At 66.2% G+C, this 57671-nt stretch carries 41 protein-coding genes and 1 tRNA gene (2 of these 42 cut by a window edge); 32 read left to right on the top strand and 10 right to left on the bottom strand.

Features of this window, described 5'->3' with window-relative positions; genetic code table 11:
* Positions 1-411: the final stretch of an AAA family ATPase gene (locus tag L6Q96_03935; GenBank protein MCK6553724.1), read on the top strand. Its footprint begins 3126 nt before the window's first position; the window shows 411 of its 3537 coding nt (coding positions 3127-3537); its start codon lies beyond the left edge, outside the window; it ends in the stop codon at positions 409-411.
* Between the two features lie 659 nt (positions 412-1070).
* Here the strand turns inward: L6Q96_03935 and glgP are convergent.
* Entirely contained in the window at positions 1071-3254 is a 2184-nt protein-coding gene (gene glgP, locus L6Q96_03930; protein MCK6553723.1) for an alpha-glucan family phosphorylase, read from the bottom strand.
* A 321-nt stretch (positions 3255-3575) separates the two neighbouring features.
* Here glgP and L6Q96_03925 point away from each other — a divergent pair, with 321 nt between their 5' ends.
* From L6Q96_03925 to L6Q96_03800, 26 genes are all read left to right on the top strand, one after another.
* Entirely contained in the window at positions 3576-4667 is a 1092-nt protein-coding gene (locus tag L6Q96_03925; protein MCK6553722.1) for an SLBB domain-containing protein, read from the top strand.
* Between the two features lie 30 nt (positions 4668-4697).
* Positions 4698-7103 carry a polysaccharide biosynthesis tyrosine autokinase gene (locus tag L6Q96_03920; GenBank protein ID MCK6553721.1) on the top strand — a complete coding sequence of 802 codons (2406 nt, stop codon included), beginning with the start codon at positions 4698-4700 and terminating at the stop codon, positions 7101-7103.
* Positions 7104-7166: 63 nt separating this feature from the next.
* Positions 7167-8420: a hypothetical protein gene (locus tag L6Q96_03915; GenBank protein ID MCK6553720.1), complete on the top strand. Its 1254-nt coding sequence runs from the start codon at positions 7167-7169 to the stop codon at positions 8418-8420.
* 241 nt (positions 8421-8661) lie between these two features.
* The gene (locus L6Q96_03910) at positions 8662-11361 is read left to right on the top strand and encodes an O-antigen ligase family protein (GenBank protein ID MCK6553719.1); all 2700 of its coding nucleotides are present in this window, start codon (positions 8662-8664) and stop codon (positions 11359-11361) included.
* Between the two features lie 30 nt (positions 11362-11391).
* Positions 11392-11895: a hypothetical protein gene (locus L6Q96_03905; protein ID MCK6553718.1), complete on the top strand. Its 504-nt coding sequence runs from the start codon at positions 11392-11394 to the stop codon at positions 11893-11895.
* Between the two features lie 351 nt (positions 11896-12246).
* A complete protein-coding gene (locus tag L6Q96_03900) occupies positions 12247-12474 on the top strand; it encodes a DUF433 domain-containing protein (protein ID MCK6553717.1) in 228 nt (75 codons plus the stop codon).
* The gene (locus L6Q96_03895) at positions 12471-12806 is read left to right on the top strand and encodes a DUF5615 family PIN-like protein (protein ID MCK6553716.1); all 336 of its coding nucleotides are present in this window, start codon (positions 12471-12473) and stop codon (positions 12804-12806) included. Before L6Q96_03900 ends, L6Q96_03895 begins: the two co-directional genes overlap by 4 nt.
* A gap of 360 nt (positions 12807-13166) precedes the next feature.
* Positions 13167-13307, top strand: coding sequence for a hypothetical protein (locus L6Q96_03890; protein MCK6553715.1), 141 nt, complete (start codon positions 13167-13169; stop codon positions 13305-13307).
* Positions 13308-13471: 164 nt separating this feature from the next.
* The gene (locus L6Q96_03885; GenBank protein ID MCK6553714.1) at positions 13472-14173 is read left to right on the top strand and encodes a class I SAM-dependent methyltransferase; all 702 of its coding nucleotides are present in this window, start codon (positions 13472-13474) and stop codon (positions 14171-14173) included.
* 185 nt (positions 14174-14358) lie between these two features.
* Positions 14359-14982 (top strand): class I SAM-dependent methyltransferase, encoded by a 624-nt coding sequence (locus tag L6Q96_03880; protein ID MCK6553713.1) that lies wholly within the window; start codon positions 14359-14361, stop codon positions 14980-14982.
* A gap of 7 nt (positions 14983-14989) precedes the next feature.
* Positions 14990-16198: a glycosyltransferase family 4 protein gene (locus tag L6Q96_03875; protein MCK6553712.1), complete on the top strand. Its 1209-nt coding sequence runs from the start codon at positions 14990-14992 to the stop codon at positions 16196-16198.
* Positions 16168-17685: an oligosaccharide flippase family protein gene (locus tag L6Q96_03870; GenBank protein ID MCK6553711.1), complete on the top strand. Its 1518-nt coding sequence runs from the start codon at positions 16168-16170 to the stop codon at positions 17683-17685. Before L6Q96_03875 ends, L6Q96_03870 begins: the two co-directional genes overlap by 31 nt.
* Positions 17682-18488 carry a methyltransferase domain-containing protein gene (locus L6Q96_03865; GenBank protein MCK6553710.1) on the top strand — a complete coding sequence of 269 codons (807 nt, stop codon included), beginning with the start codon at positions 17682-17684 and terminating at the stop codon, positions 18486-18488. Before L6Q96_03870 ends, L6Q96_03865 begins: the two co-directional genes overlap by 4 nt.
* A gap of 92 nt (positions 18489-18580) precedes the next feature.
* A complete protein-coding gene (locus L6Q96_03860) occupies positions 18581-19654 on the top strand; it encodes a glycosyltransferase (protein ID MCK6553709.1) in 1074 nt (357 codons plus the stop codon).
* 62 nt (positions 19655-19716) lie between these two features.
* Positions 19717-21378, top strand: a complete 1662-nt coding sequence (locus L6Q96_03855; GenBank protein MCK6553708.1) for a class I SAM-dependent methyltransferase — start codon at positions 19717-19719, stop codon at positions 21376-21378.
* 3 nt (positions 21379-21381) lie between these two features.
* Positions 21382-22311: an NAD-dependent epimerase/dehydratase family protein gene (locus L6Q96_03850; GenBank protein MCK6553707.1), complete on the top strand. Its 930-nt coding sequence runs from the start codon at positions 21382-21384 to the stop codon at positions 22309-22311.
* Between the two features lie 380 nt (positions 22312-22691).
* Positions 22692-23837, top strand: a complete 1146-nt coding sequence (locus L6Q96_03845) for a glycosyltransferase (GenBank protein MCK6553706.1) — start codon at positions 22692-22694, stop codon at positions 23835-23837.
* A gap of 17 nt (positions 23838-23854) precedes the next feature.
* Entirely contained in the window at positions 23855-25294 is a 1440-nt protein-coding gene (locus tag L6Q96_03840; GenBank protein MCK6553705.1) for a hypothetical protein, read from the top strand.
* 22 nt (positions 25295-25316) lie between these two features.
* Positions 25317-26357: a glycosyltransferase gene (locus tag L6Q96_03835; GenBank protein MCK6553704.1), complete on the top strand. Its 1041-nt coding sequence runs from the start codon at positions 25317-25319 to the stop codon at positions 26355-26357.
* A 20-nt stretch (positions 26358-26377) separates the two neighbouring features.
* A complete protein-coding gene (locus L6Q96_03830) occupies positions 26378-27424 on the top strand; it encodes a glycosyltransferase family 9 protein (protein MCK6553703.1) in 1047 nt (348 codons plus the stop codon).
* 25 nt (positions 27425-27449) lie between these two features.
* The gene (locus L6Q96_03825) at positions 27450-28652 is read left to right on the top strand and encodes a glycosyltransferase family 4 protein (protein ID MCK6553702.1); all 1203 of its coding nucleotides are present in this window, start codon (positions 27450-27452) and stop codon (positions 28650-28652) included.
* Positions 28653-28692: 40 nt separating this feature from the next.
* The gene (locus tag L6Q96_03820) at positions 28693-29781 is read left to right on the top strand and encodes a glycosyltransferase (GenBank protein MCK6553701.1); all 1089 of its coding nucleotides are present in this window, start codon (positions 28693-28695) and stop codon (positions 29779-29781) included.
* Positions 29782-29859: 78 nt separating this feature from the next.
* Positions 29860-30828, top strand: a complete 969-nt coding sequence (locus L6Q96_03815) for a GDP-mannose 4,6-dehydratase (GenBank protein ID MCK6553700.1) — start codon at positions 29860-29862, stop codon at positions 30826-30828.
* A gap of 53 nt (positions 30829-30881) precedes the next feature.
* Positions 30882-32336 (top strand): bifunctional glycosyltransferase/class I SAM-dependent methyltransferase, encoded by a 1455-nt coding sequence (locus tag L6Q96_03810; GenBank protein MCK6553699.1) that lies wholly within the window; start codon positions 30882-30884, stop codon positions 32334-32336.
* Between the two features lie 31 nt (positions 32337-32367).
* Positions 32368-33363, top strand: a complete 996-nt coding sequence (locus L6Q96_03805; protein MCK6553698.1) for a GDP-mannose 4,6-dehydratase — start codon at positions 32368-32370, stop codon at positions 33361-33363.
* A 335-nt stretch (positions 33364-33698) separates the two neighbouring features.
* Positions 33699-35651, top strand: coding sequence for a hypothetical protein (locus tag L6Q96_03800; GenBank protein MCK6553697.1), 1953 nt, complete (start codon positions 33699-33701; stop codon positions 35649-35651).
* A gap of 56 nt (positions 35652-35707) precedes the next feature.
* On the opposite strand, the gene L6Q96_03795 is transcribed toward L6Q96_03800, so the two are convergent.
* Positions 35708-37903: a penicillin acylase family protein gene (locus tag L6Q96_03795; GenBank protein ID MCK6553696.1), complete on the bottom strand. Its 2196-nt coding sequence runs from the start codon at positions 37901-37903 to the stop codon at positions 35708-35710.
* Positions 37904-38193: 290 nt separating this feature from the next.
* The gene (locus L6Q96_03790) at positions 38194-40362 is read right to left on the bottom strand and encodes an acetyl-CoA hydrolase (protein ID MCK6553695.1); all 2169 of its coding nucleotides are present in this window, start codon (positions 40360-40362) and stop codon (positions 38194-38196) included.
* 303 nt (positions 40363-40665) lie between these two features.
* On the opposite strand from L6Q96_03790, the gene L6Q96_03785 reads away from it, so the two are divergent.
* Positions 40666-40738 (top strand) — tRNA-Lys (locus L6Q96_03785).
* A 480-nt stretch (positions 40739-41218) separates the two neighbouring features.
* Here L6Q96_03785 and L6Q96_03780 read toward each other — a convergent pair.
* The gene (locus L6Q96_03780; GenBank protein ID MCK6553694.1) at positions 41219-43840 is read right to left on the bottom strand and encodes a DEAD/DEAH box helicase; all 2622 of its coding nucleotides are present in this window, start codon (positions 43838-43840) and stop codon (positions 41219-41221) included.
* Positions 43841-44431: 591 nt separating this feature from the next.
* Here L6Q96_03780 and L6Q96_03775 point away from each other — a divergent pair.
* The 4 genes from L6Q96_03775 (at position 44432) to L6Q96_03760 (ending at position 51222) form a co-directional block, all read left to right on the top strand.
* Complete coding sequence (locus tag L6Q96_03775; GenBank protein ID MCK6553693.1) at positions 44432-44674, top strand: DUF2442 domain-containing protein; 243 nt, start codon at positions 44432-44434, stop codon at positions 44672-44674.
* Between the two features lie 227 nt (positions 44675-44901).
* The gene (locus L6Q96_03770) at positions 44902-48195 is read left to right on the top strand and encodes a cohesin domain-containing protein (GenBank protein ID MCK6553692.1); all 3294 of its coding nucleotides are present in this window, start codon (positions 44902-44904) and stop codon (positions 48193-48195) included.
* A gap of 93 nt (positions 48196-48288) precedes the next feature.
* On the top strand, positions 48289-49812 hold the full coding sequence (locus L6Q96_03765; GenBank protein MCK6553691.1) for a cohesin domain-containing protein: 1524 nt from the start codon (positions 48289-48291) through the stop codon (positions 49810-49812).
* 153 nt (positions 49813-49965) lie between these two features.
* The gene (locus L6Q96_03760; GenBank protein ID MCK6553690.1) at positions 49966-51222 is read left to right on the top strand and encodes an aminotransferase class III-fold pyridoxal phosphate-dependent enzyme; all 1257 of its coding nucleotides are present in this window, start codon (positions 49966-49968) and stop codon (positions 51220-51222) included.
* Positions 51223-51263: 41 nt separating this feature from the next.
* Here the strand turns inward: L6Q96_03760 and L6Q96_03755 are convergent, their stop codons facing one another.
* The 6 genes from L6Q96_03755 to L6Q96_03730 form a co-directional block, all read right to left on the bottom strand.
* Positions 51264-52142: an alpha/beta hydrolase gene (locus L6Q96_03755; GenBank protein MCK6553689.1), complete on the bottom strand. Its 879-nt coding sequence runs from the start codon at positions 52140-52142 to the stop codon at positions 51264-51266.
* Complete coding sequence (trxA, locus tag L6Q96_03750; GenBank protein MCK6553688.1) at positions 52142-52465, bottom strand: thioredoxin; 324 nt, start codon at positions 52463-52465, stop codon at positions 52142-52144. Before trxA ends, L6Q96_03755 begins: the two co-directional genes overlap by 1 nt.
* A gap of 52 nt (positions 52466-52517) precedes the next feature.
* Positions 52518-53693, bottom strand: coding sequence for a methyltransferase (locus L6Q96_03745; GenBank protein ID MCK6553687.1), 1176 nt, complete (start codon positions 53691-53693; stop codon positions 52518-52520).
* A gap of 351 nt (positions 53694-54044) precedes the next feature.
* Positions 54045-54704, bottom strand: a complete 660-nt coding sequence (locus tag L6Q96_03740) for an ethylbenzene dehydrogenase-related protein (GenBank protein MCK6553686.1) — start codon at positions 54702-54704, stop codon at positions 54045-54047.
* Positions 54701-55786 carry a respiratory nitrate reductase subunit beta gene (locus L6Q96_03735; protein MCK6553685.1) on the bottom strand — a complete coding sequence of 362 codons (1086 nt, stop codon included), beginning with the start codon at positions 55784-55786 and terminating at the stop codon, positions 54701-54703. Before L6Q96_03735 ends, L6Q96_03740 begins: the two co-directional genes overlap by 4 nt.
* A protein-coding gene (locus tag L6Q96_03730) for a molybdopterin-dependent oxidoreductase (protein MCK6553684.1) crosses the window boundary here: on the bottom strand, positions 55783-57671 show its 3' portion. Its footprint extends 1057 nt past the window's final position; the window shows 1889 of its 2946 coding nt (coding positions 1058-2946); the start codon falls outside the window, past its right edge; the stop codon is at positions 55783-55785. The genes L6Q96_03735 and L6Q96_03730 overlap by 4 nt, the downstream gene beginning before the upstream one ends.

The following is a 57671-nucleotide window of genomic DNA, read 5'->3' as shown; positions in this document are numbered from 1 at the left end:
GCACGCGCTTCGGACCTGTTCGCGCACATCACCGGCGGCGCCTACGAGCGTCTGTTCACCGACCAGGACGACGCCGGCGTGACGCTGTTGCGGACACGGCATCGCTCGGGACGCGTCAAGAGCGTTCCGGCGCTCAGCGACGGGGAGCGCGACCAGCTGTACCTGGCGCTGCGTCTCGCTGCGATCGAGGATTACGCCGCCAGGGCGGAGCCGCTGCCGTTCGTCGCCGACGATCTGCTGGTTCACTTCGACGATCCGCGCGCCGCCCGCACGCTGGAAACCCTGCGCCAGCTCGCCGAGCATGTTCAGGTCGTGTTCCTCACCCATCACGCGCATCTCGTCGACCTCGCCCGCGCCACGCTGGGCCCCACCGGTCTGCACCTGGTCGCGCTGCCCGAGGCGGGGGGATGAGGGGGGTCTTGGGGTCTTGAGGTCTTGGGGTCTTGAGGTCTTGGGGTCTTGGGGTCTTGAGGTCTTGGGGTCTTGGGGTCTTGGGGTCTTGAGGTCTTGAGGTCGACGGGGCTCGCTTGGATTATTTGTGAATCCGAGGGGGCCCGCTTTGATGCGGACGACAGTCGCGCAACTCGATCGATACCGGTCGCCCCGAGCTACCAGTTCGCGAGTTCGTCGCATGGTGCGAAGAATTTCGGAACGCGGATTTCGGATTGCGGACGACGGATTCATGAGTTCCGCAATCCGCATTCCGCAATCCGCAATGGGTTGCGGACGTCCGCCCGCGCTTGCAACGGCCTGAGGCCGATCTCTTGAATATACCCCCGCGCGGTGTTCGGCCGCGACCGATCGGAGTCGGGGTCGGTATCGGAATCGGAATCGCTTTCGGTTCGCGACGCTCGACTGACCGGGATTGGGGCTAAGTACTCCGGTTCATTAGTCCGGCGACGTATTCCGTTCGTCCCGAGTAGCGCCATCTTTTCGGCGGCGTATCGAGGGGCGGGGCCGCAAAGCCGCTCGCCAGGCTGCCCCTCGATACGCCCCTGAGAAAACGGGGCTACTCGGGGCGAACGGGAAGCGTCGTACGGAATACGTCGCCGTAATTGTGCCCATCAATACTAAGCCCCCGGTCCGTACATTTTCCTCACGTAGTCCTGCAGCATACGGTTGGCCGTGAACTGCGGGATCAGGGTGCGCATGGCGCGTTTGATGCGGCGCACCCAGCCGCGCGGGATGCCGTCGGCGTCGCGGTCGTAGAACAGCGGCAGGACCTCCTGCTCCATGAGGTCGAAAAGGGCGTTGACGTCGTGTTCGTCCTGAACCTGGGGATCGGCGACCGGCGACTGAATCGCCCATCCGTTGTCGCCGTCGTAGCCCTCGATCCACCAGCCGTCGAGAACGCTCAGGTTGATGCCGCCGTTCAGGGTAACCTTCATGCCGCTGGTACCGCTGGCTTCCATCGGCGGGCGGGGAAGGTTCAGCCACAGGTCGACACCCGCGATGATCCGCGGGGCGCTGTGGAGATCGTAGTCTTCAATAAAGGCGACGCGGCCGGCGACCAGTGGCGAATGCTTGAGCTGAAAGAAATTGTGCAGGGTGTCCTTGGCGTCCTGGTCCTCGGGGTGGGCCTTCCCGGCCACCAGGAGCTGCATGGGGTGTGCCGTGTTGGCGAGCAGGCGCAGGCCGCGCTCGGGGCTGCGGCTGAGCAGATAAAATCGCTTGTACGTGGCCATGCGGCGGGCGAAACCGACGGTCAGTGTGCCGGCATCGAGGGTCATGGCGGCGGCTTCGACGTAATCGGGCGGTTCCCCGCGGGAAAGGCGGTCGCGCATCGACTGCTCGCGCGCGTACTCGACTAGGTCGGCGCGCATCGCGCAGCGCACCGACCACAACTCCGCGTCGGGAATGGCATCGATGCGGGCCCACAGATTGGGGTCGGCTTCGCGTTGCCGCCAGTTGGCGCCGAGGTGGCGATCGAGGAGGTCCTGCATGCGCCCGCCCATCCACGTCAGCGTATGGACGCCGTTGGTGACGTGATCGATCGGGACCCGATCGACGGGGCGTTCCGGCCACAGTGGCTGCCACATGGTGCGTGCGACTTCGCCGTGCCGGCGGGATACGGCGTTGCAGGCGCGGCTGGTCCGCAGGGCCAGCGGGGTGATGCTGGCCGGTTCCTCGCGGTTGCCGGGCTGAAGACGGCCGAGGTCGAAGACCATCGTCCGCGGCGCCCCGAGACGGTCGAGAAAATCGCCCAGCACGGCTTCGATTTCGTCCTCGCGGTAGCCTTCGTTGCCGGCGGCCACGGGGGTGTGAGTGGTGAAGATGCTGGGCTGGCGCACGATCGCCAGCGCCGCCTCGACCGAATGGCCGGCGGCGATCTGTTCGCGCAGACGTTCGAAGCGCCCGAGGGCGGCGTGGCCTTCGTTCATGTGGACGATGCTCGGCTGAATTCCCATGGCGCGCAGGGCGCGGTTTCCGGCGATGCCGAGAATGGCGTACTGGGCCAGGCGAGTGTGGCGGTCGCCGACGTAAAGCCGCGAGGTGATCCAGCGGTCGATGACGTGATTTTCCTCGCGGTCGGTGTCGAGGAGATACAGCGGTACGCGGCCGACATCGACGCGCCAGACCTTCACTTTGACGGTGCGCTTGCGCAGGACGACGTCGACGTTCAGGGGCGTCCCGTCGACGTCGGTGACGCGGACCATCGGCAGGCGCTCGAAGTTGGTGTTCACCCAGTACTCGTGCTGCCAGCCCCAGCGGTCCATACGCTGATGGAAGTAGCCCTGGCGGTACAGCAAGCCGATGCCGACCATCGGTAGGGCCATGTCGGAGGCGGCTTTCAGGAGATCGCCGGCGAGAACGCCGAGGCCGCCGCTGTAGATCGGCAGGGAGCAGTGGATGGCGAACTCCGAGCAGAAATAGGCGACCGGGTTTTCCGCCTGGATGCCGAGATTGGCCGCGGGTGCCGCCAGTTCGGCGTCGATCGCGGCCGCGAGTGCCTCGACGCGGGCGACATAGGCGCCGTCGCCGGCCAGCGCATCGAGGCGATGTGGGGCGACGGCTTCGATGACGTAGCGCGGGTTGTGTTCGCTGCGGCGCCAGATCGAGGGGTGGATCTCGCGGAAGACGGAAGCCCCGTTCAGGCGCCAGGACCAGCGGTAGTTGTAAGCGAGGCGCGCCAGGGGCACGAGCGGTTCGGGCAGGCGTTCGGCAAGGGTGCGGGTGGCGCGCAGGAGGTCTCCCCGACCGTCGCGGTGCGGTAGCGAGACGCCAACCGGGGGGTCGCCATGGACGTTGGCCATTGTGCGCCGTGCTTACGTTGCGTGGATCGCGGGTTCAAGGGGGCGGGGGGAGCCGATTTCCACCCCGGCCGGTTGCCGTGTTGCCCGTTGACAGCCCTGTCTACCTCTCGTAGACTCCGGCCGCGGTTTTTTTTTGGCATGCGACGCGGTGTGGTGCGGGGAGCGAAGCATGTCGCGATGGTAGTGCAAGCTATGCTCGCGATAGGGCGCCCACCTGTTGGGTACGTGTTGACGGAGACGGTCGCGGCGCGAAACCGAGGCGGTCGCAGGTCGTATTGTACCGTCGGCAGGTACTTCATCGGGGCCCTGGCGGTTGCGGTTGTGTTGGGGGGGTGCAGTGCCGGGAAAGGGGAGACCCCCGTCGCCGCCACTGCGGGAGTGGTGCGGCCGGATAATCCTTGCAGCCAGCCCGACGCACTGACCCGTATCGATCAGATCGTCGCGGCTCGGCAGACGCTCGAACAGAAGACCACCGATTACACGGTCGGCGTCGGGGACCTGCTGACCATCACCATTTATAATTACCGGCCAGACGGCGGCGGGGATTTCTCGACCGAGGCGCGCGTCGACGACCGCGGGGTCATCGCCGTGCCGATGATCGACCCGGTTGAAGTCAAGGGGCTCAGCCTGGCGGCGACGCGCCGCAAGATCGCCGAGCAGTTGCGGCGGGAGCAGGTGCTCAACGACCCGCTCGTCGGCGTTTTCTTGAAGGACTATCAAGGCCAGCAGGTGGCCGTTTTGGGTGCGGTGAACAGGCCCGGCCTGCATTCGTTGTCCAAGGGTCGGCACTCCATCGTCGACGTGCTGTCGATGGCCGGTGGTCTGTCCCAGGGGACCGGGGCGCAGGGCGCCGGCAATTACATCCTTTTCCGTCCGGTCGAGCAGGGCGCCGGCACCGACGTAGCCGTCCTTGGCGACAGTCTGCAGATCACCCGCGGCGGCGGAGTGGACTTATCCGTGACCAACCAGAAAGGCATGGTCCCCATTTGTATGGAGGGGCCGCACGGCGAGGCCAATACCGAGCTTGCCGAGTTGTACGTGCGCGGTGGCGATCTGATCGTTGTGCCGGATGCCGGCAACGCGCTCGTTCAGGGCGAGGTGGAGAAGGTCGGTTCTTATCCTCTGGCGCGCGGCACGACGCTGACCCAGCTCATTGCCAGCGCGGGAGGGTTCATTTACCCGGCCAACCGCAACGCTGTGCGCCTGGTGCGCACGACCCCGAATGGTGAAAGCCTGGCGTGGACGATCGACATTGACCGCATCGAGAGTCACGAGGAGCCCGACGTCTTGCTGGAACGTAACGACCGGGTCGACGTGCCGTATACGATGACCAAGAAGGCGCTGTACGGGATCTACTACACGGTGACGACGATCGTGCGTTTCACCATCGGCGGGGCGGTGTCGGTGATCTAACGAGGGTTGGGTAGAGGAAGAAGGATGCAGATGCGACGGGTCGAATATCGGGGCGGACCAGCGCACGTCGAGGTGTTGCCGCCGGACGACGGGCCGGATCTGTCGGCCCTGCCTCGTCGCGGCGTGTCGTCGAGTCAGGATGCATTGCACTATTACTGGAGACTTCTGTACGGCCGCCGCTTTCTGCTGCTGGCGGCGGCACTCCTCGGGCTGGGTCTGTCGGCGGCGTATACGCTGCGTCAGGTGAAGCTGTACACGGCGCAGTCGACCATCGAGTTCAAGCAATCGACGCCACCCGGCAAGGAGGTCGTCAGGTTTCCGCGGGTGGAGTCGATACCTCCGACCCTGGCAACTCGGTTGCTCACGACAAAGGTGCTCGCGGCGCGCGCCGTCAACAGCCTGCGCGCCCAGGGCGTGGCCTACTTCGATCATGCCGCGGTGGACCCCGGCACCCCGAGCCTGAGCGGTACCGCCTGGGCGGCAGTGGTGTCGCGGATGCGGGCGACCGTCGGCGGCGACGAAGAACGAGAGGAACCCGACGACGTCAATGCGCCCTCCGAATGGGAGGGCGTCGGTCTCGACGTCATCAACGCCTACTACGATCACGTGGGGATCAGCCCCGTGCGGGCCACCTCGCTGGCCGATATCGTCGCCGTCCATCCCGATCCCACCACCGCGGCACGTATCGCCAATGCGCACGCGAAGGCGTTCATGGACATGGACGAACAAACCCGCGCCCTGTCGATGAGCGACGCCAACAGCTACGTCCGCCAGCAACTGGAAGACGTGCGGACCAAGCTGGAAACCTCGCGCCAGACCCTCAACGATTTCCAGCGCGAGAACGGCATCCTGCACCTGCCCAAAGACAACACCACGATCACGCGCGCCTCGTTGCAGCAGCTCAACGAACTGCTGACCAAGGCGCAGGGCGAGCGGATCGTCGCCGAGGCCAACTACCGCAACGCGCAGGCAATGAGCCCCGAGGCCCTCGCCGGGACGTTGCCCGACCCCGGCTTGCAGACGATGCGCGACGAGCTGTCGGGTCTCAAAGCCAAGCACCAGGCAAATCAACGCGAGTACGGGGCCAACCACCCCGACATGGCGGCGCTGCGTTCCCGGATCGCAGCTCTCGATCAGCGCCTGCGCGAAGCGGGATCCCAGGCCCGCGAACAAATGCGCACGACCCTCGATGCGGCGCTCGCCAAGGAAGCCGAGCTGCGGCAGAACTTCGAAAAGGTCAGTGCCGCGGCGAGCAACGAGGACAAGTTGCTGGTTCAGATGCTGATCTTGCAGCGCGACGTCGAGAGCAACCAGGAACTCTACAACACGCTCCTCAGCCAGGCCAAGGAACAGGACCTGCTGACCAACGGGTTCCGGTGGACCGGAGTCAATCTGGTGGACCGGGCCGTGGTGCCGCGGGTGCCGACGTTTCCCAAGACGAAGCGCAACCTCGCGATGGGGCTGTTTCTGGGGTTGATGGCCGGCGCTTTCGGCGCCATTCTGCTGGACCGCCTCGATACCCGCATTCACACGCCGGAGGACATTGCCGAGTGGCTGCACCTGCCTTCGCTCGGGGTCATTCCCGATTTTCAGCGGGTGTTGCAGATTCCGGCCTACGGTAAGCCCGCCCTGGAAGCGCCGGCGGTGGGTGACGGCAACGGCAATGAAGGCGGTCACGGTAACGGCAGCGGCGGCGGGCGGCAGGTGGTTACGGTAACCAACCCGGGATCGGTGATCAGTGAGGCGTATCGCAGCATCCGGACCAATATCCTGTTCTCCAGCCCGGGCAATCCCCCGAAGACCGTGCTCGTGACCAGCAGTCAGGCGTCGGAGGGGAAGACGGTAACGACGATCAATCTCGCCGTCAGTCTCGCCATGAGCGGGTCCAATGTGTGCGTCATCGACGCGGATATGCGTCATCCGTCGTGCCATCAACCGCTCAAGGTTCCCAGCGAGCCTGGTCTCAGTAACGTGCTCACGGGACAGTGCGAGTTGGCGGACGCCGTCGTGCGCTCCCCGATGCTCAGCGGCAAGAACGGCGATCGGAGCCGCTTTGGTCTCTACGTGCTCCCCGCCGGACCGCCGCCGCCGAATCCGGCCGAACTGGTGGGTTCTGCGGTCATGAACGAGGTTTTGGCGACGCTTTCGGAGAACTTCGATTTTGTACTTGTGGACTCGCCGCCCATTTTGCCTGTGACCGATAGTGTGGTAATGGCAACCAAGACCGACGGGGTCGTGGTCGTGGTCAAGGCCAGCGAATGGGGCCGCGACGTTGTGGGTAAAGCCCTGTCGCACCTCGATGCAGTGCGGGCGCGTGTGCTCGGTGTCGTCCTCAATTCGGTAGACGTGAAGCGTGGCGGGTCGTCGTACTACTATTACCGGCACTACCACGGTGGATACTACGGATATTACGGTAACTCGCAGCAGCAGGCGTGAGCAGGTGAAGCTGGCACGGTACGTTAAGAGGGATGTCGACAGGACGTTCCGGGGAGGAAGGCTATGAAGGGAATTCGGACGATGTTGAGGGCGGCGGCGCTCGGGTTGGCGGCGATACTGGCGGCACCCGTTCTGGTTGCCGCTCAGGGAATCGTCAACGGCGATTTCGAGACCGGCGACTTTACGGGGTGGACGGTGCTGTTGCACCAGGCCACGGCGCCGCTCGATGAGGGTGGAGGCGACAAGATGGTGGGCGCCCAGGTGCTCACCGGCGACGACTTCTTCCGCGACGGCGCTATCCAGCCGGGCGTCCTTCCGCCCAGCGGGGTCTTTATGGGATTCATCTCGTCGACCCCCGGGGGTACCGAGCTGCCCTGCATGGACATCATCGACCCGCAGGTCTGTCCCATTACGCGGATGGTGCAGCGCAACCCGCCGACCAACGTCGATAGCGACTGCAACGACAGCACGGACCCCGACTTCATCTGCCCCGGACCGTGCATGTCCTGCCCGTACATCGAGTTCGATACCACGAGCATCTCGCAGGAGTTCGTCGTCACACAGGTGCCGGCGAGGCTCTCGTTTGTGTGGAGCTATTTGAACAGCGAACGCCCCGACGAGTTCCACGACGACCTTCACGTCGTACTGACGCCCGTCAACCCGCCGGGTCCGGACATCCAGGTGTTGGGCCTGACCGCCGGCAACCCCAACGGTAATCCGTTCAACCAGTCCTACACGGGGACGTTCGAGTACATTCCGTTCGCCAACTTCGACACGTCGACGTACGAAGTGATAACCGACCCGCCCGGCGGTCCGGCGGATTGTTTTTACGGCGATCAGGGCCGGACGCCGTTCCAGACGACCGTCGTGCCCATCCCGAGCCCGGGTGTGTGGCGGGTGACGTTCTACGTGGGCGACGACGGTGGCGACGCTTGCATGGATTCGGGCGCGATCATCGATGACGTGCGGGTCAGTCAGGGTGCGGCGGTGCCGGCGATGTCCGATCGCATGATTCTCGCGGCGGCGCTGCTCCTCCTCGCGGTTGGGGCCGTAGCCGTTGCACGCGGCCGGAAGCGCCGGGCGATGCAGCATCTGTGTACGGTGATCGCCGGGGTATTGCTGGCGGGTTCGTTGTTACTGGTCCAGCCGGCGACCGGGGCGGTGCCCAGTACGGGGAGCGACGATCCCGCATTCGCCGCCGGCGAGGAAGACCCCGGCCTGATCCAGGAAGCGCGTCGTCGCCGCACGCCGCGTCGACCGACGCGGAATCCGACGCGCCGCCCGACGCCGCCGCCGACGCCGTCGGTCACGTCGTAGGGCGTCATCGAGTTAAGCAAGAGACCCCGGGGCGTGGTCCGGCGCCACGCCCCGGGGCAAAGGTCGTATCGCAGCGAATGTTCCAGCCGCCGGCCAGTCGTACCAGTCCTGCTCCCGCCGCACCTCGTACCCCTTCAACCGGGACCGTCACCATGAGTTCGGTGCCGCCGGCCTGGCCTGAGGCAAAGCATTTCGAGGCCGGCCGAGGAAACGCCGAAAAGCATCTTCCGGAGGCAGTTTTGTGAACCCTCGCCGCCTGCTGGACGTCGTAGCCCTGTGGGGCACGGCGTCGCTGGTCGTTGTCGCGGTGCTCCTGCTGGCGTCGGTGAGCTACACGGGACGGTACGCGATTCAGTTCGGGGCGGCGCTGATCGGCGTCGTGTGGTGCGCCCGCCGGTTGTTCCGATCTCGCCTTTCCGGACGCGGTCGGTCCAAAGAGGGGGCCGACGACGTAACGGCCAATCCGGATGATGGGCCGGGACGTGAACGAGGCGGAGAGGTGTCGGCTCTGAGTACGTCGGGCTCTGTGCGCCATGCGCTGTCTCGGTGGGTAGAAAGGCTAACGTCACCTGAGAGTGCCGGGTCGACGGCGGCGCTGGCGTTTGCAGCGTTGATCGCGCTGCTGGTCTTTCCCCTCTTGCCCCTGCCTCCGATGCTGATCGGCCTCCTGTCCCCGTCCGGTTTCGAGGCGACAAGGACCGCGCTTCCGGGTTGGCCCGAGCAGGCTCCTCTGGGAGACGTGGCTGCGGCTGTGGAGATGACCTCGCCGTTGCCGGGAGCGGGAGCCTGGCGACCGCTGTCTCTGGTGCCGTGGGATACTTTGTCGGCGTTGTCGATCGGTGCCGCCTACCTCCTGATCGGGTGCGTCGTGGCGTTCTACCCATGGCGAGACGCGATCGGCACGCTGCGCCGGCTGATCGGGTTGCTGATCGGCCTGGCGCTGATGCTGGCGATCTACGGGTATTTGCAGGCGTCGAGCGGGTACGGACGGATTCTGTGGTTCGAGTGTTACCGCCCGGTTTGCATGGGTACGTATCCCAACAAGGACCACTTCGCCGGTTTTCTCGAGATGATCTTTCCGCTAGCGCTGGCGTGGGCGATCGGTTGGTGGGAGCAGGCCCGGCGCGACCCGGTTGTGCGGGCCCGCCGGCGGGGGCTTGTCTGGCACGTTTCGGATTACAGCCGGCTGTTGTCGCATCCGACGGTTGCACGCGCGGCGATTGCGGGGACGGTGGCGTTTCTGCTCTTCGTGGCGCTGGCGGTATCGGGTTCGCGCTCGGCGTTTCTGGCAACCTTTGCGACCCTGGCGATCATGGTGCCGCTTCTGCCGCCGGGGGCGCGCGAGGAGCGCTCCGCCCCGGAGCGCTGGCGCGATCGTTGGTTCGGGGCGTGGGGCGAGAAGGCGAACCGGCTTCGCCGTTCGCGGCGCCGGCGTTCCGGCGGAGGGAACGCATCTCGCCACGCTTCCGTGAAGGCGGCCCCGCCGGCCCCGGGCGCCGACGTGTGGAGCGCTCCTGCCGAGGACATCGTTTACGAGTACCCGTTGCGTAACGGCTTCGGGGCGAGCGTCGAACCGCAGCGAACAATAGCCGCCTCGCCGGCGTCGGCGAACGAGGGCCCGGAGACGGAGAGCGCCGAGGCGGAGGGTCCCGTGTTAGAGAGTGAGTTGGCCGAGGACCTGCGAATCGCGCCGCCAGTGCCGGAGCCCGAGGCGACCGGGCGGTTGCGTTCCCACGTCGCGTTGCTGCCGGCGGTGCTGGCTTTTCTGGCCATCTTCTATCTGACCTTTCCGCAGATCTTTCCGCGTTTGTGGGAAGGCGAGCTGGCGCGGCACTGGCTGACGCTCGATACGTTGAACCTCGCGGTGCAGTACCCGCTGTTCGGTACCGGGCTCGGAACCTTTGCGGCGGTGTTCCCGCTATATAAGCCCTACACGTTCGCGGCTTACGAATTCGGGATTCCGGCGGCGCACAACGATTACGCGCAGTTCCTTGCCGAGACGGGAATACCGGCCGCTCTGACGGCCGCCGCGTTGTTCGGCCTGTTCGGTGTGCGGGTCTTTCGCGTCTTGCGCGGGGCCACCAGCCGTACGCCCGACGCGCTATTGCGCTGGGGTCTGGCCGCGGGCGTGCTCGCCATGCTCGTGCACTCGTTTACCGACTTTAACCTCCACCGCGCCGCGAACGCGTTGGTGTTTGCGGTCCTGGTTGGCGGACTCGTCAGAATCACGCGTGAAAAGAAGTCTCGCGGCCACAGTCCTCGGTCTTCAGTGACCAGTGCATCGCCGGTGGCTCTTAGGCTTCTGGTGCCCGTGGCGGCCGGCGTCTGCTGCGCGTTCTGGGCTTCCTGGACGTGGACCAACTGGAGTGCGGCGGCGGCGTATCACGCCGTGTATCCGGACACCTGGCTCACCAATCTAGCCGAGACCCCGCCCGTGCTGCCGGATGCCGAACGGATCGATCTGGTGCGCAGGGCGGTGGAGTTGGCGCCGGCGGCGCCGGAGTATCAGGCGGGGCTTGCGGAGCAATTGCGGGCGGTTGCCGTGGACGAGGAGGTGGGCCCCGCGTTCGGCACGCCGGCATTCGACGAGGCCATGCAGGCGTCGTTTCGCGCGCTCTGGGCCAAGCCGCTGCAGCCGGAGGTGCTGCTCGGGCTCGTTCAGGTTGCCGACCCGGTGTACGAGCCAGACCCGGGCACCGAGCCGGGAGTGCTTTACGACCTGGTTGGGCGAGCGACGGCGCTGGCGCCATACGACCCGCGCCTGCAGCTTGCCGCCGCGCGATGGTACGTGGACAAGTGGGAGCAGCTCCCCGAGCAGGTGCGCCCCGATGCCGCAGTGCGGATAGAGAAGGCTCTCGTGGCGGCGGCGCAATCCCCGGAGCTGCAGAAGGACGTCGGCGTGGCGCAATCCGCTTTTCAGCGCCGGCGCGAGAACGGTTGAACCGGTGAGATCGGAATCATGGGGCGCGGCGTGAGTGTAGATCATCCATGGTACGCGGTGCAGACGCAGCCGCGGCGGGAAGAGGTAGCGGAGGCGCGGCTTGGTGCGCTGGGCGTTGCGGCTTTCTGCCCGCGGTACAGGCGGCGGGTGATCCTGAACGGTTACCGGCGCGAAGTCGTGCGGCCGTTGTTTCCGGGTTATTTGTTTGCGGCGTTCGATCGGCGGGAAGCGTATCGGGCGGTGCACTATGCGCGCGGGGTGCGCGGCGTCGTCAGTTTCGGGGAAGAGCCGGTCACGGTTCCGGACGAGCTGTTACGGTGCATCCTGGCGCGGCAGCGGGACGGCTACGTGCATCTCGACCCGCCGTCGTTGCGCGACGGTCAGCGGGTGGAAATCGTCGCGGGGCCGTTCAAGGGATACACGGGCCTGTTTCGGTCGCAGTTCAGCGGCGCCGACCGCGTCGCGATCCTGTTGGAAGGGCTGCGGCTCCAGGCGCGCGTCGTGCTGGAGCGGGAGATGGTGCGGGAGGTTTAGGGGGAAGTGGGGATGAAGAATGACGAATAGACGATGCAGAGTGCGGGATGGCCGAAAGGACGGTTCGTCCGTCGGTCGTCCTCGTTCGGTTTCCATTCGTCGTTCCTTATTCTGACTTCGTCGGGTTTCCGTTCGGTTTCCCGGCGGGCCGCTCCGCCGCCGGTGACGAGTGCTGTGAGCGCGGGAGCGCACAGGCGATGGTTTACCCCCGGCAGGGAACCCCGGTTCACCTGGATGGCGGTAGCCCGTCTGAAGGGCAACGTCGCCAGGTTGTAGGGGGTAATGCCCTGGCACCCCGGAACGCGTGCCCGGATTTGACTTTGCACTCTTGCGCGCGCAATCGTGGGGCAGATGGACTATCGTGATCGGATTACGATCGAGCCGGGCAAGCGCGGCGGCAAGCCGTGCATTCGCGGTCTCCGGATCACGGTGTACGACGTCCTGGACTATCTTGCGGCGGGGATGTCGGTGGACGAAGTGCTGGCCGACTTTCCGGATCTCACCCGCGATGACATTCGAGCGTGCTTGGCGTTCGCGGCCGATCGTGAGCGGCGCCTCGCGGCCGTGCCGCCGCTGTGAGGTTGCTGTTCGACCAGAACCTGTCGCCGCGTCTTGTGTCTGCGCTTGCGGACCTGTATGCCGGCTCGAAGCACGTGCGGCACGTCGGCCTGCAGGATGCAGACGACGCGATGGTGTGGGCGTACGCGGCGGAGCACGGCTTCGTCATCGTCTCCAAGGACTCGGACTTTCACCAACGCAGCTTTCTGTTCGGCCATCCGCCGAAAGTGGTGTGGATTCGGCTGGGTAACTGCACGACCAGCATGGTGGAAGAAGCGTTGAGGAACCGTTCCAGCGATCTGGAGGCGTTCGCCAGTGACGAGGAGTCCTCGTTTCTGGTGGTGGGAGGCTGACGGGGCGCAGTTCTGGTTTCCGAGGGCGGGCTGTCAGGGTGGACGCGGTCAGGCTGTTCGCAACCGCCCCGAGCCGCGAGCCCCGTTCATTTCGCCTTTCCGCATTCCGCCTTCTGGCTTTCCTCGATCCGCAATCCCAGCCCGGGCTTCGTCCGCAACCCAATGGGGGCACGACGGAATCCGTCACCCCGGGGAAAACGTGGCCCAGCGTCAGATGAAGGGCTGGATGCCGGCTTTCGCCGGCATGACGGACGAAATCCTCGCGCCACACAAAGAAACCCAGACCTCGTGGCTCAGGGCCGTGGTCTGAAATCCCATGCTGTCGCTCAGGAATGCACTCATCACCGTGATGATGTGCAATTGCTTGCCGAGGTGGGAGTGCTGGCGACCCTGGTCACCGCGGCGCTGCTCGGCCTGGTCAGTTTCGGCGAGGAGCGGGTAACCGTTACGGACGAGCTGTCGAAGGGGACTCTGGCGCGGCAGACGGTGCGAGGCGTGTGAGATCGTGGATCTGGGATGTCGGATCTGAAGTCTACAATCCGAAATAAGTTTCGCCGGCGGCCGGCTCCGCCGCCGGCGGTGAGCGCTGTGAAACGGGAGCGAACGATCGATCGCAACGCGGCGGGGAACCCCGGTTCACCCGAATGGCGGTAGCCTGCCCGGCGATGAATCCTACAACCTCCCAACGAGCCGCACCGGCGTCGTCCCCGACGCCGCACTTCGCGACCTACTGGCAGCGCATGCAGTTGCGCGAGCGTGCGATGGCCATACCGGCGCCCTGCGTGTACTGGCAGCGGCGGCCGGATTTCAATCAGGTCGAGGAACTGGTGTGGCGCCGCGCGCGGACCGTGGACCGCATCCTCGACTTCGGCGCCGGCGACCAGTCGCTGCGCAAGAAGTTTCTCGCCGCGGGGTACAGCGGCAGTTACGAAACGTTCGATGCGTCGCCGGAGTTCGAGACGACCTGGAAGCATCCCGACGAGATCGCCGGGCAATTCGGCGCTGTCTTCTGTTTCGAAGTCATCGAGCACATGCCGTTGGAGGCCGGGTTGCTGCTGCGGGAACGACTGCTTTCCTGGGTCGCTCCCGGCGGGTGGCTGTTCTTGAGCACTCCAAATCCAGCGTGCATCCTTTCTCCGTTCAGCGGCGACGAGACGCACGTGCACCTGTACCCCCTGCACGACCTCCTCACGTGGGCGCTCGTTTCGGGATTGGAGCCGGAGGCCCGGCGCTACAAGCTGCTTCCGGAGCGGTTAACGCCGCTCCGACACGTTAAGCTCTTTACGCAACGGGTTCTCTGTTATCTCATCGGGGCCGATCGGGCCGACGGTTTGTTGATCATGGCGCGGCGACCGCCGAGTTCGTGATGCTCACCGTGGGACAAATCGCGGTCGTGGACGGGCAGGTTCGGGAGTTGCTCGCGGCTGCGCCTGGTCTGTCCGCGGAGGATTCACGGCGGCACGCCGATTACCTCGCGGCGAGCGCCTGGCGGTATGCGGTGACCCTCGACCGGCTAAGGCACGCATGCGGTCGATCACTGGGGGGGGCAAACGTGATCGACGTCGGTGCGTATCCCGGGCATCTCGCGGCTCTCCTCAGCCAACACGACCGGGCCCGCGTCGTCGCCCTGACACTCGTTACCAGTGCCGAGTTCGAGACGCATATGCAGCGGCTCGGCGTGACGGTGGCCACATGCGACGTCGAACGGCAACCGTTCCCGGCGGGCGACGGTGCCGCCGACGTTGTTGTCTGCTGCGAGCTGATCGAACACCTCGACGGGGACGTGTCGCACATGTTGCGCGAGGCGAGGCGGGTGGTGCGCGGCGACGGCTTGTTGATGTTGACCACGCCGAACCACGCTTCGATGGCAAACCGTTGGGCGCTGCTGCGGGGCCGCTCCGTGTATCCTCGCCTCGACGACCCCGACTATCCGTTCTACGCCGGCGCCGGGGTCCGCAACCCGATGCGGCACGTGCGGGAGTTTACCGCGGCCGAGCTGACACAGTTGCTCGGGGACGCCGGCTTCGGCCGGATCGAGGTGACCACGGCGTCCCCGCCGTTGAGCGACGGCAGAGGCCTGTCGTGGCGCGGTTTCGTTGCGACCCGCATGCTGCACGGGTTGGAAAGCCTTGTCGCCAACGCCGGGAACCTGTTGCTGGTCGTGGCCAGGCCGTGATCGGTGCATGTCAATGAGAATTGGCTTCGACGCGAACGTACTTCAGTCGAACGAGACCCGCGGGCTGGTTCGCTACACAGCCAATTTGCTGCGTGCGTTGTCCGGGTTGCCCGACCTCGACCTGGTGTTGTTCGCCCGGAAACCGGTCCTTCCGGAGCACCTCGCGGGGGTGCGAGCCCGTGTCGTCGTCTTCGACGCGTCGCGGGAACTCATGTGGTACGACTGGGCCCTGCCCCGGCGGCTGAGCCGCGAGAGGATCGATGTCTTCCACGCCCCCGCTGATCGTGGTCTGCCGGTCTGGTCGCCGTGTCCGCTCGTGGTCACGGTCCATGACTCCTACGAGCGTACGCACTGGCGGACGTTGTTTCCGGGACGAAAACGCGTGGCGTGGTACTGGAAGAACGAATTGATCAATCGCTGGTGTGCGGACGCGGTGCTGACGGTGTCGGATACGACGCGGGAGACGCTGGTGCGGTTAGGGGTGGCGCCGGCAAGACGTGTGCATCGGGTACATCTGGCTCCATCCGAGGAGTTCTCGGCCGAGCCCGCCGCCGGGGATGTTGCGACGCGGCAGCGGTACGAGGTGAATGCCCCCTACCTTCTGTTCGTTGGCGGGTACGATCCGCGCAAGAACGTCGTCGGACTGATCGAGGCGTTTTCGCGCGCCGAGCTTCCCGATCGCCAGTTGGTGGTCGTGGGCTTGCACCGCTACGGATACGCCGATCTGGTTCGCCGCTGGCGAGACCACCCCTGCTTTCCGAAGCTACGGTTGATCGAGGCGCAAACGGCAGACCTGCCGGCGCTCTACCGTGGCGCCGAGTTGTTCGTGAACCCTTCCGTGTGGGAGTCGTTCAGTCTGCCGTTGGTCGAGGCGATGGCGTGCGGTACGCCCATTCTCGCCGCGCGACGAACGGCAATTCCCGAGATTGCCGGCGACGCGGCGATGTACTTCGATCCCGACGATCCGGTTGCGCTGGCGCGTTTGATGGAGCGGGCGGCAGCGGACGCTGGCCTGCGCGCCGACCTGCGATCGCGGGGCTTTGCGCGGGTCCGGCAGTTCTCGTGGCGGCGAACTGCGGAAGAGACGTTGCAAGTTTATGAACAGGTGCTGGCGCGTTCACGACGGACCTGGCGCGCGCGGTCGGCCGCGGCACGCTCCGCCGCCACGACCGCTGCGGTTCGCAGATGCCCGACTCCACCCGCCAGTCGCTCCTGAGCGCAGGAGTCCTGTCGTTCGCGGCGGCCATATGGAGCATCCTCCTCGGTCTGTTGAGCGTGCCGATCATGGTGCGCGGGTTGGGTCTGACGGAGTACGGGATCTACGGAGTTGCCTTTTCGGTTGCCGCGCTCGGGTCGTATCTGGATCTCGGCCTCGGGTGGACGACGGCGAAGTTTGTTGCCGAGGCCGACGCACAGCGGGACCGACCGCTCGTTGGTACGACGATAGCCGCGGCCAGCGTGTATCATCTTATTGTCGGCCTCGTCTTCGCGGCGGTCGTGATTGTGGCGGCGGGATGGATAAGCCGCGTGGTGCTCCGGTTCGACGAGATGAATGCGGCCACCGCGACGGTGGTCCTCCGGTTTTCGGCGCTTTCGTTTCTCTGCTCGAGCGTGTCGGGGGTGTTTGTGAACACCCTGCGGGGCCTGCGACGGTTCTCGATTGCGACGGCGCTCGGGTCCGGCACGCTGACGCTCTCGGTCGGCGGTGCCGCCGCCATGGCATGGCTCGGGCACGGCGCTGTCGGTGCAGCGGCGGCGCAGTGCGGCGGTGTCGCTGTCGGGCTCGCCGCCGGGTTCCTGGCCTGTGCGGCGTTGTTGCGTAAGCAGGCGGGTTGGCCGGCGTTCCGGCGGCAGTTCTCCAGTATGTTGGGGTTCTCGCTGTGGAGCTATATGACCCGGCTCTTCCAGATGTTGATGTTCCAGGGTGACAAGATCCTCATGGCGCGCTGGGCGGGTGCGGCAGCGCTGCCGTTCTACAGCGTGCCGTTCAACTTCTCGCAACGGGTAAACGTAATCGCCGGGGCGCCCGCGGTGAACGCGATTTATCCGATAGCCGCGGTCGGTCGGTTCGATCGCGATCCGTTCATCCGCCAGTACCTCGCCGGGGCGCGCATGGTGCACGTGCTCACGGCGGCCGTCGCGATCGCCCTGTTGTTATGGGGCGACCGATTCCTCGATGCGTGGGTTGGAGCCGAGATGGCGGCGAACGGGACGTTCTTTCTGCGCATCCTCACGGTCGGATTCTGGCTCGTGTCGGTCGGTTCGTTCGATGGGAGTTGTGTCGAGGGTTGGAATCAGCCGCGGGTGAACTGCCTGGTGTCGGCGATCGCTACGGCAACGGGTCTGTTGACGGCGATGGTTCTCGGACCCTGGGTGGGTTCGGCGCACGCGATCGGAATCGCGGTGAGCATTTACCTGGGTGGTGCCGGTATCGGACAAATGGTCGTCTGGCAGCGCATGGCGAGGTACCCGATTTCGTTCATGCTGTGGCGAGTCGCTCTCCCGGTTCTCGAGATGGTCGTCATCGGTAGTGCGTTTGCGTTCGTACTCGATGCGCTCGTGAAGTCGCGTCTGGCGGCGTTCGCCGTCCTCGCCGTACTGGCCGGCGTTCTCGCGTTGTATGGGGTCTTACGAGCGTTTTCGCGGGACGAAGTCCGGGCACTCGTCAGCAGGATGGTTGCACCGCTGCGGGTGGCTGCATGAACGGGACCTCGACCAGCCGGTCGCAGCCGGGGGTGTGGCGGGCGGTCTGGCAGGACACACACCTGACGGAAGAGGGCGTGCGTAAGACGATCCGGCGCGAGCAGCGTACGCTGCGGTGGCGCGCGATTCGCGATGCCTTGGTGCGCCACTTCGGTGGTGTGCGCGGGTTGCGGACGATCGAGCTGGGCGCGGGAACCGGGGACATCTCGTTGCTGCTCGCCATCGAGGGAGCGGTCACGACCCTGCTCGACGCTAACGATCGCGCCCTGGATCTGGCGCGGTTCAAGTTCGGCGTCGCCGGACTGCAGCCGGTCTGTGTCACCGGAGACTTGCTGGCGCTCGATCCCGAATTGCGCGGGCGGTTCGACGTGGCGGTATCGTACGGGACCGTCGAGCACTTCGCAGGTTACGATCGCGAACTGGCATGCCGTGGCCATGTGGCAGCCGTGCGCCCCGGCGGCATGGTTGCCATCAGCGTTCCCAACGCGCATTGCTTTCCCTATCGCGCCCGCAAGTGGTGGCAGGAAACCCGCGGCACGTGGATCTGGGGGCTGGAGATCCCGTACACGCGGCGCGAGCTGGATCGGATGGCGAGCAGGATCGGCCTGGCGCAATGGTTCATTCACGGCAGTTCGTTCCTGCGCGATTGGGACCAGTTCCTCCTCAACCCGGTCACCGCGCGCATAGAGCGGTACACCGGATTCCATTTCGAGCGCCGCACCCCGTTCGATCCATATTGGGGTCATGCGCTGACGCTGATCGGGCACACGCGGGATGAGCAGTGCGGGTCGTTATGGCGTTAGGCTCGAACCGAAATCTCCTCGTTCTTCTCCCCGACGCGCCTGACCCCTGGAGCAACACGGTGGGTCGGTATTTCGGGCCCGTGCTGCGAGGCATGGCCGGACTAGGATGCCGTCTGACCGTGCTTGCGGTGCGGTTGCCGGCGGCCAACGGCGCCGGCATGGCATACTTCGAGGGCGCGCCGATCGACTTCCGTTTCTTCGGTCCTCCGGCGCCGCGGCCGCTGCTCGAACGGAAGCTTCGCAGCCTCTGGCGGAGCGGTTGGGAACTGGCGCAGTCGGATTTCGGCCGGGCGGCGCGCGCGGAGGTGGGACGCAACTACGACGCAATCCTCGCCGAGATGCCGGAGACGGCGCGTGCAGTCGAGGATGACAGTCGCACTCTGCTCTCACTGCATCATTTTCGATTCATGGACCTGGCACGTGCCGGCGACGACAACCGCGACGACCGCCGACGCGAGCGCGTGCAGGCGCGCCGCGCGGAGCTGTCGACCGCCCGCCGGGTCGGCCGCATTCGGGCCACGAGCAGCCGACTCGAAAGGTTCTGTCGCGAGCACGGGGTGCGGGCGCCGATCGACGTGGTGCCGATCTGCGTCGACCCGGCACTGTACGAGCCGGTCTCGCCACCGGCGGTGCCGACGGTGGGGGTCCTCGGGTCGATGTTCTGGGCCCCGAGCCGCAACGCCGCCCGGCACTTCGTCGAGCGGCTGGCGCCGCGCATTCGTGCAGCCGTGCCCGGGGTGCGCTTCGTGGTTGGCGGCTGGCAGGCGCAGCGGTTCGTTGGCCCGTTCGTGCGTGACGCCGACGTCGAGATCCTCGACAGCTTCCCCGATCCGAGAGCCGCATTCGCGCGCCTCAGCGTGCTCCTCTACGCGCCGCCGGTCGGCACCGGGATGAAGGTGAAGGTGCTGGAGGCCATGGCCTTCGGCGTGCCGTGCGTGGTCAACAGCGAAGGCTTCGAAGGACTCGACGCCGATCCGGACCCGGCGGTGCGGCTGGGCGATACGGACGACGATCTGGTCGCCCACACCGTCGAGCTGCTCCGCGACCCTGCGATGCACCGCCGAACTGCGGAGGCTGGCAGGGCGTGCATCGAGCGGAGCTTCTCGCCCGGCGTGGTAGCGGGGAAGATGGTGGAGGTGCTTGGTAAGGTGGGATTGGGGGGCTGAGGGCCTGGGGGCCTGGTGGGCGGTTGTTGTGTTGTTAGCGTAACACGGATGGCGATCTGGTGATGAGCATGATCAGCGCACGAGAGCACGAGCTTCGGGAGGTAGGCGCCGGTGGGCTGCTGTCGGTAGTCGACGCGTACCGCAAGGAGGCCTCCGAGCGCTTGGACCCAGGACACCGTGCTCAGATGGGACAATTCCTCACGCCCACACCGATCGCAACCTTCATGGCGGCCATGTTCGGCTGCAGCAAGTCCGAAGTTCGCATCGTAGACCCCGGTGCCGGGGTCGGCGCGCTGGGCGCAGCCCTGGTCGTCGCGCTGTGCCAACTGCCCAGGCGCCCAGTTAAGATCGCTCTCACGGCTTACGAGATCGATCCGCTGCTTGCCGGCTATTTACGCGAGACACTGGATCTCTGCCGGGTCGGATGCGAGGAATCTGGCGTTGTCTTTCAGGCCCGGCTTGTAGACAACGACTTTCTTGAGGCAGGTACGAAGGCTCTCGCCGGTGATCTTTTTGCAAAGGGAGAACAGGAGCGATTCGACTTCGCCATCCTCAACCCGCCCTACCGCAAGATCCGCACGGAGTCCCGGGAGCGCTCGCTCCTTCGTTCCGTAGGGCTGGAGACGACAAACCTGTACACGGGCTTCGTGGCGGTTGCGGCGCGACTGCTGGTTCCGGGCGGAGAGATGGTCGCCATCACCCCGAGGAGCTTCTGCAACGGTCCGTACTTCGAGCCGTTTCGCCGCTACTTCTTGCGAGACATGCGTTTCCGTCGCGTACACGTATTCGACGCGCGCGATACAGCCTTCGCGGACGACAAGGTCCTACAAGAAAACGTGGTCTTTCACGCCGTGAAGAACACCGAAGACGGCGCCGCCGTCGTGGTCTCCGCGAGCGCTGAGCCGGGTGGCGCCGACCTGCGCATGCGACGGATCAAGCACGACGAGCTTATTCGGCCGAGCGATCGCCACGCTGTCATGCACGTCGTCGCGGACAAAGACGGCGAGTCGACCCGTGATCAGATCAGCAGGCTGGAAGGGGCAATTGCCAACCTCGGATTCACGGTGTCCACGGGGCGGGTTGTCGATTTCCGAGCCCGCGACCTACTTCGCTCCCAACCGGGAAAGAACACGGTGCCGCTCATCCACCCCTGTCACTTCAAGCAGGGTTTCGTCGAATGGCCGAATGGCAATACACGCAAGCCGAACGCGCTCGCTCTCGGGCCAAGGGCGCACGAACTGGTGGTCCCGGAAGGCCATTACGTATTGACGAGGCGATTCTCGGCGAAGGAGGAACGGAGGCGCATTGTTGCGGCCGTCTACGACCCGATGCGTGTCAACGCACCACAGGTCGCTTTCGAGAACCACTTGAACTACTTCCATGCGCGCGGCGCCGGTCTCCCGGCAACCCTCGCTAAGGGGCTCGCAGCGTACCTGAACTCGTCGCTCGTAGACGCATATTTCAGGCAGTTCAGCGGTCACACGCAGGTCAACGCCTCCGATTTGCGGTCACTGCCCTATCCCACACGTTCTGCTCTCGTCGATCTCGGGCGCCGGATTGGGAAGTGTTTTCCTGGGCAGGAAGAGCTTGATCGCCTCGTTGACGAGATCCTCTTCCGTCGCACATCATCCACTTCAACGGCGAGCGCTTTCTGGGACCATATGAGTGACGAGGCCCGCCGCCGGACCGCTAGCGACCGGTTGCAGCGGACGGCCCGCGGCTGACACATGCACGCATTCGTTTCAGGTTGTGCCGGTTTTGTCGGTTCCGAGTTGACGCGGCAGTTGTTGGCTGCCGGGTATGACGTTACCGGCCTCGACAACACCTCGCGGGGGACGGAGCGACACATGGCGGACTTTTTCGGTCGCCCGTCGTTTTGGTTCGTTCGCGGCGACGTGCGCCGTGCCGATGACGTGGCGGCGGCGTTTGCCGCCGGCCGGCCCGAGTTGGTTTTTCACCTGGCGGCGCGGCACTTCATTCCGGAATGCGTCGCCGATCCGGCGGGAACGTACGAGATCAATCTCGTCGGCACGCAAAGAGTGTGGGAGGCGGCGAAGGCATCCGGGGTGCGCCGATTCCTGCTGGTGTCTACCGGCGACGTTTACAGGCCGGCGCGGGAGCCGCACCGGGAAACCGATGCGGTGGCGCCGTTCAATGCCTACGGGCTCTCGAAGTGGATGGCCGAGCAAGCGGTGCATCTCGACCGTATGCCGGGCGTGCCGCGGCGCGTCGTCGTGCGGCTGTTCAATGTCTATGGCCCGGGCGAGACGAATCCGCACCTGATTCCGGAGATCGTCAAGCAGGTGCAGGCGGGGGTGCGGCGGTTGGAGCTGGGTAACCTGTGGCCGGTCCGCGACTACGTCTTCGTGCGCGACGTCGCGGCGGCTTTCCGCCGTCTGCTCGAAGTGGACGACCCGCCGGACGTAGTCAACGTCGGCACCGGCGGCGGGTGGACGGTTGAGGAGCTGGTGGCGGCACTGAGGGAGGCCACTGGCCTGCCGCTCGAGGCGACCAGCGTGCCGGAGAAGTGTCGCACGGTGGAGCGTGACGTGTTGCGTCCCGATGTGACCCGGCTGACCGGGTGTGTGGGCCGGCCGGCGACGTCGTTGATCGAAGGCCTGCGCGAGACGTTTGTGGCCGGGCTGCCCGTCGCTTAGTACTCTGGTTCATTAATTCGCCAACGTATTCTATATGATGCGACCCCGCTCACCCTGATCCACTATTCTACTATCGCCCGATTTCTGCGTGGGGCGCGACGAAATCTTCAGGCCATGGAGCGGCTGCGCCTCGCCGTTCGTCCCGAGTAGCAGCCGTCTTCTCAGGCTGCGTATCGAGGGACCGGCTCGGCAGGGGCGCGCCCCTCGATACGGAGCCCAGGGGAAGGGCTCCTACTCGGGGCGAACGGGCTAGTTGTTCGCTTTGGGTTGCGGGCGCCAGCCCGCGCTGAGAGATGGCGCCCCCCGTCATCTCGGCGAAAGCCGGCGTCCGGTGCCGAGCGCTACAGTAAGGTCGATACCTTTCAGCCAGACAACCTGTCATGTCCGCTCGTCGTCGCATCCTCTACATACAGTACGCGCCTTCCGGTGGGTTTCCGCCGCTGATGCACAGCTCGCGCATGCTGGCCGAGCGTGGCTGGGAAGTGAAATTCGTCTGTGCGGGTTCTTACGGCACGGAAGGCCTGGATATCGAACCTACTGCGGGCATCAGTGTCAGCCAGTTGCCCAACGCCGGTAGCGGTTGGAGGCAGCGAACCGGGTATCTGCGTTTCTGTCAGCACGCGATTGCCACCGGGATACGCTGGCGTCCGGACTGGGTATACGCCTCGGACCTCCTTTCGACGCCGCCGGTGCTGCTGTTGAGTGGGAGCCGCGTTATGCCGGTCGCGTACCATGAACACGACGCGCCGCGGACGGATGGGATGGGTGCGCTGACCAGGTTGTGTATGCGCGCGCGCCGGCGGGTGGCGCGCGCGGCCAGGTTCTGCATCGTTCCGAACAGCGAGCGCGCCGCGTTGCTGGCGGCCGAGACCGGGAGCCGCGCCGTGGTGGTGGTCTGGAATTGTCCCCGGCGTTCCGAGGTGGGCGGGGTGCGCGCTCCGAGCGACGGCGGCCCTTTGACCGCCTACTATCACGGCAGCGTTAATCGTCTGCTGGTACCGGAGAGTTTGCTGGTAGCTCTGGGCGATCTGGGAGAGCGCGTGCGCCTGCGGATCGTCGGTTACGAAACCATCGGGGCTCGCGGGTATCTGGATCGGCTGAGAACGTTGGCGCGCAAGATCGGAGTTGGCGACCGCGTCGAGCTACGTCCGGCGACCACCCGCTCGGGATTGTGGGCGGCCAGTCGTTCGGCTGACGTGGGATTCGCTTGCATGCCGATGACGACCACCGACGTTAACCATCGCCACATGGTTGGGGCATCCAACAAGGTCTTCGATTATCTGGCGCAGGGTATGGCATTGCTGGTATCGGATTTGTCCGACTGGCGAGCGGCTTTCGTGGAGGCGGGCCTGGCCAGACCCTGCAACCCGGACGACCCGGCGAGCATTGGTGCCGCATTGAGCTGGTTCGCCAGCAACCGGGAAGAGGTGCGCGCCATGGGCGAGCGAGGTCGGCAACGGGTACTCGACGAATGGAACTACGAGCGTCAGTTCGCACCGGTGTTGGCCGCGCTGGTCGGCGCCTGACTAGAAAGTGGATCTAGATGGGTAATGCGATCGGTCTGGCTGCCGACTCCTATACCTGGCCGATCTCCGTGGTGGTGATACTGGTGTGGGCGGCCAGCGCGATGGTTTGCCCGCGATGGTGGCAGCGGCGGCTGTGGGCGGTGCCGATGTCGCTGTTTGGCTTCGTGTGGCTGGGATTTGGTTTGAACTTCGTCGTCAGATACGCCCTGCTTTCCTACGATAGCGTATTGTTCGGCAATCTGACCTATCGACTTGCCGATCGGCCTGCAGCGATCGTAAACGAAACCCTCCTTCTGGCGGGCGGATACTGGCTCTTCCTGGTCGTGGGCTACGCCGCATTGGTGCGTGTGCCCGGGCGCGGGCTCTTCGTGGCGATCGAGCCCTTGGCCGATCCGTCGGCGCAGGTGCCGCGGTTTCTGCTTACCGCGATCTGTACGGCATGTATCGCTCTGGGTAACGGTCCGTTCGACATTCCGCTCGCCTTCATTACCCCGCTCGGCGTGGTCGGGCGTCTCTGGGTCCTCCCGGCGGGTCTGGCCTGGTGGGACCATTACCGCGGGCGCGAACCGCTTGGAGGTACGCCCGCGCGGATGGCGAGTCTATTTCCCGGCGTGTTGCAGGTGGCGCTCAGCCCTTACCGCGAACATCTGCTCCTGGTCGTGTTGCTTCCCTTTGTTGCGGGCCTTTTTGCGGGCAGGCGTTATCGCCTTTCCGTAGTGGCGGCGGGCGCCGTGACATTGGTCCTGGGCAGCACGGTGCTCGTGAACGCGGCGCGAATGGTGCAGTGGAGTGGGTACTCGGTCGACGAGGTCCTTGCCGAGGATCTATGGGGCGGAAGCGACCCGACTGAGGTGGCGTGGTTGCAGGCGCTGCGGCGATTCCACGGCTTCGACTCGCTGCTTCTTACGGTGGACCGGGTGCCGAGCGATTATCCATTCGAAGACCGACAGGTGTTCTTCGATGCGGCCTTGCGCGCGTTCGTACCGCGGTTGTTCTACGAGAACAAAGAGCTGGTCCAGCGCGGATTCGATTTCTCGACGACGATCTGGACGGATCGGTACGACCGGGAGAACCCGGCCGCCATTGCGCCTTCGATGGCCGGCGACCTGTACCGTGCCAACGGACCGATGTATGTCCTGCTCGGTGGCCTCGTCTGGGGCATGATTCTGGGCTTGTGTGACGGCTGGGCCCAACGCGCCTCTCCCGGGGTAGGGGCGGTGTCGGTTCTTCTGTTCGGCGCGCTGAGTTTTGCCAGCGTCGAGCGCGACTTCGTGCTGGTGGTTGGAACTCTCGTTCAGACGCTGATCGTCATGACCGCTCTCGGTTGGAGCGTGGGTATGATGTGGCGTGTTCCGGGTGCGGTAACGCGCGGGGTGCCGGCGTCGCGTCGCCGAGATCGAGGCGTCGCGGTGCGCTCGGGGTCGTCCGCCGGTCGCCCTGAGCGGCCGGTGGGGTGATTGGCCTCGCTTGCGGGAGTCGATGACGACCGACCGCGTCCTTGTGATTGGGCCCTGCGGCCCGGGTCAATTGCCGGAGAGTTACGCCCGGGCGTTCGAGCGGTTGTCGTGTGACGTGCATCGCTTCGACTCGGACCGGGCTTACTTTCAGGCGGGTGTCGGCGCCGGGAACCGGTGGATACGGCGCGCGTTGCGAAGCGTTTACTGGCGGCGGATCAACGCTGCGACGGTGGAGGCGGCGCGCGAGGTGCGGCCGCGGCTCGTGGTCGCCTTCAAGGGGGCGTACCTGGAGCCGGCAACGATCGCGCTGGTGCGTCGCGAGCTTGGCGTGCCTTTCGCGAATTACTATCCGGACAATCCCTATTGCGGGATCCCGTGGAACCCGCGCAAGACGTCCGCCCAGCGCCGCAACCTCCTCGACGCTCTCCGGGCATACGACCACGTGTGGATCTGGGAGCGAGGATTGGCGCACCGGCTTCGTGCCGATGGCGTAACGGCTTCTTTCTTGCCGTTCGCGGCCGACCCGGAGGTCTTTCGACCGGGCAGGGCGACGGCGTGCGAGGAGTGCGGCGTACAGCACGCGGTGGCTTTTGTCGGGCAGCACAGCGACAAGCGCGAGGTGCACGTGGGGGCCGTGCGGAGGCACGCCGTCGCCCTGTGGGGTGCGAGATGGGAGCGGGCTCGGATGGCATTTTCGGACAGGCACGTAATCCACCGCCGGCCGGCGTTCGGGGCCGATTGTGCGCGGCAGTACGCCGCGGCAGGCGCGTCGCTCAACGTTGTCGACGACCTGAACATGCCTGGACACAACATGCGTACGTTCGAGATCCCAGCCAGCGGCGGTCTGATGGTCTCCGCCTATACGGAGGAGCAGGCGGAGTTGTTTCCCGAGGGCGAAGCGGCGCTCTACTATCGCGATCCCGCGGAGATCGACGATTGCCTGGACCGCGTGATAGCCGATCCTCATTGGGCCCAATCGCTGCGGCAGCGCGCACTGGCGATAGCCGCCGGGAATTCCTACACCGACCGGGCCCGGACGATGCTGCGGGAGTTCGGATCGTGAGAGGCGCGGTGCCTCGGCGAGTGCTCATATACCGGTGCGGCACTCTTGGCGACACGCTGGTGGCCTTGCCGGCTATCAATGCGGTACGGCAACGGTTCTCCGATGCGCGCTACATACACATGACCGCAAGCGACGCGAGCGGCAAGCTCTGGGCCGACGAGGTCTTAAGGGAGTTCGGGTGGTTCGATGCGTTCGTGACATACCGACCCGCGGACCTTGCCGATCCGCGGGAGATCGTTGCCGTTGCGGCGCGGGTGAGAGCGCAGCGGCCCGACCTTGTGGTGCATCTCGGCAGCGACAAGAACTCCGTGTTGCGCGCCTATCGCGACCGTTTGTTCTTTCTGCTTGCGGGAGTGGGCCGCTTTGTATCGTGCCCGTCCGACAAAGTCGGCCACTTCGGTGGACTTAAGCGTACGGCCCGGGTCTATCCGCAGGAGGTGGTGCGGTTGCTCGATTCCGTGCGTGCGGCAGGCGTCGGGGAGGGGCAAGTACGGTTCGACGTGCCGATCCGAGAGCGGCACGAGCAGCGCGTGGACGAAGTCATGGCGGCTGGCGGCCTCGAGGGTGAGCGGCCTCTGGTTGCGGTTTGTCCGGGGTCGAAGCAGGCGATCAAGTGTTGGCCGGTGGAGCGTTACGGTACCGTAGGAGAACGTCTGATCAGTGACGCCGGGGTCAATCTGGTGGTGGTGGGCGGGGCCGACGAAGCCGCGGCGGGATGTGTCGTGGGCGCGCGCTGGCCGCGCGGTCGCTGGCTGAACGCTGCCGGTTGCTTGAGCGTACTGGAGTCGGCGGCGCTGCTCCGCCGTTGCGCGTTCTACGTCGGCAACGATACCGGCGCCATGCATCTGATGGCGGCTGTCGGAGGCGCGTGCGTCGCCGTCTTCTCGGCGCGTGAGCCGGCGTATAGCTGGTTCCCCTGGGGTTCCCAGCACATCGTGCTGCGTCGTGATGTCCCCTGCCGGCACTGCTACCTTGACGTCTGCATCCGGGAGCGTACGCGCTGTCTGACCGAAATCGGCGTGGACGATGTCTGGGACGCGTGCTCCCGGATGCTGTCGCGTCAGTGACGAAGGGTACGGTTGTCGCTGTTCCATGGTGATGCACGTCGCGTTCTTGAATCCGGTGGCCGATATCGGGGGCGCAGAGATCAGTCTGCTCGAGCTGTTGCGCCGCCTCGACGGCAACCCGCGGACGACGGTTCTATTGCCGGAAGACGGGCCGCTGCGTCAGCGCCTCGCGGAGATCGGAGTGCAGAGCCGAATCGTCCCGTGGCCGGCACGACTCATGGGATTCGGCGAACGCGCCGGCCTGTCGGGGCTCGCGGGGGCGCTGTCGGCCGTTTCGGCTCTGCCCTTGTTGCTGCACCGTCTGCGGCGCACTTTGGCCGGGCTCGACGCGGATTGCCTGGTGACCAACGGCATCAAGAGTCATGTGATCGGTGCGGCGGTTACCAAGGGCCTGCACACGCCTATGGTGTGGTACTTGCGCGACGGCCTGGCCGGTCGGCGGCTTTCCACCCCGCTCTTGCGGATCTGCGGTGGGAGGTGTGCGGCCGGCATCGCGATCTCGCGCTACGTCGCCGGTGAGGCGCGGCAGGTGCTGCCTCCGGACACGCGCATCGAAGTGCTCTACAATCTCGTCGATCTCGACCGGTTCCAGCCGGGAATCGCACCCCCGGTCGATCTGCCGCGCGCTCCCGCCGAGGTGCGGTTCGGCGTCGTCGGGGCGGTCACACCGCTCAAAGGTCAGGATCTCTTCCTCGCGGCGGCGCCCAGTGTACTTGCGGCCGTTCCGGAGGCGCGCTTCTTCGTCGTCGGGGGCAATTTCTATCGCACCGAGAAGCGCTTGAAGTTCGCCGACGAGTTGCGTTCGATGGTTGCCGCACGTGGCCTGGGCGATCGTGTGCGGTTCCTTGGGCAGAGAGCCGACATGCCCGCCGTGATGTCGTCGCTTGACGTGCTGGTGCAGCCGAATCGGGGTCCGGAGGGGCTCGGGCGCGCTATCCTCGAGGCGATGGCGTGCGGGGTGCCGGTGGTGGCGGTCGACCGCTGGGGACCGGCAGAATTGGTGCGCCACAGAGAGACCGGATTGTTGGCGCCGTGGATGGATGTCGCGGCCTTGGCCAAATCAATGATTGCGCTGGGCAAAGACGCGCCACTCCGACATCGGCTGGGAACCAACGGTCGCGCCTGGCTAACGAAGCACGTGGTGGCCGGCACCATCGTGCCCCGGTTTCGCGAGGTCATTGCCGACGTGGCCGGTAAAGTGTCTGCGCAAGGGTGCGTGCCCCGGTAAAGCGGCGCCCTCCTCGGTGCCTATCGACAGTCCTGTTCCCATGCGCGTCCTTCAAGTCGGGAAGTTCTACCACCCTTACAAGGGTGGCATCGAAACGGTGCTGCGCAATCTGTGCGAGGGCTTGCGGAGCCGTGGACATACGGTGACCTGTGTCGTTGCCAACACCGCGCCGCGGACCGTTCGCGAGTGTATCGGCGGCGTCAACGTCGTGCGCGCGGCCAGCGCCGGCATGCTGCGCTCGGTGTCGGTGTCACCCGCATTTCTGAGCGCGTTCCGTCGCCTCGCCCGCGGTGCCGACGTGGTCCACGTGCACCAGCAAAACCCGCTCGCCGATCTCGCCCTGCTCCTGACCCCGCCCCGCGCGCCGGTCGTCGTCAGTTGCCACAGCGCTATCGTCCGCCAGCGCATCGGACGCAATCTGTGGCGCCCCGTGCTCCGACGCGTATGGTCCCGCGCCGCTCGCGTCGTCATGGCCTCGCCCGCCCTCGCCGCCCTCGTCGACGAACACCGCGCCGCGGGCGTCGTGCCCGCCGTCGTTCCTTACGGGATCGACCTTACCGCCATCTCCGCTAACGGTCGCCCAGCGCCACACGGCCCACCGCACCTGCTCGCTGTGGGACGGCTGGTGTCGTACAAAGGCTTCGATCACCTGATTGCGGCGTTGCCGCGCATACCCGAGGCACGATTGACCATCGTCGGCACCGGACCGCTGCGCGACGAACTGATTGCACAGGCGCGCCAAATCGGTGTTGCCGACCGACTGACCCTGACCGGCGATGTCGACGACGCCAGCCTCGCCGATCTGTATCGGAGCTGTGCCGTTTTCGTGCTGCCGTCGGTAACGCCCGCCGAAGCATTCGGCGTCGTTCAGCTCGAAGCCATGGCCCACGCCAGACCGGTGGTCTGCACCGATCTGCCCACCGGCGTCCCATGGGTAAATCGACACGGCGAAACCGGCCTCGTCGTGCCGCCCGGTAGTTCCTCGGCTCTTGCCGACGCGCTAAGAACGTTGCTCGGCGACCCCGACCTGCGCGCTCGCATGGGCGCCGCCGGCCGCCGCCGCGTAGAAACGGAGTTCACGGTGGAACGTATGGTCGAGCGGTACGAGGGAGTGTATTCGGGGGCCTGAGGGCCCGGGGGGCTTGGGGGTCTGAGGGTCGGGTTCCGGAACTATCGTTGCGGAGCGTCTGCCAGCGAAGGAGATGAGATGCGTGCCTTGATTACCGGCGGTGCCGGGTTCGTCGGTTCCCACCTGGCCGAGTACCTGCTCGCTCGCGGCGACCGGGTAATCGTCGTCGACGACCTGTCCACCGGCGCCATGAGCAACATCGCCCACCTCAAAGGGCAACCGGGGTTCGAGTACCACATCGATTCGATCATGCACCACCCGCTGGTCGCGGAACTCGTCGACCTCGCCGATGTGGTGTTTCATCTGGCGGCGGCGGTCGGCGTGCAACTGATAGTCGAGGACCCGGTTCGCACCATCACCACCAACATCGGCGGCACCGAGGTGGTCCTGAAGATGGCCGCCAAGAAGAAACGGCCCGTGGTGATCACGTCGACGAGCGAGGTCTACGGTAAGCGCGATGCCGTTCCCTTTCGCGAAGACGACGACCTGCTCATGGGTCCGCCCAGCAAACGCCGCTGGAGCTACGCCTGCTCGAAGGCGATCGACGAGTTCCTCGCTATGGCCTACTGGGAAGAGTACCGCGTCCCGGTGAGCATAGTGCGCCTGTTCAACACCGTCGGCCCGCGCCAGACCGGCCGCTACGGCATGGTCATACCGCGCTTCGTGCAGCAGGCGCTGGCCGGCGAGGCGATTACCGTGTACGGAGACGGCACGCAGTCGCGCTGTTTCGGCTACGTCGGCGACGTCGTTCGCATTCTCGCCAAACTCGCCGACAGCGGAGCGGGTGTCGGCGAGATCGTCAACATCGGCAACGACGAAGAGGTCACCATGACCGGCCTCGCCGAACGCATCAAGTCGCAGACCGGCTCGGCCTCGCCGATCGTCTACGTCCCGTACGACGTTGCGTACGCGCGCGGCTTTGAGGACATGCAGCGCCGCGTCCCCTCGCTGGAGAAACTCGAGCGCCTCGTCGGCGACCGACCCCGCACGGCGTTGCGTGACATCCTCGATGCGGTCATCAAGGGGATGAAGGAAGGGGCGAGTTGAGATTGCAGATGGCAGGAACCCCCGATAGGAAATCCGGACCCGAATCCGTCCCCATGCCCCAACACCCCGGCCTCCAGTCTCCGCCAGACTTCCTGCTGTCTGTCATCATTCCCGTCTTCAACGAACGCATCACCGTGCGCCAGTTGCTCGACCGGGTCCGGGCCGTGCCGATACGCAAGGAGATCGTTCTGGTCGACGACTGCTCCACGGACGGCACCACGGAAGTCGTCCGCGCGATCGGCGCGGCGGCGGAAGCGGCGCCCGATCCGATGAATCGGATCCGCGTGTTCTTTCATCGACAGAATGCCGGCAAGGGTGCTGCCGTGCGCACCGGGATCGCCCAGGTTGCCGGCAGTGTGACCATCGTCCAGGACGCCGACCTGGAGTACGATCCATCGGAGTACCCGCGCCTCATCGATCCTATCGTCAACAGCGACGCCGACGTGGTTTATGGCTCCCGCTTCACGGGCTCGCCGCGGCGTGTGCTGTTCTTCCGTCACACGCTCGGCAACAAGCTGCTGACGCTGCTTTCGAATCTGGCCACCGACCTCAACCTCACCGACATGGAGACCTGCTACAAGGTCTTCCGCACCGACGTCATCCGCCGCCTGCACCTGACCTCCAACCGCTTCGGCATCGAGCCGGAAATCACGGCGAAGATCGCCAAGCTCGGTTGCCGCGTGTACGAGGTGCCGATCAGCTACCGCGGCCGCGAGTACTGGGAGGGCAAGAAGATCGGCTGGAAGGACGGCTTCGCGGCCGTCTGGACCATCCTGAAGTACATGTTCGTCGACGAACTCGAAGACGAGCACTCGGGCTACAAGACGCTCAAGCGCCTACGGGCGGCGCGGCGCTACAACGAATGGGTGTGGAGCCTGTGCGCGGAGTGGGTGGGCGATCGCGTGCTCGAGGTTGGCAGCGGCATCGGCACGATTACCAGCTTCATGCGCAACCGCGAACGGGTCGTGGCTACGGACAGCGATCCGCACCATCTCGAAGTGCTGCACCGTACCCTCGACCGCTTCCCGAATATCGATGTTCGCGCCACCGACTGGGAAAACCCGGCGGAAATCGCGCACCTGCACGACGAACGCTTCGATACGATCCTGTGCCTCAACGTGCTCGAGCACATCGAACGCGACGAGGAAGCGCTGGCGACCTTCGCCGGCCTCCTGCCGGCGGGTGGGCGACTCGTCTTGCAGGTGCCGGCAATGCGATCGCTCTATGGCGAGATCGACCGGGCCGTCGGGCATTATCGCCGGTACGACCGCGAGGAGCTGGTTGCCAGGCTCGAACGGGCGGGATTCAGGGTTCGTCAGGCTTTCTACTTCAACCTTCCGGGGATATTGGCCTGGTGGCTGAACGCCCGCGTACTGCGGCGCAAGACCGTACCCGGTGTCCAGGTGCGCTTCGCCAATCTTCTCGTGCCGTGGCTGCGGCTCGAACGTCACTTCGAACTTCGCAGGGGCATGGGTCTGGTGGCGGTCGGAGAGAAGATAGGCGCATAGAGCCGAGCCGCTCGGCAGGGAGGATTATCCGATGACTCGGCGTGCACTAATCACCGGCATTAGCGGCCAGGACGGCAGTTACCTGGCCGAGCTTCTGCTGTCGAAAGGGTACGAGGTGTACGGTCTGGTGCGGCCCGTGGCGATCGAGGACTCGACGGCTCGTTTCGCGCGCCTCGCGCATATCAGGGAGCGGCTGACGCTGCACTCGGCGACGGTCGAAAACTACGCCAGCATTCTGCAGGTATTCGGCCGCGCGCAGTTCGACGAGTGCTACCACCTGGCGGCGCAGAGCTTCGTGGGCGACAGCTTCGACGACGCCTTTTCTACCCTCAACACGAACATCAACGGCACCCTGCACGTCCTTTCCGCGCTGCGGGCGGTGCAGCCGCAATGCCGCTTTTACTTCGCGGGCTCCAGCGAGATGTTCGGGAAGGTGCGCGAGACCCCGCAGCGGGAAACGACGCCGTTCCATCCGCGCAGCCCGTACGGGATCAGCAAGTGCGCTGGGTTCGAGCTGACACGCAACTTCCGTGAAGCGTACGGGACCTTTGCGTGCAGTGGGATTCTCTTCAACCACGAGGGGCCGCGGCGGGGCTCGCAGTTCGTCACGCGCAAGATCAGCATGGGGGTGGCGCGCATCAAACTCGGGCTGGCGCAGGACCTCCGCCTGGGAAACCTCGAGGCGCGGCGCGATTGGGGGCATGCGGCCGACTACGTGCGGGCGATGCACCTGATGCTGCAGCAGCCGGAGGCCGACGACTACGTGGTGGCCATGGGAACCAACCACAGCGTCGGCGAGTTCTGCGAGGCCGCGTTCGCCGAGGTCGGACTCGATTGGCGCCGGCACGTTGCGGTCGACGAGCGACACTTCCGGCCCGCCGAAGTGGATACGCTCGTCGGCGACGCCGGCAAGGCGCGCCGGGTTCTCGGCTGGGAACCGTCGTACACGTTTGCCGCCCTGGTTGCGGAGATGGTGCGGGCGGATATCGAGCGTCTGCGGGGCGGGGGCGAGGGCTTGAGGGAGTGAGGGCGTGTGGTCTTGAGGTCTTGGGGGGATTCTTGCGGGGGTGCGGCTGGTCTGCTGGTTCCCGCCGGCGGGCTTGCCCCGATAAACGCGGTGCCGGTCCGTTAAGCGCTGTCGTGTCCAGCGGGACCCTCGCGCTCCCACTGGGGCCGGGGTAAACGCAAAATCCGGTTTCGGCGTTGTCCGGGTTGGTGTAGAACCATGCCGCCCGTTCGGGGGCAGGTCATGGCACGCCCCACACCGCACCGCCGTTCCGGTCCATCGAGCGCCCCGCGCCGGTCCGTGTCGCGACGGTGCAGGTCTGCCTTCCGCTTCCGGTCTGTGGCCTCCGGTCGATCATGCTGAAGTACGCTCTTGTTAGCCTCGTCGGGCTTCTCGTGGCGTTTCTCCTGACGCCGCGGGTGGCAGCACTGGCGCGCTGGCTGGAAGCCGTGGACCGGCCCGGCGGCCGCCGGCAACACGCCGGCGCGATTCCCCGTCTCGGGGGGTTGGCGGTGATCCCGGCGGTGTTGATCGCGCTTGCGGTCGGTGTGGCGGCCGATCGTTACCTGCAGGCACTATTCGCGGCGCACGGTGCCTGGGGGTGGTTCCTGTTGGCGGCGGCGGTGGTGGCTCTCTGCGGGGTCGTCGACGATCTTCGGGGGCTCGGGCCGTTTGCGAAACTCGCCCTGCAAGTCGTCGCGGGTGTGCTGGTGCTGGCGGGGGGCTACGGGATCTGGGTGGTTAGCAACCCGTTCGGTGGCGAGCCCATCGCGCTCGGTTGGCTCGGCGTGCCGGTGACCCTGCTGTGGGTGATCGGCATCACCAACGCGTTCAATCTCATCGATGGCCTCGACGGGCTGGCGGCCGGGGTCGGTCTGATCGCCTGCGCGACGATCTTTGCAATTTCGCTGACGGCGGACCGGGTGGAGGCGGCCGTGGTTGCGGTCGCGCTGGCGGGGGCGCTGGCCGGGTTCCTGTACCACAACTTCCATCCGGCGACGGTTTTCCTTGGCGACTCCGGCGCCCTGTTCATCGGCTTCGTGCTCGCGGTGCTGTCCATACAGGGTGCCCACAAGGGGGCGACGGCGGTGATCGTGGCGGCGCCTATCCTGGCGCTTGGTTTGCCGATCGCCGACACCCTGCTGGCCATGGTTCGCCGCGTGCTGGGAGCCCTGAGTGTCGTCCGCGTCGATCCGAATCGGAACGAGTACCGGTTCCTGGTCGTGGGTTCGGCGTCCGTCGTGCGGGCGGACCGCGACCATATCCATCATCGGCTTCTGAAGATGGGCCTGACGTACCATCGCGCCGTGGTCGTTCTTTATGGGGTCTGCGTGGCGCTGGGTGCGTTGGCCTTTCTCGCGGTAACGCTGCGCGGCGCGCAGCTTGCCGTGCTGGTTGGTCTCACTGCCCTGGCGATGTTCTTCGGCCTCCGCCGGCTCGGGTATCGGGAGGTCGACGTGTTGCGCCGCGGTACGTTGCTGCCCCTGTTCGACTCGCGGGTGTTCAACCGTCGCAGCTTTCACGCCACCGTCGACGCGGGTTTCCTTGCGCTCGCCTACGGCGCCGCCGTGCTGGCGGCAAGCGGCGGACTGGAGCTGCCGGGCGTGCGCCAGTATCTGTTGTGGACCGTCTTGCCGGTGGTCGCCATCAAGGTCGGGCTATTCATGTTCAAGGGCATCTACTACCGGACCTACAGATACACCAACGCCGGTGACGTTCTGGCGGTCGTCAAGGCGCTGGTCTTGGCGGAGGGTATTGCCGCGGCTGCGGTGGTGTTGGTCTATGGCTTACCGCCGCGTCCGGTCGTAACGCTTCTGCTGGACTTCTACTTCGGGGCAACCCTGGTCTTGGGTGGCCGGCTTTCTTTCCGGCTCTTGGAGGCTCTGAAGGCGGCGCCGATCACCGACGCGCGGCCCGTGTTGGTCTATGGGGCCAACGCCGGTGGAGCGGCCCTGTTGCGCGAGACGACGCAGAATCCGCACCTCGGTTTCCGGGTCGTGGGTTTTCTGGACGACCCGCCGGCGACATGGCGGTCGCAGGTGAATGGCGTACCGGTACTTGGCGGACTGCAGCATCTGCCGGAGCTGGTCCGGCGACACGGTGTGGAGGAAGTAATTCTCGCCCACCACGCGCCGCAGCCCGAGCAGGTCGACGCGGTGGCCTCGGCCTGCATGGACCTCGGTCTCACGCTGCGCCGGTTCCGATTCAGTTTCGAGGAAGTCGGTGGCGACGCTGCGACCGCGGCCACGGATTCGGCGGCGGCACTGCTACGAACGAACACGGCGATGGGGCAGGGGCGCGCCGGGTAAGTCCAACTTACTCCCACCCCTATCGCTCCGGCCCATCGACCGACTCTCCCCCCCCCTCACTCCTCTCCACTCGCTCCTCTCCGCTTCTCTCTCGTCACCACTTTGTACCGTCCGGCCAGCCAGTCGGCGACGCCCGTGGTGTACCACGGTGACGCCGGCTGCTCGCAGGCGCCACCGGCAAGACACGAGTGGTAGTCGTCGTTGGCCATGTCGGCGACGAAACGGATCGCGGGAGAGAAGGTGCCGATGCGTCCGCCCGGGGCCTTGAAGATCGCTCCCTGGGAAATGGTGCCGCGCGCGCCGATGATCTCGATCGGTCCGTAATCGAAGTCGGCGGTGACGTTGCCGTAGACGATATTCTTCATCGTTACCATCCGGGTGCTGCCGTAATGGACCGGGTCGGCGAGCAGGGCGCGTCCGATCGCTTCGCCGAACACCGCCTCGCGGGTCCTGCCGCCGAACCAGAGCGACGTCTCGCGATGCAGCACGTTGTCGAATTGACCGTAGTACATGTTGAAGATCTCGCTGTTGTCGAGCAGATAGGCGATGACCTCGCGGCCCACGCCGCCATCGCCGAAGACGGTCAGGAGGATCTCGCGGTAGACGCGTTCGAACAGGTCGGCGGCCAGCGAATCCGATGCGTAATGCAGGTCCCAGTGGCGCAGGAGTCGGCCGTTGGGTGTGTCGGGGAGTAGCGTGCGGAGGAGGGGCATGAAGCGTTCGGCGTGTTTGCCGTACACCTCGTACTGCATGCGTTGCGTGCTCTCGGCGGAATGATCGGTGCGGGCCGCCAGCCGTTCGGCGACTCGGGCGGCACGGTCGTCGCTCATCGGCATGCTCTGTATGTGTACGTCGGTGAGGTGATTGAGGTCCTGATTGGAAGTGCCGAAGTAGCCCGACTCGGGGTTGAGGAGGCGAGGGTGCTTCGCCGGGTCGTGGAGACCGCGCCAATCGCATTGGGGGTCCCACCCCGGCAGCGGCAGGAAGCCGCGCCAGCCGGCCGGCCTGATTGGGCAACGGCCGCTCATCCGATAACCGATGTTGCCGGCGCTGTCGGCCAGACCCCAGTTGAAGGCCAGCGCGTCGACGTGCGCGAAGTGCTCCATGGCTTCGGACACGGTCCGACTACGGTACGCGCGCGTGAAGCGCCCGAGGGTCTGCGCCCCGGCGTCGCGCATCGACATGGCGAGGCAGAGGTAGTAGCCCCCGGCGGCAGGTTCGCCATCGAGGACGCCGTGTTCGTTCTCGTAGAAGCGTACGATTCGGGGTGCTGCGCCTTTGACGGCGATGGTTTCCTGGCGGACGGCGAACGGCACCCAGCGGTCTTCGCGCCGGTAGGCGCCGTCGCGCACCTCCTCGACGAAGTAGTCCATGGCGTCCATGCCGGCGTAAGTGGCGCTCCACGCCAGCGTGTTGGTGCGGCCGAGGGCGGGCATGGGTGTGCCCGGGATGTAGACGCCCATGCAGTAGAAGTCGCCGACGCGCAGTAAGATCTCCTGCCAGATCGCGGGCAGCCGTGCCGTGTCGAGTTCCGGGCTGCCGGCGAGCAGGGGCTTGCCGGTGACGGTGCGCGTGCCCGAGAGCATCCAGTGGCTGCTGGTGCGCAGGCGGGGGACGGCGGCCCACGGGACAGTGGCGGGGACGTAGGGGTGCGGGAGCTTTACCTGCCTGAGGACGTCGAGGTACGCCGCCGAGGGCTCCTCGGTCATGTAAGGAAAGATCTCCTTCAACATGGCGACGGAGACCCCCGCCTGGATCATCTGCACGATCAGTTTCTTGATCCAGCCCTGGGTCTCGTCCATGTCGATCAGCGCGACCACCTTGGCGACGGCCAGACAGTCGGCGGGAGTCCACGGTTCCGGCCGATAGTCGATGAGCGCGAACTCCGCGGGCGGGCGATCGCGGAACTGGTCGTTGACGCCCTGGCAGAAGGCCAGCGCCTCGGCGTAGGTTTCCGGATCGACGGCGGCGACCGCCTGCTGGGCGAAGTGCCACAGGTTGTAACGGCGCATGCCGGTGTCCATGGCCAGCAGGGCCTCGCCGGCGGGCAGGTGTTCCGCCAGGCGGCCTTTCACGGCGAGTCGGGTGAGTTCCATTTGCATGCCGCGGTCGTGGGCCTGGACGCGGCCGATGCCGTAAAGGCCGTTGCGGAAGTCGCCCGCGGTGACGACGGGAAGTCCGTGTTCTATCCGATGCAAGCGAAGGTCGCCGCCGTCGCACCGGATACGCAGTTCGTGTTCGCCAAGTTCCATGCGCGTTCTGGCCTCGTAAGTGCTCGGTTGGGTTGCGATCGGATTCGGTCGAGACGACGCCGGTTACACCGGCCGTAGTACTCCGGTTCATTAATTCGGCAGCGTATTCCGTTCGCCCCGAGTAGCACCATCTTTCCGGCGGCGTATCGAGGGGCGGGGCCGCAAAGCCGCCCGCCAGGCTGCCCCTCGATACGCCCCTGAGAAAACGGGGCTACTCGGGGCGAACGGAAAGCGTCGTACGGAATACGTCGCCGTAATTGTGCCCATCACTACTTAGCCGCGCGTGCCGGCTACAGCGGCCGCAGGTGTCCGCGCTCTTCGAGCTCCAGGAGCAGCAGGTGTTGCAGGATAACTTCCTTGGCGGTCTGGGGGTGTTCCAGGGCGATACGTTGCAGGTAGCGGCCGGCTTCCTCTTCGTGCACCTCGTGGGTGAACGAGCGGATGAGCTGGCGAATGAGCGTGCGGGGTTCGTCCATCATCGCCTTGACGTTCTTCAGGGTCGCGCCGAGGACGATCTCGTCGGCGGTGAAATCGGTGCCGAACGGAAAGGGCGGGAAGTGTCCCGCTTTGCGCCAGCGCTGGATCTCGCCCTGGACCCGTTCGGGAAGGTTGTTGCGATAGCGTTCGGGGACGCGGTAGTCGGGGTCGATCTTGCCGGCGTTGCGGGCGGCGTCGAGCAGGTCGTCCTGAAAGCGCGAGTCGGCGATGTTCAGGAGCGCTTGAACGATCTCCTCGTCGCTGCGGGCGCGGAGGTCGGCGACTCCGTATTCGGTCACCACGATATCGCGCAGGTGCCGGGGCACGGTGCAGTGGCCGTAGCTGGGGACGATATTCGAGGCGGCGTGCCGGCCGGTGCCGCGGACCGCGCGCAGGCAGATGATCGAGCGGGCGTCGGGCAGCTCGTGCGCCTGCGCGACGAAGTTGTACTGGCCGCCGACCCCGCTGATCACCTGACCGTCTTCGAGTCCGTCGGAGACGACCGCGCCGCTGAGAGTCACCATCATGGCGGTATTGACGAACCGTGCGGCGGTGCGCTGCAGGGCCTGGAGGTCGGGCTGGTCGATGCGGTTGATGCGGCGCACGCTGTCCATGGCAATGCGTTCCGCCTCGGCACGCGGCATGTCCCGCAGCGCCTGATAGAAGTCGGCGGGGCCGAGAAAGAAGCCCCCGTGCATGACGACGCCGTGGGCGAGAGCATCGCCAAGGGCCCACTCGCAGACCGTCTCGTAGGCTTCGGGATCGTCGAGGTCGGCCCGAATTCTCGTGCCATTGACGATCAGGTGCCCGTCGTCGAAGCCGACTTCGGGGCGGAGGATGCCCCAGTAGCGGAGGAAGTCGACGTCGGCGCGGGTCAGTTGCGGAGAGATGACGCGTTCCGCCGCGAGTGTGGCGAGCGTGCGGTTATCGACCGTGGTTGCTATCCGTCCCTCGTTCAACAGGCGCTGCAGGCGCGGCTCGTCGAACACGGCCCGGGTCAGGATGCCGGCGCGCAACAGTTGTACGAAGCCGTTCACGAACATCTCGCTGCAGCCGTAAAGGCCCTTTTCGAACGGCGCGAGGCCGCCGACGCGGTCGACGAGAGCGGGGTCGGCGCCGAGCCCGGCGGCAACCTCGCGGTAAGCGGCGTTGTGTCGGTGGCGCAGCAGGCAGCCGTAGACGAGCGCGTCGCCCAACGCGCCGATGCCGATCTGCAAAGTGCCGCCGTCCTTGACGAGCGTGCTGGCGTGGAAGCCGATGGCGTAGTCGGTCGTGCCGACCGAGAGGTTCGGCGTGGCGAAGAGCGTGGTGTTGTAGGCCGGGTTGCGGACGATGAAGTCGAAGTACCGCGGCTCGACCATGGCACGGTTGTACATGAAGGGGAGGTCGCGGTGGACCTGCGCGATCGTGACGAAGGTGCGTCCCTGGCGCCGCAGTTCCTCGAGCATCGGTACGAGGTCGAGGGTTACGTCGGTATTGCCGGAGAGGCTCAGCATGCGGCGGCCGTCGACGTCCTGTTCCGCCACGAGTTGCACCAGGACGTTGACGCCGCGTTCGAGGAGGTCACGGGCGACGAAGGTGTAGTTGGTGGAGACGTAATGGCGCTGGGCGGCGGCGACGCGGGTCATCGAGCCGGCGCGGAAGTAGAATTCGTGGACGCGGACGTTGGGCGGCAGCGAATCGGAGCGCACGGCCTGGAGGTATTCGAGATCGCAGTAGTCGCCGAAATGGCGGCTGAGGTAGGGTTCGAGAAGCCTCGCCTCGATGTCGCTTTCGGGCGTCGGTTTTTCCAGCGACAGGGCGGTAAAGATCGTCAGGTGCAGGGACGGGTCGGCACAGGCGCGCCGGTAGAATGCGTTCATGAGCTGGTTGGGTTTGCCGAGCCCGAGCGGCGCACCGAGGACGATGCGGTTGCCCACGGTAGCGATCGCCCACTCGACGCATTCTTCGACTGTTGCAAGTTCCCGGGGAAGGTCTGACATGGCTGCCGTCTCCGTCTATCGTAATGCGGGGTCCCGCTGCGCGGCCGGCGCGCCCGGCGGGGCTACCGAACCGTCCATTACCACGACCCCGGCCCGCGTCGACACCCCCCGGGGGTCCTGAGGTCCTGAGGTCCTGAGGTCTTGAGGTCTTGAGGTCTTGAGGTCCTGAGGTCTTGAGGTCCTGAGGTCTTGAGGTCCTGAGCTTTCCCATTCGGGACCCCACGACCCCCACGACCCTACTAGCCCTCCTCGCCCGTTGACCAGGGCGCCGCCACTGGCGATAAGAGAGGCGTCCGCCCGCGCGAGCCGTTAGCTCAGGAGGTAGAGCATCTGCCTTTTAAGCAGAGGGTCGTTGGTTCGAATCCAACACGGCTCAGTGCTCGCCGCGCCTGTGGGGCGCGGCTCGCGGGTACGGGGTACGGGGTGCAGGGTTCCGGGTTGCAGACGCACCCCGCACCCTGCACCCTGAACCCTGTTCTTGCAGGGTGGCACCTCTGCAACTTGCTGTAAAGTTTCGGTTTTACCCCCGAGGACGACCCGATTTCCGGGCTATGGTGCCGATTCCGACGGCGAAACTGGGTGGGGGCGACTCACGCCCCAGCGAAGGGAGCGGACGGGCTGGGTCAGGCCGCTTCGATCACCAGCTTCGGCGCACGGATGCGGGAGCGGGCCGGGAGCAGCGTGCCGATGTGAACGAGCACAACGGGTTTTCCTGGTTCCCGCTGCGCGCGCGCCCTACGTGTTCTGGGATCCGCCTCGATGCAGTGCAGGTGCATGGCCGGGTCGACGCGATGCGTTCGGAGATGCGCCGTTTACTGACCCAAAGTCCTCGGCGGATCTCGCGCTGGACGGGGGATCACTGGGGGTTCTGCATGCGGAGCAGTCGCGCCAGACCCTCGAAGACGCTGGCCAGAGTGCCGGCCGCCTCGGGCGGCGCTTCGATCGCCATGCCGCCGTCGGCGGTCGTGCGGACCTTCAAGCTGGCGAACAACTGCCCGACGTCGACGGGGGTACCGCTGGCGACGCCTTCCATGCCGTGACGCTTCGCGGGCGCGGGCGCTGCCGCGGCAGCCGGCAGGTCGGCGCTCTCGTCGGCTGCCGCCATAATCGCCTCGAGTTCGCGGGCGAGCGGTGTCTCCTCTGGCTGGAGATCCGCATCTTCCGGTTCGGGAACGGCGACCGGCTCGACGATGCGTTCCAGTTGCGTCAGGAACGACCCGGAGCGGTCGAAGCAAACCTCGTCGGTGGAGCCGTCGAACAGGCTCGAAAACAGCGCCTTCTTGTCCGCCACGAGGGTGGCGATGCGGGCCTCGATGCTGTTCTGGGTGACGAGGTTGTAGACGTCGATGGGGCGCTTCTGACCGAGGCGGTAAATGCGGCCGATGCGCTGCTCCAGGACGGCCGGGTTCCAGGGCAGGTCGATGTTGATGCAGCAGCTCGCGGCCTTTTGCAGGTTCAGGCCAACCCCACCCGCATCGCTGGCGAAGAGCACACTCACCGACGGATCGTCGTGCAGGTCGACGAGGTTCTGCGTGCGGCGAGCGGGCCCCTCGCGACCGGTGAAGAACACGGCGCGCTGCCCGGCGCGGGCCAGCAGATCGCGGGTCGCCCAACAGGCGAGATCGAGCATGCGGCGCCACTGACTGAATACGACCGCCTTGCGGCGCTGCCCGAGCACAATGTGGTCGAGCAGCTCGTGTAGCTCGAGCAGCTTGGGGCTGGAGAGACTGTCGATTAGGGCGGGCTCGGGCGCGCGATCGGCGAGCGCGGGCCAGAGTTCGCCGAAGCGGAACTGGGCAAGCCCGTTGGCGATGATGCGCTGCGTGGTGAGCAGTTGCATCAGCTTGAGAAACTCGGCTTGCATGAGCGGGCGGCGCCGCGCGCGCTGGAGGAGCGACGCGATCGGCCTGATCAGTGCGTCGTGCTCCTCGGCCTGCGCCGCGGTCAGGTCGACGGGAACGATCGTGTCGGTGCGCGGCGGGAGCTGGTCGAGCACCTCCTGCCGGGTGCGGCGGAGCATGGTGGGGGCGAGACGGGTGCGCAGGGTATCGAGGTTGCGAGCCCCGCCGATTGCCCGCTCGCCGTCCACCGGTGTCGTGTGCCACGGCACGAGTCGCCACTTGGGTTCGAGGGCGTAGCTGTCGACCCAGTCGTAGATCGACGCCAACTCGTCGATGCGGTTCTCCATCGGCGTTCCCGTCAGGACGAGGCGGTATCGCGGTGCCAGGCGCTTGACGTAGGCCGCGCTCTTGGTCGCCCAGTTCTTGATCCGCTGGGCCTCGTCCAGGACGACCACCTCCGGTGCCCAGGCGCTCACGGCGTCGAAGTCGCGCAACAGCAATTCGTAGTTGATCAGGAGGTAGCCGCTTCTGGTGCGGCGATAGGCAGCGAGTCGCTCGCCGGGCGAACCGTCGACGGCGGCGATCGGCACGTTGGTGAACGCCGCCCATTCGCGCAGCCACTGCGGCTTCAGGCTGGCAGGGACTACGAGCAGCCCGCGCCGGATGCGTTCGCCCTCCCACAGCACGTGGCAGGCGGCGATCGCTTGCGCGGTCTTGCCGAGTCCCATGTCGTCGGCCAGCAACAGGCGTCCCTCGCGGAGAAACCGCTGCACGCCTTCGAGCTGGTAAGGGTAGGGCTTCTGCCGCATGGTGGCGATGGCGCGCGCGATCTCCCGCGGAGCGAGGGCATGGACCGTCAGGTGATGCAGGCGCTCGCGTTCGGCCCTGAGCAACGCGGGGACCGCCGGCTCCGTGGCGACGATCGGCGATGCGGAGTGTCGACCTGCGCCGACCAGGCGCAGGAGCGCCTCGATCGTCCGCAGTCGGGCCCCGGCGTCGTCTGCATGGGCCTCGCGAAGTCGGCGGATCGGGCCGGAGCCGGCGGCGAACAGGCGGTCGACGGTGGCCAACCGGCGTGCGCCCTCGGTGGAGGTACCGAAGTGCAGGGCGATCCGTTCGAGCCAATCGCCCGGTCCACGCAACGGCCGGATTGGATCCCAGAGCATCGTCGGGCGGACCGGGAGGCCATCGGTCGACTGCATCGCCTGCGCCCGGCGCAGCGCCCGCGGCCGCCCGTAGACGTCGTCGAGGGCGGCCATGGCGTGCTTGCACAGACCGAGCGAGTTGCGCAGGAAATCGGCGCAGTCGCAACTGGTGCCGAGCGGCTGAACCCCGGCGATCAGGGTGCGGTACGGCCGTGTGGACGACCCGTCGCGGCCGGTTCGATAGATGCCGAGCGGCTGGTCTTCCGGCGGGCGCATCGCGACGTGCAGGCGATCGCGCTTGCCGAACGCGCAGCGCCGCAACACCGCCCGCATGGCTTCGGCGCGCACGGGCCAGTTCGATCCGGCCGTTACCGCCAGCACGTGGTCGACCAGTACGTGCTCCGGAACTGCGCCGGTCTTGCCGCGTGCCATGTCGAGGAGCTCGTTGCGGGCCTCGGCCTCCGTCCTTTCTCTAGCGTTCTTTTCGTCCATCGATCCTCCCCGCGTTGCCGTCCGCGAAGGCCCGCTCATAATTTGCCTGTCCCGACGCCGCAAGCCCGTAGGGGGGGATAGGGGACGATGGTACTCCCGGTGCGGTACGCGATGGGGGATCCAGAAACGACGGTACTACGGCCACGAATCGGCAGCGAAACGTACCAAAGGTACCATCGTCCCCACGGTCCGCGGGCCTCTGTGGTGAGAAACGCAGGCTGAGGCGTCAATAAGAGATCCCTGATTCAGGTGTTCCAGTGGCTTTGCGCGGAGGCGCGCCGACCGGGAGTTGCGAGAAGTCAGCGCGTGGCCCGGCACCTCCACGGGTACGACCTCCTCCAACCTCGTCGCCCGATGTGATAAGAGGGGTTCCAGTGCCCACGGTATTCACAAAGGAGGGCTTTCGCTTTCACTTCTACAGCAACGAGCGCAACGAGCCACCGCACATTCACATAACCGGCAAAGGTGGTGAAATGAAAGTTTGGCTGCCGTCCCTCGCCGTCGAGTCTTCCTTTGGACTGTCACCGCCGGAACAGCGGCGGGCAATGCAAATCGTCAAAGCGAACGTCCCTCTGCTTATGGGGTGCTGGAATGAGTTTAGCCGCACGAAGAGCTAGGAATTACCCGGCAATCGTCGATGTCCGCGTTAGTCCGGACCAGCTCACGGCGAAGCTGAGCGACGGCCGCGAAGTGTCGGTGCCGCTGGCATGGTTCTCCCGCTTGCTGGATGCGACGCCCGAGCAATTGGGAAATTTTGAGATTTCGCCGGGGGGATACGGCATTCACTGGCCGGAAATTGACGAAGATATTAGCGTGAAGGCTTTCCTCGATTGAAGGCCTGCGAGCGGCCCTGTGCCCTGGACGCCACTGGCGGCGGAGGTCAGGGAGACGTGGCCGGGCTTCGGGAACCGCGGTGGAGTGCGTTCGGTGCCGAGGTGGCACGCGCGCGCTGCGCGCGGTTGACTTAGCGAGGCGTATTGGTGCAGTGTCGTTCGACCTGCCGATAGTTGCGAAGAGGATCGGCGCGAGGTCGGTCGAGACGGTAGAGGGGGGGTACGGTCATGACGAACAAGTCGAGTGTCGGACTGCTGGTAGCGCTGGCTGCGGTACTCTGGGTGTATCCGAGAACTGCGCGGGGGAACGAGGATGACGGATCGGGCCAGCAGCGAGAGAGCCTGAGCCGGTCTCAACTGATCGAGATCCTGAAGAACGCCGGGCCTGCGCCGAATCCTCCGGCGACCCGGCAGTATGCGCCACTCGACTCTGCGTCCAGCCTCCAGCGTTCGATGGTGGGCCGCGATCTGACTTCAGGCGACACCATCGAGGTACCAGAAAGCGAGGTGTCGTCTCCGGGCCCGACAGGACTTGTAGTTCCGTCCCAGCCGGGAATGCTCCCGATCGATCTGCAGAGTGGAGAGGCAAACTTGCCCCCTCGGAGCTCGACCGACGATGCGGCTTCGGATGATCGCGGCCGCGGTCCGGCGAGTCCCCAGAACCCGTGTTCCCCGCCGTCGTCGCTGTACGACTCGCTCGCCTTTCCGTTCAACACGGTGGTCAAGCTCCTCATGCGCTTCAACTCCGGGGGCACCGACTACTACTACGTGTGCAGCGCCTCGGTGGTCGGATCGTTCCAGTTACTTACGGCCGGACATTGCATTTACAACTGGGACCCGAACCGCGACGGCAACGTATCCGACGCGGCGTGGGCCAGCGAGGTGTGGGCATGGGCCGCGCAGACCGACCAGGTGGATCCCTTCGGGGATCCGGATCACCCTTACGGCGAGGCGAAGGCGGTCTTATTGCGAAGCTACTCCGGCTGGACGGTATTCCAGAACTTCGACCACGATTGGGGCGTCATCACCATCGATCGGCGCGACGGCGACCACACCGGGTGGATGGGCCGCGAGACGGACGTGTACGCGAGCGCGCTTAACTTCAGTGGCTATCCGGTAGAGACCCCGTACGTCCCCAGCAACTCGTTGGTTCAATATACCGCTCTGGCGCCGGTGCTCGGCTATAGCGGGGGTCGCATTGGGCTCGACGCGGGGGTCTACGGCGGACACAGCGGAGGCCCGTCGTGGAGGTACGACGGGATCAACCGGTACATCCAGGGTATTCATTCGACCTCGGATCGGGCCTGTAATGCCGAGGATACCCTGCTGACCGGCGGCAAGTCATCCGACATCGACGCCTACATCTCCGACGATGAAGCCAACCGGCCCCCGGTGGCCCGGCCCGATCTCACCGAATACCTCTTCGACCCCGACGCAAAGGATCTGCTCGCAAATGCCGTCGCGGCCGGGGGCTCTTTCACGCTGGAGTACAACCTCGCTAACGTGGGCTTCGCGGCGTCGGGCGCAGTGACGGTAGACTTCTACCTGTCGACCGACTTGACCATCAGTGGGTCCGACCGGTGGATCGGATCGGTCGCGCTGGCCGACATGGCAGCATACACGTACATTGTGTCCACCACCGCCCTGACCGTGCCCGCGAATCAACCGCATGGCACCTACTTCGTGGGTTGGATCGTGAACGGCTCGGTAGCCGAGTACACTGTTTCGAACAACGCCGTCGTAATTGCCGATGAGACCCTCATGGTCACCTCGTCGCCAACCGCAACCCCGACTGCGACATCGTTAGCAACGCGGACGCCGACGCCAACAGCAACGTATACGTACACGCCAACCATCACGTTCACAGCGACGCCGACGTCGATGCCGCCCGGCGGGACGCCGACGATGACCCGTACGCGGACCCCGACGAATACGCCGACCGGTGGAACACCGACATCGACGCGGACGTCGACGTCGACGGGAACACCGACGCGGACGTTCACTCCCGCGGTGACGTTCACGTTCACCTCGACGTCCACCCCGACCGGCGCGACCCGGACTCCCACACGTACGTTCACGCCGACGTTCACGCCTACCGGGGCGCCGCCCTTGCCGACCATGACGCCGACCTCGACGCCCCAGGTCGGTGTCGTGCTAGCCGTTATGCCGGCGAACACGACCGTGGCCGTGGGACAGACGTTTGACCTGACTCTGGAGGTGCGCGCCGGTACGTCGACGGTGGACGGTGCCGCCGCGTTCTTGAACTTCGATCCCGCCGTGCTTCAGGTCGTGAGCGTAACGGCGGGCGGCGCATTGCCGGTACCGATCATGAACCAGTTCGACAACACCACGGGCAGTCTGGACTATTCCGCCGGAACCTTCTCGGGGTTTCCCTCCGGGACGTTCACTCTGGCAACGGTACGCTTCAGTGCCGTGGGGGTGGGCTCGGCTGCGCTGGTGATGTTCAACTCCACGCCCCCGCGGCGGAGTGACGTCACGTTTGGCGGAGTGTCGTTACTGGGGATCCTGCTGCACGGCACGGTCACGGTAGTCGACACGGCGACGCTCGCCGCTACGGTGCAGTTGCAGGGACGGCCGTCCCCGCCAGACCCGCGATGGGCCGTGCCTCTGACGGTGACCCTGACGTCCCAGGGCGGAAGCGGGGTGGATACGGGATGCGCGACGACGACGGATCAAAACGGGGCGTTCGTCTGCGGGGGCATTGTGCCAGGGACGTACCTGGCTTGCGCGAAGCACAGCCACACGCTGCGGACCTGCCAGACGGTATCGCTGGTCGCAGGAACGAACACCGTGAGCTTCGGTACGCTGCCGGAAGGTGACGCCAACGACGACAACTGCGTCACGTTGGTGGACTTCTCGGTGCTGGTGACGACGTTTGGCAAGTGCAACGGGGACGTCGGCTACGACTCTCGGGCCGACTTCAACGGTGACGGGTGCGTGACGCTGATCGACTTTTCGCTGCTGGTGACCAACTTCAGCCAGTGCGGGCAGACGCCCACGGGAGTTACGGGCGATGGAGCCGTGAGGCCGAGCGCCAGGGCCACCTCGGGAGAAACGGTACGCGTGCGTCTGACCTCCCCGGCCAAGGTGCGGGCCGGACAGGTGTTCGAGGTGCGGGCGGTGGTGGAGCCGGACGGGCGGCCGGTCGACGGGGCAGCTGTGTACCTCGACTTCGATCCACGAGTGTTGGAGGTCGTCGGAGTCACTCCCGGAAAGACGCTTGGTGTGGAGTTGCAGCGAGGGATTGCCCCCGGGGCGGTCGATTACGCTGCCGCCACGTTCGGAGACTTTCCCCGTCGAGCGTTTACGCTGGCGACGGTGACCTTCAGGGCTCGCCGCGTGGCGCGGGCTACAGCGCTGACGCTGAGCGAGGCGACTCCTCGCGCCAGTGACGTGACTTCTGGCGGGCGCTCGGTGCGGGCTCGGAACGGCGGTCGTACCGCCCTTCGAATCGAGGCCGTACCGGGTCTGACTGCATCGTCGCAACGAAGAGGGGCTTGAAAAGACTCGGAAACCGGCGGGATGGTGTTTGCCAGGGCGCAAATGGATCCAGGTCGCTCCGACCCGAATGGGTCAGATTGCAAGGGCGTAAACATGAGCCGCGCCACGCTCGTGCTGGTGGGACTGCTGACGGCCGTGTTGCTGGCATGGAACGGTGGGACCGCCGGGGCGCAAGCCGGAGTTTTATTAACGGTGATGCCGGCAACCACCGACACCGCCGTAGGGCAGGCGTTCAGCGTCACGGTGGAAGTGCAGGCCGGGGCGCAGCAGGTGGACGGGGCGTCGGCGTTTTTGAGTTTCGACCCCGGGGTGCTGCAAGTGGTGAACGTCACCGGGGGCAGTGTCTTGCCGGTTCCTATCCTCAATCAGTTCAGCAACGCGGCAGGAACGGTGGACTACTCGGCCGGTACGTTTTCCGCCTTTCCAACGGGAACCTTCGCGCTGGCAACGATCACGTTCTCGGCGGTGGCGTCGGCCACGGCCTCTTCGCTGAGTTTCGGCACAGTCATGCCGCGGCAGAGTGAGGTGACCTTCGGGGGAACGTCGGTGCTCGATGGTGCGCAAGGCGGAACGGTCAACGTCGCCGCGGGGACGACGGCGACACCCACGCCGACTGCGGTGCCGACACCGACACCCACCGGGCTGCAGATCGCCGGACGCATTCGGTACTACCTCGGCACCGATAGACCCGTACCCGGCGTGGATGTCGATCTGACCGGTGGATTGGCGAACGTCGTGCAAACCGGCGCGACGGGGCAATACGGGTTCGCGGGTCTTTGGACCGGCGATTGGGCCATCGAGCCAGGCAAACAGGGGGACTTTGCCGGCGCGATTAGCGCCTTCGATGCGGCGCTTGTGCTTCAACACCTGGTTGGGCTGCGGACCTTGAGTGCGACTCAGCAACTCGCGTGTGACGTTACCGGTAATGGCGGCCTTAGCGCCCTCGACGCGAGCCGCATCCTCCAGTTCGTCGTCGGCATGCTCCCGCGGATGCCGGTGGCAACCCAGTGCGGCTCCGACTGGGTGTTTGTTCCCACTCCCGCCGCGGTTCCCGGCCAGATCGTAACTCCGCCGCAGATCTCGACCGGGACCTGTCAGGGTGGGCGCGTGGCTTATCAGCCTTTGACGGCGAACGCGGCGGGCCAGGATATCCTCGGGCTGCTCTTCGGGGACTGCAGCGGGAACTGGAATCCCCCGGCTGCGGCTGCCATGGCGGCGTCAGGGGCGGACGCGGGGGGCGAGGGGTGGCGGGTGGGCCGTCCGCGCCATGGGCGCTTTGGGAAGCTTGCCGTTCCTCTGTGGATCGATGCCGCGCAGCCGTTCAACGCGCTCGCAATAGACCTGCGATACGACCCGACCCAGCTCCGGGCGTTGCGGGTATATCCGGGTTCGTCGGTTCGCGGTGCGCTGATGCACGCCAACGAAACCGCGCCCGGTGTCCTGAAGGTTGCGGTGGCGAGCGCCACGGCGGTGTACGGTGGCGAGAGACCGCACTTCGTCGTGAGGTTCGTCGCCGCGGAAAGAGATCTACCCCCGAACCCGTTGCGGGTCGAACGACTGGTCATAGACGACCGTCGGGTGGAGAGGGTCGCGGTGTACGGTCACGGCGGTCCGTAAGACGCCGCGTTGCGAGTCCAGTGCACGGCGGCAATCGTCTGGCCCGAAACGGGGAGAGCGGTTGCCGAAACCGGTTGCCGCGACCGTCGGCCGGGTTGGCGTCTCGGACCCGGCCGTGTAAAGACCGCCGGCGACACGAAGGGAGAGCAGGCCATGTACCAGTTCGCCGGAAGTCAGGCATTGTTCGAACGCGCGGCGCGGGTGGTTCCGAACGGCATCCACGGCCATCAATCCCCGACGGTCCTGGTGCCGGGGCGATACCCGTACTTCTTCGAACGCGGCGCCGGGTCGCGCGTCTGGGACGTCGATGGCAACGAGTACATCGATTACATGTGCTCGTACGGGCCGATCGTCCTCGGTCACGGCCATCCGGCGGTCGAGCAGGCCGTCGAAACCCAACGGCACGCCGGCAACTGCTTCAACGGGCCCGCCGAGATATTCGTCGAGCTGGCGGAGCACCTCGTCGGCATTACGCCGTTCGCCGACTGGGCCCTGTTCGCCAAGAACGGCTCCGATGTGGTGACGTGGTCCCTGCTCGTCGCCCGCGAGCACACCGGCCGGCCCAAGATCGTCATGGCCGAGGGCGCATACCACGGCACGCACGCATGGTGTACGCCGTTCCCGGCCGGTACCACCCCGGCAGACCGGGCCGAGATCCTCACCTTCCGCTATAACGACATCGCGGACTTGCAGCGCGTCGTTGCCGCGAACCGCGAGGCCATAGCCGGGATCATTGTCACCCCGTTCCGCCACGAGGCGTTCCACGATCAAGAGATGCCGGTCGCCGGTTTTCACCAGGCCGTGCGGGCGCTGTGCGACGCGCACGGCATCGTCTTCATTCTCGACGATGTCCGCGCGGGGTTCCGCCTGCACCTGGGCGGTTCACTCGAGGCGTTCGGGGTGCAGCCGGACATCGCCGGCTATTGCAAGGCAATCGCCAACGGCTACCCGCTGTCCGCCTGCGTCGGTCGCGCCGCCCTGCGGCGGGCGGCCGAACGTGTCTTTCTAACCGGTTCGTTCTTCAATAGCGCGGTGCCGATGGCGGCCGGCCTGGCTACCCTGAAGGAGATCGCCGCATCCGGCGCCATCGAGCACATGCGCCACGTCGGCACCCGGTTGTGCCGGGGGCTCGATGACCAGGCCCGGGCGCATCGCCTGCGAATCAACGTTACCGGTCCACCCGCGATTCCATTCATGAGTTTCGCCGATGACCCCGATTTCGCCTTGAACCGCGCCTTCTGCGCCGCCTGCGCGGGGCGCGGCGTTTACTTTCACCCGCACCACAACTGGTTCCTCTCCGCCGCGCACACGGAAGAAGACATCGCGCGCACGCTAGAAGTGACCGACGCGGCGTTTCGGGAAGTGAGGGACGCAGGCGAGGGGGGCCAGGTCGCAGGACCCGGCCGTTAGCCGGCAGCTAACGGCCAGCCGCTAGCACCCGGCAACGCGTCTCATTCGGCGCCAAGAAACTCCCGTACCAGCCGCAGGAATTCGTCGAGCTGGTCGTGATGTACCCAGTGGCCGGCCTTCTCGATGTTGACGGCGCGGGCGTTCTGGAATGCCCCGGCCCGACCGTCTTCGTTCGGATCCGACGCCCACGACTCGGTGCCGCGCACGAGCAGTACCGGACAGGCGATCTGACTCCAGATCGCCTGCGCCTCGCGGATGTTGAACAGGTACGGCGAGGCGGCACGGACGTAGTTGTCGAACTTCCACAGGTAGGTGCCGTCTTCGTCGCGGTAGGAGCCATGGACGGTGAGGTGCCGCGCCTGTTCCTCGGTGAGACGCGGATTGGCTTCGCGCATGCGTGCCACCGCCTCTTCGAGCGTCGCGTAACGCCGCGGGTGCCGCCGGGCCAGCGACTGCATCTCGACGATCCATTCGGCCATGCGAACGTGCGGCGGCCGGTCCTTGATGAATCCCGGCGGCGGACCGAGGCCTTCGATGGCCACGACCTTCTTGACGCGCTCGGGGTACACTCCCGTGTACTGAAGCGCGATCGCACCGCCCAGGGAGTGACCGACGATGGTAATCGGGAACAACTTGACGGCGTCGAGGAGCTGCGCGACGTCGAGGGCGTAGTCGATCATCGCGTACGCGCCGCCGATCGCCCACTGCGAATCACCGTGGCCGCGCAGGTCGGGCGCGATGACGTGATACCGGTCGCGCAAGGCCGTTGCCACCCAGTCCCAGTTGCGGGCGTGGTCGCGCCCGCCGTGGATGAGCAGCAGCGGCGGTTTGTGGGCGTTGCCCCAGTCGAGGTAGTGCAGCTTCAAGCGCTGCGAGTAAAAGTAGTGCGACGTGGGGCCGACAATGTGCGTCGTCGGCACTAAATCACCTGGTTGACGGCCTGGACCAGCTCTGCCTTCGGCCGTAACCCGACGATCTGGGTCTGGACCGTACCGCCCTTGAATAAGATCAGATTCGGGATGCCGCGGACGCCGTATTGCGTCGGGGTCTGGGGATTGTCGTCGACGTTTAGCTTGACCACTTTGAGCTTGCCTTCGAACTCCGTCGCCAACTCCTCCACGATGGGACCGATCGCCCGGCAGGGGGCGCACCATTCCGCCCAGAAATCGATCAGAACGGGGATCGGCGAGTCGAGCACTTCTTGCTTGAAGTTGGCGTCGGTGACGGCTTGGACTTTGCTCACGACGGTCCTCCTTTGTTGGGAGAGCAAACGATACTGGTGGGCACCGGTTCAATCAAGCTGAGGGCGCGGCGGGTGTTGCGGTAATCCCGTCCAGCCACGTGCGAATGCGGACGTCAGGGGCGGGGGCCAGCGGCAGCGGCAGAATCCGCGGCTGCCCGTCGACGACCTCGAGATGGCGCTTGCCCGCGCGTTCGGCGCCGACGAGCAGGACGGCGATGCGGTCGATGCGGTGCGTCCGCAGGTACGCAAGCCAGCGGCGTATCTCCGCGGCATACGGCGCCGCGCCGCGCCGGATCGCGAACAGCGCCTGAGCCGCGGCAAGGTCTACCGCGGTCCCGGTCTCGACCGTGACGACGAGGGCGCGGCCGGAGAAGGCGGCGAACCAGCGGCGCGCGGCATCGCTAACATCGGTGCCCCGGCGCAAACCGAGGTGTGTGACCGCGAACGCTCGGCCGCCGGGGTGGAGATGGCCGTCCAGACCCGCGATTACCCGCCGCAGGACGCGATCCCCGGTAGCGCCCCCGGCATGGTACGAAGGACCCTTCGCGTACGGCGACGTGACGAAAGGCGGGTTGGCGATCACGACATCGAAGCGCTCGCGGCGCACCGGAGAAAAAAGATCGCCGCAGCGGCCCTCGAAGCGCTCCACGCCGTTGAGGTCGGCGTTCGCGCGCGCCAAGCCGACGGCGCGCGGATTGACGTCCACCGCTACCAGGCGCGCGGCGATGCCCGCCTGCTGAACGACCTGTACGCCCGAGCCGGTACAGAGATCCAGAACCGCTGCCCCGTCGCGGAAGGTTACCGCGTCGCGCAAGAGCAGCGAATCGGCGCCGGGCGGATAGACGGGATCGCGCCCGCCGAGTCCCAGCGCCCCCGGCACCGGGCGCTGGAAGCGGCGGTCGCTGAGGAAGTACTGGTCGCCAATGGCATCGAGGCGCAGCGCGGCCTGCACCCGATCCCCGCGCACGCGCAGGAGTTTCGCCCTGTGGCAGTCCGTGAAGACGCGCGCCGAAAGAGCGCGGACGACCTGCCGCCGAGACTCCTCCGCTTCGAGGAAGAACAGGCGGATCAATGTGGCGACCGGCGAACGGTCGCCCCGCAAGCGTTCGAGCATCGGCGTGTGGTTGAGGATGCCGACGTCGTCCGGCATGCGGATGCCGAGACGGTCGTGCAACGCGTCGCCGCGGAAGCCGGCAGTGCGCAGGGCGGTGGCAAGGGAGGGCAGCATGAGGATTTGCAGGCGTGAGGGTCGACGCAGAGGGTTTCACGTTTTCCGGATCGTGCCAATTGCCCCCGGGTGCGGTCGGCGAGTCCCGATACCGATCGGCTGAGCGCTTCGTGCGCGGCCTCGGCGGTGTCCGGAACTGACGAGCCCCGGAACTAAGTACTCCGGTTCATTAGTCCGGCGACGTATTCCGTTCGTCCCGAGTAGCGCCATCTTTTCGGCGGCGTATCGAGGGGCGGGGCCGCAAAGCCGCTCGCCAGGCTGCCCCTCGATACGCCCCTGAGAAAACGGGGCTACTCGGGGCGAACGGGAAGCGTCGTACGGAATACGTCGCCGTAATTGTGCCCATCACTACTAAGCGTCGATCTCCAGCGGGAGGAGCCCGGTCGAGACGGCTTTTTGGGCCGAGCGGTCGCGCTCGCTGCCGTCCCAGACGGCGAACGCCACCGCCGACTTTGCATCCGGGGCAAGCGCGACGCAGCCGGACGATCGCGGCGTAAGGGGACGCTGGAACACCACTGTCCAGCCCCGGCCGTCGTGCTGTGCCCGCACGGCCAGACCGCTCACCGTCGCCGGGCGCCGGCGACTGGTCCCGTAACCCTCGGCAATGACGTCGAAAGGCGTCGCGGTGTCGGCCCGCCAGAGCCAGGCATTGACTGGTTTTCCCGGCGATCCCATGAGAAACGGATCGGCGCCGGCGGCAAGCGGAAACAGCACCGCTGCCGCGTCGGCAAAACGGTCCAGGTCGCTCACATGGTCGTCGCACGTGCTGTCGGGCCAGGCCAGCCGCAGCCACAGCCCCGCCCCGTCGTGGGCAGCACGGGCCTCCACCTGCGGCACCCGCCCGTGGCCGGTGCTCGCGGCGACGTACGGCGAGACGGCGCTTACCAGTGCCACCGGCGCCGGCGTCAGCGTCACGAGCAACGGCGAACACGAACCCCAATGCGGCGCTGCCGGGTCGAGCAATCCAGTGCCGCCGCCGGTCACTCGATGCGCTCGCACACTGCCGCTCACGACTCCACTCCCGTCTTCTCGACCGGCCTTCCCGGACTCGTCTCGGCCGGGTCCCGGGTGAAGCCGCCGAAGCGGTCGCGCCAGACGCGGCTGATGAGGATGTCCATGAGCGCCGACGGCTCCTTACGCATACGCTTGGCACGCTCGGCCCGCAGGGTCGCCAGCGCCCGGTGTACCTCCGGTCCGAAGTACCGCTCCAGCACCTCGGCCGGAATGCGCGGGGTCTCGGTGAGACGGCCGTGTTCGTCGTAAGCCAGCGGCGATAGTGGCGGCACGTAGTATACGTTCGGCTGCGTACCGTACTCGGGGTGCAACGGCAGGGCGACCTTCCACTGCTTGACGAGCTGAAAGACCTGACCCGTCTGATCGTCGAGGTAGCCGTAGGCGCGGGTTCGTCCCGGGCACTGACGGTGGCAGGCCGGAGCGATGCCCGCCTCGACGCGCGGGAAGCAGCCGATGCACTTCTCGCTCGTGGACGTCACCGGGTTATAGGCAATCATCTTGTACGGGCACGCTTCGACGCAGTGCCGGTGCCCCGCGCAGCGCTCCTGGTCGATCGCGACAATGCCGTCGTCGCGTTTGTAAATCGCATTGCGCGTGCAGGCGTCGACGCACGCCGGCTTCGTACAGTGATTGCACAGGCGCGGCATGTAAAAGAAATACGGGTTCGGCCATGCCCCCGACGCCTGGTCCTCGTCCCAATTGTAGCCCCACGCGGGTGCTCCGCCCTGGGCGCTGCGCGGCTCGAGCCGTACGCTCTGGCCGCCGCCGGCGTACAGGACTTCGTCGTGGTTGAACTGGAAAACGTCGCCGCAGTCGACGAGGGTGGTCAACTCGCCTCGTCGCGGACTGCCGTCAGGTTCGAAACCGCCACCCTTGCTTTCGAAATCGCGGGGATAACCGCGGCCGGGACACGTGGCGACACTCATCCAGCGCATGTGCTCCGTGCCGGGCCGCTGGGTCCACAGGCTCTTGCACGCCATGACGCAGGTCTGGCAGCCCATGCACTTGCCGAGGTCGATGACCGCGGCGAGCTGTCGGCGCGATGCCATCAGATCGGCCTTGGTCGCGCCGCCCTTCATGCATCGACTCCGGCCGCCGGCTGTGGTCCGTCGGCCACCTTCACGAAATCGACCCGCAGGCCGCGGTCGCTCGCCGGCGTTGGCGTGCCGCTGGCGAAGACGTGCCGGAGCTGACCGTAGCCGCCCGCCATATGCAGGCCCTTGGGCATGCCGACCAGCAACGCGTCGTGCGACCGCCAGCCGGCGAACTGGAACGACTCCCACATGTAGACCACCACCTGATCGGGTCCTACGGCGGACGAAGTGGCGACCATCAACTCGGCGGCATCGACGTCGTTGAACAGGCGCACCGTATCGCCGTCGCGCACGCCGCGCGCGGCGGCCACGCCGTCGTTGACGAAGAGCACGGGCTGGCCACGGTGCAGGCGCAGGAATTCCGGCACCGCAATGTGCATCGAGTGAATGCTGCCGCGGACGTGCCCGCTGACGAGGCGGAACGGATGCCGGCCGCCGATCGGCGGCGTCTCCTTGTACGTCGGCAGCGCCTCCCCGGCTTCGAGATACCACTCGTGATCGATGTAGAACTGGGCGCGGCGCGCGTAGGTGGCGTAAGGCTCCCCGTGTTCCAAATGACGGCGCAGGCTGTAGTACGGCTTGCCGGGCTCTATTTCCGTCGCCGCGAGAACCCCGGCGCCGTTGCCCAATTTCACAAACGGCAGTTGTCCCCGTTCCATTAGCGCCTCGTAGCCGCCGTCGTCTCCGAACAAGCCCACCGCATCGTTAATGGCCATGTACTCGCGGACCACGTCCGTGTGGGTTTCGAGGCGGCCGTGCATGGTGAAACGGTCGTCGAGCGCGTCGTAGCGACGCTCCTCGCCGGCGGCATCGCGGTAGGAAACCAGGCCACGAGCGGCGGCCCGTTCGCGAATCTTGCGCGCCAACGCCGCGAAGATCTCCCATTCCGGCTTGGCCTCGCCGCGCGGCGCTACCGCCTGCTCAATCAGCGCCATGCAGCGGTTCATGCCGAAGGTGATCGTGGTGTCTTCCTTTTCGTAATACCAGGCCGCCGGCAGCACGACGTCGGCAAAGGCCGCCGACGACGACATGCGCGTCTCGACCGCGAAGATCAGGTCGAGCTTCGGGAACAGCTCCTCGACGTACAGGCTGCGCCCGCTGCGCTCGCGCCGCAGCGGATTGTGCGCCATCAGCATCAGCACTCGGGGCGGTTGATCCGGTCCGGGCCGCGCGGTTTGCGCGTCCCACCACCCGCGCGCCACCGACTCGCGCAGCGCCTCGCCGAAGGTCCGCCGGAAAGCCGGATCTCCCCACCCGGGCCGGTCCCAGAGCTTCGCGTAGCCGGCGTGGTTGTAAAAGAAGAACACGGGCGGAACGACGCCGAGCCGTTTGGTCTCCCGGGTCATCATTTCGGTCCGCACGACCGCGTCGGTGACGTCCCGGTCCTCCCACCACATCCGGGCCTTCAAACGCAGGGCGGAGAAGAGCATCGGCAGCAGGCCGCCGCGACTGACGGGACGTTCCATGTCCATCAACGCCACCACGTGCTCGATCGACAGCAGAAAGCAGTTGAAGCCGGTGCCCGGTTTGCCCCAGTTGCCGGTGAGAGCCATCGCGAGCAGGAGGCTGCGCTCGTGCAGATCCCCGTGAAACTGCTTGGCCGAAGTGAAGCCGATGTAACAGCACGTGCGCTTGCGGGCGAGCTTGCGCGCCAGCGACCGGATCGTGTCGGGCGCTACGCCGCAGATTGCCGCCGCCTGCTCGGGCGTGTACTCGCGGTCGAGCTTCTCGCGAAGCCGCGCGAGCACGGGGCGCACTTCCACCTGCCGCCCGTCCGACAGGGTCGCCGTGTACCGGCCTTCGAGAGCCTGGCGCCCCTCGAATCGCAGGGTGCCGCGCGGCGCTGGCACGATGCGCCGGACGATTTCGT

The sequence above is a fragment of the Candidatus Binatia bacterium genome (assembly GCA_023150935.1).
Taxonomy (GTDB): Bacteria; Desulfobacterota; Binatia; order HRBIN30; family HRBIN30; genus JAKLJW01.
Note: the sequence above shows the minus strand (reverse complement) of the source record. Positions and strands in the feature narration are given on the sequence as shown.

Coding starts and splice junctions, on each gene's coding strand:
- glgP (MCK6553723.1), bottom strand. CDS start 3,254: ATGGCCAACGTCCATGGCGACCCCCCGGTTGGCGTCTCGCTACCGCAC.
- L6Q96_03920 (MCK6553721.1), top strand. CDS start 4,698: ATGCGACGGGTCGAATATCGGGGCGGACCAGCGCACGTCGAGGTGTTG.
- L6Q96_03915 (MCK6553720.1), top strand. CDS start 7,167: ATGAAGGGAATTCGGACGATGTTGAGGGCGGCGGCGCTCGGGTTGGCG.
- L6Q96_03900 (MCK6553717.1), top strand. CDS start 12,247: ATGGACTATCGTGATCGGATTACGATCGAGCCGGGCAAGCGCGGCGGC.
- L6Q96_03885 (MCK6553714.1), top strand. CDS start 13,472: ATGAATCCTACAACCTCCCAACGAGCCGCACCGGCGTCGTCCCCGACG.
- L6Q96_03875 (MCK6553712.1), top strand. CDS start 14,990: ATGTCAATGAGAATTGGCTTCGACGCGAACGTACTTCAGTCGAACGAG.
- L6Q96_03870 (MCK6553711.1), top strand. CDS start 16,168: ATGCCCGACTCCACCCGCCAGTCGCTCCTGAGCGCAGGAGTCCTGTCG.
- L6Q96_03865 (MCK6553710.1), top strand. CDS start 17,682: ATGAACGGGACCTCGACCAGCCGGTCGCAGCCGGGGGTGTGGCGGGCG.
- L6Q96_03860 (MCK6553709.1), top strand. CDS start 18,581: ATGGCCGGACTAGGATGCCGTCTGACCGTGCTTGCGGTGCGGTTGCCG.
- L6Q96_03855 (MCK6553708.1), top strand. CDS start 19,717: ATGAGCATGATCAGCGCACGAGAGCACGAGCTTCGGGAGGTAGGCGCC.
- L6Q96_03850 (MCK6553707.1), top strand. CDS start 21,382: ATGCACGCATTCGTTTCAGGTTGTGCCGGTTTTGTCGGTTCCGAGTTG.
- L6Q96_03845 (MCK6553706.1), top strand. CDS start 22,692: ATGTCCGCTCGTCGTCGCATCCTCTACATACAGTACGCGCCTTCCGGT.
- L6Q96_03840 (MCK6553705.1), top strand. CDS start 23,855: ATGGGTAATGCGATCGGTCTGGCTGCCGACTCCTATACCTGGCCGATC.
- L6Q96_03835 (MCK6553704.1), top strand. CDS start 25,317: ATGACGACCGACCGCGTCCTTGTGATTGGGCCCTGCGGCCCGGGTCAA.
- L6Q96_03825 (MCK6553702.1), top strand. CDS start 27,450: ATGGTGATGCACGTCGCGTTCTTGAATCCGGTGGCCGATATCGGGGGC.
- L6Q96_03820 (MCK6553701.1), top strand. CDS start 28,693: ATGCGCGTCCTTCAAGTCGGGAAGTTCTACCACCCTTACAAGGGTGGC.
- L6Q96_03815 (MCK6553700.1), top strand. CDS start 29,860: ATGCGTGCCTTGATTACCGGCGGTGCCGGGTTCGTCGGTTCCCACCTG.
- L6Q96_03810 (MCK6553699.1), top strand. CDS start 30,882: ATGCCCCAACACCCCGGCCTCCAGTCTCCGCCAGACTTCCTGCTGTCT.
- L6Q96_03805 (MCK6553698.1), top strand. CDS start 32,368: ATGACTCGGCGTGCACTAATCACCGGCATTAGCGGCCAGGACGGCAGT.
- L6Q96_03800 (MCK6553697.1), top strand. CDS start 33,699: ATGCTGAAGTACGCTCTTGTTAGCCTCGTCGGGCTTCTCGTGGCGTTT.
- L6Q96_03795 (MCK6553696.1), bottom strand. CDS start 37,903: ATGGAACTTGGCGAACACGAACTGCGTATCCGGTGCGACGGCGGCGAC.
- L6Q96_03790 (MCK6553695.1), bottom strand. CDS start 40,362: ATGTCAGACCTTCCCCGGGAACTTGCAACAGTCGAAGAATGCGTCGAG.
- L6Q96_03780 (MCK6553694.1), bottom strand. CDS start 43,840: ATGGACGAAAAGAACGCTAGAGAAAGGACGGAGGCCGAGGCCCGCAAC.
- L6Q96_03775 (MCK6553693.1), top strand. CDS start 44,432: ATGAGTTTAGCCGCACGAAGAGCTAGGAATTACCCGGCAATCGTCGAT.
- L6Q96_03770 (MCK6553692.1), top strand. CDS start 44,902: ATGACGAACAAGTCGAGTGTCGGACTGCTGGTAGCGCTGGCTGCGGTA.
- L6Q96_03765 (MCK6553691.1), top strand. CDS start 48,289: ATGAGCCGCGCCACGCTCGTGCTGGTGGGACTGCTGACGGCCGTGTTG.
- L6Q96_03760 (MCK6553690.1), top strand. CDS start 49,966: ATGTACCAGTTCGCCGGAAGTCAGGCATTGTTCGAACGCGCGGCGCGG.
- L6Q96_03745 (MCK6553687.1), bottom strand. CDS start 53,693: ATGCTGCCCTCCCTTGCCACCGCCCTGCGCACTGCCGGCTTCCGCGGC.
- L6Q96_03735 (MCK6553685.1), bottom strand. CDS start 55,786: ATGAAGGGCGGCGCGACCAAGGCCGATCTGATGGCATCGCGCCGACAG.